Origin of the sequence: Streptomyces sp. NPDC008139 (genome assembly GCF_042957025.1) — a bacterium.
GTDB lineage: Bacteria > Actinomycetota > Actinomycetes > Streptomycetales > Streptomycetaceae > Actinacidiphila.
The window spans coordinates 1-56005 of the sequence record NZ_JBIBHM010000015.1; the positions used below are offsets into that span (position 1 = coordinate 1).

Genomic DNA, 56005 nt, shown 5'->3' on the forward strand with positions numbered 1-56005 from the left:
GAAGACGGGGTATCAACATATCTGGCGTTGACTTTTGGCACGCTGTTGAGTTCTCAAGGAACGGAAGCTTCCTTCAGACCGTTTCACCGGCCCTCTGGGCTTTCCCTTCGTCGTGTCTCCGACTCTATCAGACGCTTTCCAGTGCCTGACCCCCAGTCAGCGGGGCTTGTCTTTCCGGCTGTTCGGCCGTTCCGACGAGTGAGACATTAGCTGAACTTCGGCGGTCGAACCAAATCGGCCGCTTTCCGTTCCTGCCCCATTCCGAATGCGCACAAGTGAACGCCACGGCAGGCCGTAGTCGCTCGTTTGTTTGCTGCGGAATGGCTGTCCGGGGACCGACCGGAGTCGGCGCTCACGCTCGGACAACCCGGAGAACGTTACGCACGGGTCCGGGGAGTGTCAACCCGGTGCCCTGGCGGTGGCCGGAGGGCTACTGTGGGTCGTATGACATCGCATGCGTGCACCTCTCAGTGGTGGGCCGCCTAGGGCGGCCAGGAGTCACGTATGCATCCAACGGCCGCCGCCCCGGCGGCCGTTTTCTGTTGTCCCGGCCGCGGTGGGCGGTGGTCCCGCGAACCCGACCAGGACCAGGAGACAGCAGTCATGACGCGGATTTTCAGTGGGGTCAAGCCGACCGGGCACCTCACCTTGGGGAACTACCTCGGCGCGATCCGGCGGTGGGCGGACGAGGACCAGCACCGGGCGGAGTCGCTGTTCTGCGTGGTCGACCTGCACGCGCTCACCGTCGACCACGACCCGGCGCGGGTGCGACGGCTCACCCGGCAGGCGGCAAGCCTGCTGCTCGCGGCCGGGCTCGATCCGCAGGTGTGCACGGTGTTCGTGCAGAGCCACGTCGACGAGCACGCGCGGCTGTCGTACGTCATGGAGTGCGTGGCCACCGACGGTGAGATGCGGCGCATGATCCAGTACAAGGAGAAGTCCGCGCGGGCGCAGGCGGCCGGGCAGAGCGTACGGCTGTCGCTGCTCACATACCCGGCGCTGATGGCGGCGGACATCCTGGCGTACGGCGCCGACGAGGTGCCGGTCGGCGAGGACCAGACGCAGCATGTGGAGCTGACGCGGGTGCTGGCGGAACGGTTCAACCAGCGGTACGGGCGGACGTTCGTCGTACCCCGCGCCGTACGGCCCGCCGTGGCCGCGCGGGTCATGGACCTCCAGGACCCCACCGGCAAGATGGGCAAGTCGCACGACGCCACCGCCGGGATCATCTACCTGCTCGACGAACCCGAGGCGATCACCAAGAAGGTGATGCGGGCGGTGACGGACAGCGGGGCCGGCGAGGTGGAGTACGACCGCGAGGCGCGGCCGGGCGTCGCGAACCTGCTGGACATCCTGGCCGCCTGTACGGGCAAGGAGCCGGAGACGCTGGCCGGGGAGTACACGGCGTACGGGGCCCTGAAGCGGGACACGGCGGAGACGGTGGTGGAGCTGCTGCGGCCGTTGCGGGCGCGGCACGCCGAGTTCAGCGCCGATCCGTCGTACGTGGACGGGGTGCTGCGGGACGGCGCGGCGGCGGCGCGGGCGCTGGCCCGGCCGACCGTTGACGCGGCCTACCGGGCGGTGGGGCTGCTGCCGCTCACGTAGCCGCGGCCGTATCCGTACACCCGTATCCGTATCTCCGCGCGTACCGCTTACCGCGTCCGCGCCCCTGCCTACCTACCCGCGGCCGTAACCGTCGAGCCGGGTCATCCGTTGCCGGAGGCCAGCTCGCGGCTGCGGTCGCGGGCGGCTTCGAGGGCGGCGAGGAGGGCGGCGCGTACGCCGTGGTTCTCCAGCTCGCGGATGGCGTTGATGGTGGTGCCCGCCGGGGAGGTGACGGCTTCGCGGAGCTTGACCGGGTGCTCGCCGCTGTCGCGGAGCATCACGGCGGCGCCGATCGCGGACTGGACGATGAGGTCGTGGGCCTGGGCGCGCGGGAGGCCGAGCAGGATGCCCGCGTCGGTCATGGCCTCGACCAGGTAGTAGAAGTACGCGGGTCCGGAACCGGACAGGGCGGTCGCGGCGTCCTGCTGCTTCTCCGGGACGCGGAGGGTCTTGCCGACCGGCTTGAAGATGGCCTCGGTACGGGCGAGGTGGGCCTCGGTGGCGTGGCGGCCCGCCGAGATCACGGACATGCCCTCGTCCACGAGCACGGGGGTGTTCGGCATGACCCGTACGACCGCGATGCCGTCCGCGAGCCGCTCCTCGAAGAAGGCGGTCGGGATGCCGGCGGCGGCGCTGATGACGAGGCGGTCGGCCGGTACGTGCGCGGCCAGCTCGTCCAGCAGGGCGCCCATGTCCTGGGGCTTGGCCGCCAGGATCAGGGTGTCGGCGGCCTTGGCGGCCTCGGCGTTCGTGACGGCCTCGACGCCGTAACGGGCGCGCAGCTCCTCGGCGCGTTCGGGGCGGCGGGCGGTGACCAGCAGGTCGTCCGGGGCCCATCCGGCGCGGATCATGCCGGAGAGGAGGGCTTCGCCGATTTTGCCGGTGCCGAGAACGGCGACTTTCTGCTTCTGGGCGGTCATGGGGTCATCTTCGCAGGGGCGGACGGGGCAAGCGGGCCGCGTCCGCCCTTCGGTCGTACGTCCGGTCAACCGGGGTGGTGCTGCTCAGGTGGTGCGACGGCGCAGGGTGGCCGAGCCCAGGCCGAGGGCCAGGAGGGCGCAGCAGGCGACGATGATCAGGTCGCGTACGAAGTCGCCGGTGACACCCGTGTGGTGGACGATCTGGGTGGTGGCGTCGGCGGCGTACGACATGGGGAGCACGTTCGACAGGCCGCTGAGGACCGGCTGCATGTCGCCGCGCGGGACGAACAGGCCGCAGAGCAGGATCTGCGGGAGCAGCACGGCGGGCAGGAACTGCACGGCCTGGAACTCGCTGGACGCGAAGGCGCTGACGAACAGGCCGAGCGCGGTGCCGAGGAAGGCGTCGGCGAGCGCGGCGACCAGCAGCAGCCACGCCGAGCCGGTGACGTCGAGGCCGAGCGCGAGGACGGACAGACCGGTGGCGAGCGCGGCCTGGACGACGGCGACGGCGCCGAACGCGAGCGCGTACCCGGCGAGCAGGTCGGCCTTGCCCAGCGGCATGGACAGCAGCCGCTCCAGGGTGCCCGAGGTGCGTTCGCGCAGCGTGGCGATCGACGTGACCAGGAACATCGTGATCAGCGGGAAGATGCCGAGGAGCGAGGCGCCGGCCGAGTTGTACGTCTGCGGGCTGGCGTCGAAGACGTACTTCAGCAGTGTCAGCAGCACGCACGGGACGACGAGCATCAGGGCGATCGTGCGCGGGTCGTGGCTGAGCTGGCGCAGGACGCGGCGGGCCGTGGCGAAGGTGCGGTCGAGGTTCATCGCGCGGTCGATTCTGTGGGGGTGGACTCGGCGGATTCGTTGGCACTGGCACTGGCTTGTGCGGGGGGCTTCTGCTGCGAGGTTCCGCTCGCGCCCTTGGCCCCGCCGCCCTTGGCCTCGCTCGCGCCGCTGGCTTCGTCGTTGGCCGCGTCGACCAGGCGCAGGAACGCCTCTTCGACGGTGTCGGAGCCGGTGCGCTCGCGCAGTGCGTCGGGGGTGTCGTCGGCGAGGATGCGGCCCTCGCGCATGAGCAGCAGGCGGTGGCAGCGTTCCGCCTCGTCCATGACGTGCGACGAGATGAGTACGGTCGCGCCGCGCTCGTCGGCCAGCCGGTGGAACAGTTCCCACAGGTCCCTGCGGAGCACCGGGTCGAGGCCGACCGTCGGCTCGTCCAGCACGAGCAGTTCCGGCTCGCCGAGGAGGGCCACCGCGAGGGAGACCCGGCCTCGCTGGCCGCCGGAGAGGTTGGCGGCGAGGCTGTCGGCGTGCGACATCAGGTTGACGTCCGTCAGGGCGCGTTCGACCTGGGCGGCGCGGTCGCGGTGCGCGATGCCGAGGACGGCGGCGTAGTAGTCGAGATTCTGCCGGGCGGTGAGGTCGGAGTAGACCGACGGCGCCTGCGTCACGTATCCGAGGCGCGGGCGCAGGCTGCGGTGGCCCGCCGGGTGGTCCAGCACGTTGAGGGTGCCGGTGACGTGGGCCTGCGAGCCGACGATCGCTCGCATCAGCGTGGATTTTCCGCAGCCGCTCGGTCCGAGGAGGCCGGTGATTCGGCCGGGCGGGAGGGTAAAGGAGAGGTTGTCGAGCACGGTGCGGCCACCGCGTACGACGCGGAGGCCGGCGGCCTCGATGGCGGGTCCGGGGGCTTTATTCATCATGTGATGAATAAACACCCGTGACGGGGTGCGCGTCAAGCCGTGCTCCTCCGGAGGGGGGGTGGGTTTTCGGGGGGCCTGGCGGCGGCTCGGTGGGGGCCTGGCCCGGGGCACGGCGCCGGGGCCGGGGTGGGTGCGGGTCTTGGGCGAGGCCGGTGTTCCTGGGCCCGGGGGGCCGGGGCCGGGGCCGACTCCGGCGGGGGCCGGGGCCGGGGCCGGGGCCGGGGCCGGCGGGGGCCGGGGCCGGCGGGCGGGTGCGGGTGTTGTGCGGGCCGGCGCGGGCCGGGGGCCGGTGTCCCTCGTCCGGGGGGCCGTGTCATGGCCGGGGGGCGGCGTCTCTGGTCCCTCGTCCGGGGGGCCCTCGTCCGGGGGCCCTCGTCCGGGGGCCCTGGTCTCTCGTCCGGGGTCGGTCAGGGTCATCCCCTATGGCGTTCGCGGTGGGGGCGCAGGATCGTTGCGGTATGAGGCGTTCATCCCGAGAAGTTGCTGCATCGCGCGTTGAGAAGCGGCAGTTGGCCGTGGCCTCGGCGACGCTTGGACCTTGGCGGCCGGCTGCTGCCGTCGGTGCGATCGGGGGTGGGGTGTCGCTTGCCCTGCACCTCGTGCACGGGCACTTCGGGCTCGGCATTCTGGCCGGGGCGCTGTCCGTGGGCGCCCTGCTTTTCTACTGTGTGGGCGGGGCCGGGGCGGTGCTCGGGTACTCCGGGGGCGCGCGGGGGCGGGACCACCGGATACGGAGGTGGGCGCGGGAGCATCCGTGGCGGGTGGCGGCGGTGCCCGGCGCGCTCATGCTTGTCAGCGACTTCGTTATTCGGGAGGTCCTGACCAGTCAGGGGTTCTTCGGGGCGCTCTGGACCGGGGTTTGGCACGGGGCTGTCGTGGCGGCTGTCGTGGGAGCCGTCGGGACCGTTTCGGCTGCGCGGCGTGCCTGAGGCTTTGACGTCTTGAGCGCTTCAGGTCTTTTGAGCGCTTGACGCTTCTTGAGCGCCTGACGTTTCTTGAGCGCTTGACGTTTCTTGAGCGCCTGACGTCACCCGTGTCGCATTGTCGGCGCACCTCGGTGCCTGGGGGTCTTTCCCCCCGGGCACCTTTCCTTTGCCCACCGCCCTGTCTCTGGTGTCGGTCCCGGGCCGGGGCACCTCCTCGAGCTGCGTGCTGCCTGCTCCTTGCCCATTCGTCCACGCCCTGTCGGCACGCAAATCTGCGGGGGCACCCCGGCCCGTCCCCTCCGGTACGTCGCCGCCTGACGGTCCGCCGTGGGTGGGCGGAGGCGCCGTGGGTCGGGCGGAGGGGGGTGGGTGGGTTCCCGCCCCTCCGGCACGGCTGCGGAAGGGCGGTACGCCGTGGGTGGGCGGGGGCGGTACGCCGTGGGTGGGCGGGGGCGGTTCGCCGTGCGGTGGGCGGAGGGGGGCGGGTGGGGTCCCGCCCCTCCGGCACGGCTTCGGAGGGGCGGTACGCCGTGGGCGGGAGGGGGCGGGCCGCCGTGCGGTGGGCGGAGGGGGCGGGTGGGGTCCCGCCCCTCCGGCACGGCTGCGGAAGGGCGGTACGCCGTGGGGCGGGGAGGTGGGGGGCGGTTCGCCGTTGGGTGGGCGGGCGGGGGATGGGGTCGGGCTCGTGGGCGGGTGGCGGTTTGTCGGAGTGGGGCGCGGGTGGGGTCTGCCTGGCGACGGCGGGGGATGCGGGCGGGCGCGGGGCTCATGGGTCGGGCGGGGGGAGGCGAGGCGCTAGCAGGGGGGAGAGGCAATGGGGATCGCGGGGCGTGGGTGGGGGCGGGGATAGGTTGGGGGGATGGGTGAGTTGGGGTGGGTGGAGGGGTGGCCGGGTGGGGGGATTCGGACGGGGCGGCTTTGGTTGAGGGAGCCGGAGGCGGGGGATCGGGGGGCGGTGATTGAGTTGTTCTGTTCGGCGGAGGTGGGGACCTATGTGGGAGGGCCCCGAGAGCGGGACGAGATGGAGCGGGCGGTGCCCGAGACGCCAAGGCGGCGGCACGGGCTCTTCGTGGTCGACCTCGACGGAGCGATGATCGGCATCGTCACGATCGACCGGCACGGCGCCGGGAGCAAAGGGCACGTCCGTCCGGAGGGCGAGGAACCCGAACTCGGCTACATGTTCCTGCCCGAGGCGTGGGGCCACGGATACGCCACCGAAGCCTGCGCGGCAGCGCTCAACTGGGCCGCCGAAGCGCTCCCCGGCGAGCCGGTGGTGCTCTGCGCCCAGACCGCCAATACGGCATCGCTGCGCGTGGCGGAAAAGCTTGGATTCACCGAGGTCGAACGCTTCGAGGAGTACGGCGCCGAGCAGTGGTTCGGCCTGTGGACGCGCCGAGGGTGACCCCACGAAAGGAGCCCCCGCAGGAGGACGAACGGACAAGGCCAGAAGCAAGTCGAAGCGGGTGCAGGTTCGCCGCCCGAGGAAGTGCCCCGGACCGGGACCGACCAGGCACAAGCGGCACCCGCAGACGAAAAAACACCCGCACGGCATGGGGGTCCCCCCTCCGAAGGTAGGGGGAGGGCGGGAAGGACTAGGACCGGCGCCGCCCCGAGGCGGCAACATGCTCGGCCCGGTGCAGCGCCTCCCCCGGCGCTTCGGTAAAGGCCCGAAGGAAATAGGCGAGGAGCACGCCGAGAAAGCCGATCGCCAGAAGCCCCTGCTCGGCCCCCGCCTCCCGCCGCCGCGAAAACCCCCGCCACGTCCGCTGAAAAGCGAGAGCGCTGCACACGGCGAACCCGGCCACCGCCAGAAACGTCACAAAGGGCCCGACGTCGGCGTCGGCCAGCCCTTGAAAGCCGAACCGCAGCACCGCCGCCCCCACCGCGATGGCGACGAGGGACCCGACCGCGAGCCCGGCCCGCCGCCAGGCGTATCCGCCGTCGTGCGCGACCCACGACGTCCCGAAGAAACGGATCGGCTCGGGCCGCGGCATCCCCTCAGCCGCCCCGCCGCTCCCGCTTCCGCCACCGCCCCCGCCAACCCGCCGCTTCACTTCGCTCACCTCGTCCACGCCATCGATTATGACCCAGAACGGGACGTTCCCTGACACACCCGTTCGGCCGACGATCGACGACCCGCACGACAGGATGCGTTTTCCTGACGATATGTCAGACATCCGGTCAGACGTCCCCCCGGCCTCGCCCGGGCTCCGACGTCGTCCCCCCGCCCCCCACCTCCTCCTCGGCCTGGGCGCCGCCGCCCTCACCGCCGCCGCCTGCACATTGGCCGCCGGGTCCGGCGCGGCGACGGCCGCGGGCCCCCGCGCGGCCGGGGCGGCGACCAGTTCCCTGGTCGACCTCACCCTCGCGCCCGCCCCGCCGCTCGGCCTGAGCGCCTTCCACGGCCGGTACGGCCACGCCTCCTCCGCCCCGGACGGCGGCCCGGACGGCGGTGACTTCTCCGACCCGTCCGGCGTGCTGTCGCACCTGACGGTGATCGGCGCCGTCACGGCCCGTACGGACGCGGGCCCCGGCAAGACCTCCGCGCAGGCCCAGACGGGCGGCTTCACGCTCGGCCTGAACTCCAAGGACTTCGTCAGCGTCGGGTCGCTGGACGCGTACGCGGAGTGCGTTCCGCCGCCGGTGGGCCCGTACGCGCTCGCGTACGCGCGGACGGACGGCGGTGTGATCGACGTACTCGGCCACACCGTCCCGGTCGGGACGACCACCTTCGACGTGACCGGCGCGGAGATCGGCGCCTCCGGCATCGGCGGCGGCACGCTCACCGTGACGTACGAGCCGTACCAGCACCCGCCCGGCGGTGCCCCCACGGCCGCCACCAGCGCGGACGCGGGCGTCGACATCACCGTCAGCGGCACGTTCACCGACACGAGCGGCGCCCCGGCGTACTCGGGACCGCTGGTCGACCTCCGCCTCGGCCACGTCGCCGTCACGTGCGACACCTCCAGCCCGACCCCGACGAACTCGATCAACTCGACGACGCCGGCGACACCGACGCCGACCACCGGTACGCCCACACCGACCGGGACGGACACCGGCGGCGGCACGACCCCACCGCCCACGACCTCACCCACCACCTCGCCCACGACGTCACCGACCACCCCGCCCGCCACCTCCCCGAACCCGTCGGGGACAGCCGGCACCACTCCCCCGCCGACGCCCACCGGGACCTGGACCACCCCGGGCGGCGACACCCTCCCGCACACCGGCGCCGAGGTCGGATGGGCGGCGGGACTCGCCTCCGGATCGCTGCTCCTCGGCGGTTTCCTCGTGTTCAGGACCGCCCGGGCGAGGCGCGGCCGACACCTGTGAATTGGCATATGCCAGCGTCATTCTCTACCCAGGGGTCATACTTACTGTCCATGGAAGGAAAATTAACGGCGCACGCCGCTGAGAGCCCCGCGCGGCAGGAGCGATTCCGCACGCTGGCGCGGTATTTGATGACGCACAGCCTCCGCCGTACGCTCCCCGCGCACCTGCGGGTGCGCAGGGACGTGGCGGTGGTCGTGGACGAGCGCACGGTGGCCGAACCGGACATCGTCGTGGTCGGCGCGGAGGCGGAGAACGTTGTCGTCCTCGCCGTGGAAGTCCTGCCCGCCGACGCCGACGAGAGCGAGCCTCACCCGTACGAGGAAGCGGGGGTCACGCACCTGTGGCGCGTGGAGGAGGACACCGAGACCGAGCGCCCGATGGTCTACGTGCACGAGTGGGATCCGGCCTCGCACTCGTACGCCCTCACCGGCGTGCACCGCGAGGAGCTGACCGTCCAGGTCCCGTACCGCATCAACGTCGACCTCACGGGCATCGACCACCTCTGACCGTCGACCCGTACGCGTACGCGTGCGCGAACATGTGCACGTACATGTTCGTCACCGCACGGATACGCGTACGTCCAGGTACAGCGCGTCCGCACGCACGACGCCCCCGCACCGGGTCACGGTACGGGGGCGTCGTGCGTGTGCTGCCGGTGTCAGCGCTCCAGCTTGGTGATGTCGCGGACGGCGCCGCGGTCGGCGCTGGTGGCCATGGCCGCGTAGGCGCGCAGGGCCGTGGAGACCTTGCGGGTGCGGTCGCGGGGGGCGTAGACGCCGCCGAGGGCTTCGCGGCGGGCGGCCAACTCCTCCTCGGACACCAGGAGTTCCATGGAGCGGTTGGGGATGTCGATCCGGATGCGGTCGCCGTCCTCGACCAGGGCGATGGTGCCGCCCGAGGCCGCCTCGGGTGAGGCGTGGCCGATGGACAGGCCCGACGTGCCGCCGGAGAAGCGGCCGTCGGTGACCAGGGCGCAGACCTTGCCGAGGCCGCGGCCCTTGAGGAAGGACGTGGGGTAGAGCATCTCCTGCATGCCGGGGCCGCCGCGCGGACCCTCGTAGCGGATCACGACGACGTCGCCGGGGCTGACCTGCTTGGCGAGGATCTTGTCGACGGCCTCTTCCTGCGACTCGCAGACGACGGCCGGGCCCTCGAAGGTCCAGATCGACTCGTCCACGCCCGCGGTCTTCACGACCGCGCCGTCCAGGGCGAGGTTGCCGCGCAGCACGGCCAGGCCGCCGTCGGCGGAGTAGGCGTGCGCGACATCGCGGATGCAGCCGCCCGCGGCGTCGGTGTCCAGGGTGTCCCACCGCTCGGACTGCGAGAACGCCTCGGCGGAGCGCTTGCAGCCGGGCGCCGCGTGCCACAGCTCGACGGCCTCGTCGGAGGCGGAGCCGCCGCGCACGTCCCAGGCGTCGAGCCACTCCTTGATGGAGGGCGAGTGGACGGTGTGCACGTCCTCGTTGAGCAGCCCGCCGCGGTACAGCTCGCCGAGGATGGCGGGGATGCCGCCGGCCCGGTGGATGTCCTCCATGTAGTACGTGCCGCCGGGCGCCACGTTCGGCGCGACCTTGGCCAGGCAGGGGACGCGGCGCGAGACGGCGTTGATGTCGTCCAGGCCGTAGTCGAGCTCGGCTTCCTGGGCGGCGGCCAGCAGGTGCAGGATCGTGTTGGTGGAGCCGCCCATGGCGATGTCGAGCGCCATGGCGTTGTCGAAGGCGGCGCGGGTGGCGATGGCGCGCGGCAGCACGGACGCGTCGTCCTGCTCGTAGTGCCGCTTGGTCAGCTCCACGACGGTGCGGCCGGCGTTCTCGTACAGCGCCTTGCGGGCGGTGTGCGTGGCCAGCACCGAGCCGTTGCCGGGCAGGGCCAGGCCCATGGCCTCGGTGAGGCAGTTCATCGAGTTGGCGGTGAACATGCCGGAACAGGAGCCGCAGGTCGGGCAGGCGTTCTCCTCGATACGGAGGATGTCCTCGTCCGAGATGTTCTCGTTGACGGCGTCCGCGATGGCGTTGATCAGGTCCAGCTTGCGGACGGTGCCGTCGACCAGCGTCGCCTTGCCGGCCTCCATGGGGCCGCCGGAGACGAAGACGGTCGGGATGTTGAGGCGCAGCGCGGCCATCAGCATGCCCGGGGTGATCTTGTCGCAGTTGGAGATGCAGATCAGCGCGTCCGCGCAGTGCGCCTCGACCATGTACTCGACGGAGTCGGCGATCAGGTCGCGGGACGGCAGGCTGTAGAGCATGCCGCCGTGGCCCATCGCGATGCCGTCGTCCACGGCGATCGTGTTGAACTCGCGCGGCACCGCGCCCGCCGCGAGGATCGCCTCGGAGACGATCCGGCCGACGGGCTGAAGGTGCGTGTGACCCGGTACGAACTCGGTGAAGCTGTTGGCGACCGCGATGATCGGCTTCCCGATGTCGCTGTTGGCGACGCCGGAGGCGCGCATCAGCGCGCGGGCGCCCGCCATGTTGCGGCCGTGGGTGACCGTACGTGACCTCAGCTCGGGCACGGTGTCCACTCCCTTGGGTTCACTTGGCTCGTACTGCTCCGTACTAGAGCATCGAGGGTACGCCCGTCGCCCAGGATCCGGACGTTCGGTCCGGTATGCGGGACGTGCGGTCCCCTGGGGCTTTACGGGGGCGGGGTCCTACGGGTGGACGTCGGCCGCGGTGAGGTAGCGCTGGAGGACCGGGCCGACCATGGCGACGATGTCCTCGGGGTCGGCGGAGGCCATCGGCTCCACCCGCACGATGTACCGCAGCATGATGATCCCGACGAGCTGGGCGGCGGCGAGCTGCACGCGGAACTCGGCGTCGGGCACGTCGAGGCCGCCCGCGAGGCGGGCCAGGACGCGGCGGCTGACCAGGCCGCGGAAGACCGCGGCGGCCGTCTCGTTGGTGACCGCGGACCGGACGATGGCGAGCAGCGGCTCGCGCGAGACCGGGTTCTCCCAGATCCGCAGCATCAGCCGGGCCACCCGCTCGCCCATGCCGTCGACGCCGCCCGCCACGACGAGGTCGGGGATGTTCATGGCGGGCGCGAAGGACAGCTCGATGGCGGCGCCGAAGATCTGTTCCTTCGTGCCGAAGTAGTGGTGGACGAGGGCGGAGTCGACGCCCGCCGCCTTGCCGATCGAGCGGACGGAGGTCTTGTCGTAGCCGCGGGCGGAGAACTCCTCGCGGGCGGCGGCGAGGATACGGTCACGGGTCTCGGCGGTCCCGGCCTTGGTGCCCGCGGGACGGCCGCGGCGGCGGCCGGTCGGCTTGCCGGGCTCCTGGGGGCCCTCGGATTCCGGGGGGCCGTCGGGTTCCGGGGAGCCGGGGGACGCCTTCGCCGTACTCATGCCGGACCACCGCCGACCGGCGCCGGTGTCGCGTAGTGCAGCCGGGTGAAGGCCAGCGCCTCGGCCAGGTCCGCCTCGCGCTCGGCCCTCGACATCGCCCGCCGGGTGGTCACCTCGACCACCACATGGCCGTCGTAGTCGCTCGCCGCCAGCGACGCGAGCAGCTCCGCGCACGGCAGATTCCCGCGCCCCGGCACCAGGTGCTCGTCCTTGGCGGAGCCCGTGCTGTCGCCGAGGTGAACGTGCACCATCCGCTCGGCCATCTTCGCCATCAGCGCGAACGGCTCGGTACGGGAGGTCGCCGCGTGCGAGAAGTCCACGGTCAGGTGGCGGTAGTCGTCGTTGGTGACGTCCCAGTCGGGCGCGTACGCCTGCATCTCGCGGTCCCGGTAGCGCCACGGGTACATGTTCTCGACCGCGAACCGTACGTCCGTCTCGTCCGCCATCCGCCAGATCCCGGCGACGAAGTCCCTGGCGTAGCCGCGCTGCCAGCGGAACGGCGGGTGCACCACGACCGTCGAGGCGCCCAGCTTCTCGGCCACCGCGCGGGCCCGCTGGAGCTTGACCCACGGGTCGGCGGACCAGACGCGCTGCGCGATCAGCAGGCACGGCGCGTGGACGGCCAGGATCGGCATCCGGTGGAAGTCGGACAGGCGGCGCAGCGCGTCCACGTCCTGGCTGATCGGGTCGGTCCACACCATCACCTCGACGCCGTCGTAGCCGAGGCGGGCGGCGATCTCGAAGGCGGTGGCGGTGGAGGCCGGGTAGACGGAGGCGGTGGACAGGACGATCTTCGACGTGCCGCCGCGGGGCCCCGCGGCGGACCCCGCGGTCGGGGCGAGACGTTCCCGCGCGTGCTGCGCGCGCTGCCCCGTACGCCATTCGCGTCTCAGGGCGGCGTCCGTCGTCCGGCCGTCCGACTTCCGACCCGCTGGTTCAGCCACGGGAAACAGCGTACGGCGGCGGCCGGGGCGGAAGGGGCAGGTGCCGGGGGGTGCGGGGGGACTGTCGCCGATCTCACGGGGGGCGCGGCGGACGCGGCGGACGGGCTCAGTCGCCCCAGCGGGCCAGGGCCGCCCCCGGTCCGCCGTCGTTCACCATCAGGTCGAGCTTGCGCAGGATGACGCCCTCGCGCAGGGCCCAGGGGCAGATCTCCAGCTCCTCGACACCGAAGAGGTCCATCGCGGCGTCCGCGACCAGGGCGCCCGCCAGGAGCTGCCCGGCCCGGCCGACCGAGACGCCCGGCAGGGTGCTGCGCTGCGCCGCCGTCATCTCCGCGAGCCGCGGCACCCACTCCTCCAGCGCGCCGCGCCGCAGCCGGCGCTGGGCGTACAGGCCGTCGGCGGAGCGGGCCGCGCCCGCGAGCCTGGCGAGCTGCTTGAACGTCTTGGACGTGCCCACCGCGTGGTCGGGCCGGCCGAAGCGGGCGAAGTCCGGGACCGTACGGGCGATCTCGGCGCGTACGTGCCTGCGCAGCGACCGTACGTCGTGGGCGGTCGGCGGGTCGCCCGGCAGCCACGTACCGGTCAGGCGTCCCGCGCCGAGCGGCAGGGACACGGCCGCGTCCGGGTACTCGTCCATGCCGTAGCCGACCTCCAGCGACCCGCCGCCGATGTCCAGCACCAGCAGCCGCCCGGCCGACCAGCCGAACCAGCGGCGTACGGCGAGGAACGTCAGCCGCGACTCGTCCTCGCCGGACAGGACGGTGAGGCGTACGCCCGTCTCCGCGTCCACCCGGGCCAGGACGGCCTCGCCGTTCGCCGCCTCCCGCACCGCGGAGGTCGCGAAGGACAGCACGTCCTCGGCGCCCTTGTCCTCCGCCACGCGCAGCGCGTCCGCGATCGTGGCGACGAGGCGGTCGACGCCGGCGTCGCTGATCGCGCCGCGCCCGTCGAGGAGTTCGGCCAGGCGCAGCTCCGCCTTGTGGGAGTACGCGGGGAGCGGGCGCGCGCCCGGGTGCGCGTCCACCACCAACAGGTGGACGGTGTTGGAACCCACGTCAAGCACTCCGAGTCGCATGGGCAAGACGCTAGCGCGCCGACGCGGGTGTCCGTTCCGCGGGCCGCGCGGGGCCGCCGGGCGGTGGCGCGTGGGCGATCCGCGACCCGTTGGCGACCATTCGGCGCATTCCGGTCTTACTCTTGGGCGCGTGGCGAAGGTGAAGGCCCTCAAGGCCAAGAAGAAGAGTGCAGGCACGGTCCGCGACGAGGTGGGGCTGGACTTCGCCCGCGCCTGGGTCGAATTCGCCGATCCGGCCGACGAGGAGCAGGTGTTCCGCTGCGACCTCACGTGGCTCACCTCGCGCTGGACGTGCGTCTTCGGCAGCGGCTGCCAGGGGATCGTGGCGGGGCGCGCGGACGACGGGTGTTGTTCGCTGGGCGCGCACTTCTCGGACGACGACGACGAGAAGCGGGTGGCCGGGCATGTGGCCAGGCTCACGCCGGAGACGTGGCAGTTCCACGCCGAGGGCGCCGACGGCGCGTGGGCGATGGAGAACGAGGAGGGCGAGCGGCAGACGCGTGTCGTGGACGGGGCGTGTGTCTTCTCCAACCGGGCCGGGTTCGCGGGCGGGCAGGGGTGCGCGCTGCACGCGCTGGCTCTGCGGGAGGGGCGCGAACCGCTGGAGACGAAGCCGGACGTGTGCTGGCAGTTGCCGATCCGGCGGACTTTCGACTGGGTGGACCGGCCGGACGATTCGCGGGTGCTGGTCGTGTCGATCGGGGAGTACGACCGGCGGGGGTGGGGGCCGGGGGGCCATGACCTGCACTGGTGGTGCACGTCGGCGACGTCCGCGCACGGTGCCGGTGACCCGGTCTACGTGTCGTACCGCCCGGAGCTGACCGAACTCATGGGTCCCGACGCCTACGCCACGCTCGCCGCCTTGTGCGAGTCCCGCCTGTCCACCCCCCACCTTCCTCTTCTGGCCCCCCACCCCGCCGACCCCGCTTCCCCCGCTTCCTAGGGCCCTCTTGTGCGCCGGGGGGGCGGCGGTGGGGTTCGGTCCCGGCACCGTCCGGGCGCCCTCTTGTGCGCCGGGGGGGGCGGCGGTGGGGTTCGGTCCCGGCACCGTCCGGGCGCCCTCTTGTGCGCCGGGGGGGCGGCGGTGGGGTTCGGTCCCGGCACCGTCCGGGCGCCCTCTTGTGCGTCGGGTCGGTCCCGGTACGGGGTACCTCCTCGAGCTGCGTGCTGCCTGCTCCTGCGTATCCATCAACGCCCTGTCGGCACGCAAATCTGCGGGGGCACCCCGCACCGTCCCCTCCGGTACGTCGGCGCCCAACGGTTCCTGGGGGTGGCGGAGGAGGGGGTGGATGGGGGCCAGGCACCCCGGCACCGTCCCCTCCGGTTACGTCGGCGCCCGACGGGCCCCGGGGGTGGGTGGGGGCCGGGCGCGGTGGTGACGTGACGGTGAAAGCGGTCGGCGGCTGCGGGGTGTTGACGCCCCGCGCGGTCGTCGAAGGGGGCGTCTTCGATGTTCGGGGAGACGCTTTGCGGGACGTCCTCAGCCGAGGTGGTGGAGGGTGTCGGAGATGGTGGACCGGAAGGTCTGGAGGGCGCGGAGGCCGGCGGTGTAGCGGTCCTGGTGGGCGGCGATGTCGGCGGTCTGCTGCTGGGCGCGTACGGCGTGCAGGAGTTGGGCGGTGTGGTGGCGACGCTGGCAGGTGACGTCGGCGACGGCGGTGCCGCGCTCGGTCGGGGTGTGCGTGGTGTTGCCGTCGCTGCCGCGATGCCATGCCTTGTCCCCGAAGGCCGCGAGCGGGTCGGAGTAGCGGGCGAACCCCTGGCCGGCCACGCAGCGGGACCACGCGTCCCAGGCCGCGAGCAAGCGGGGGTCGCGTTTGACGGCCTTGTCGATCTCGACCGAGCGCGTGCTCGCGTAGAGCCAGTCCCGCTTGACGTCGATCCCGCGCATCAGCCGCCGGTTCGCCTCCACGTTGCAGGCCGGAAAGTCCGCGTACTCGGCCTGGGTCATACGACGGCCCTGCGGCTGCGTGGGAGTGGACTTCGCCGGGTCCCATCCGTAGCCCCAGCGGCTCGCGTTGGCCAGGTCGAGTGCGCCGTAGACAGTGCTGACCGCGGTGAGCACGGCGGGGTCGGTGGGGTAACGCGGATCGAGCGGAAAGTCCGCGTGCCCGCGCTTCGCCATGCACTGCCGGACCAGCAACGCCGTTGCCCGCTTCTCCCGTTGATAGTCCTCGGGCGTGTAGTCGTAACGATCCCCCGGAAGCGGCCCGAGCCCCACCGTCGCACGAACCGCCTCCGCCCGCTCCGGCCCCGACGCACCTACCCCCGCCAGCACCGCCACCCCCACCACGGCCCCAAGCCGCCACCCCCGCGTCCCCATGCCCCCGGATGCTAGCCCCCGACCACCGCCCCACCCCCTCCCCCCCCAGCCACAGCGGACCGTCGGACACCGACATACCCAAGCCCACCCACCCCCCTCCGCCCACTGCCACCGGACAGGCGGACACCGACATACCCGAGCCCACCCACCCCCTCCCCCCTCAGCCACAGCGGACAGGCGGACGCCGACGTACCGGGAGGGGACGGGCCGGGGTGCCCCCGCAGGGGGACGAACGGACAAAGCCAGAAGCAGGCGCAGGTGCCCGCACGTTCGTCGCCCGAGGAGGTGCCCCGGACCGGCACCGACCAGGCACAAGCGGCACCCGCAGACGGAAAAGCACCCGCACGGGTGGGCGGGCGGGAAAAATAAGCAAGATGAGGACACATGCGGTGATCGCCTCGCCCGTAGGCGACCTGACAGTGGTCCGCGAGGGCCCCGCCCTCGTAGGGCTCTACTTCGAGGGCCACAAACGAAGGCCCGAAGAAACCGCCTTCGGCGAACGCGCCGACGAAGCCTTCGACGACGTACTCCACCAGCTCAAGGAGTACTTCGCCGGAACCCGGCACACCTTCGACCTCGAACTGGCCCCGGAGGGCAACGAGTTCCAGCGCCGCGTCTGGACCCTGCTGACCCGCATCCCGTACGGAGAAACCCGCTCCTACGGCGACCTCGCCCGCCAACTCGGCGACATCTCCCTCTCCCAGGCCGTCGGCGCCGCGAACGGCCTGAACCCCTTGTCGGTGATCGTCCCGTGCCACCGCGTGGTGGCGGCCGACGGAAACCTGCGCGGCTACGCGGGCGGCCTCGCCCGCAAGCGGTACCTGCTGGAGCTGGAGGAGCCGGACGCCGCCTCCGCGGACCGTCTCTTCTGAAGCGGACCGCAGTTCCACGGCGGACCGCACCTCCACAGCGGGCCGCACCTCCACAGGCCCCCGCGAAAGCCACCTCACGTTTCGGCGCCCCCACGCGTTTACCCCATGTGAGCAAGCCACTGTTCGAACAGATCGTGACCGACCACGGGCCGATGGTGCTCCGGGTGGTCCGGGCCGTCGTGGGCCCGCACGACGCGCAGGACGCGTGGTCGGAGACCTTCCTGGCCGCGCTGCGGGCGTACCCGGAGCTGCCAGCGGACGCGAACGTCGAGGCGTGGCTGGTGACCATCGCGCACCGCAAGGCCGTCGACATCACGCGGGGCAACGCGCGCCGCGCGACACCGCTGGCGGAGCTGCCCGAGCGGGCGAGCCGCACCGGGCGGCCCGAGGACTGGGACCCGGATCTGTGGACGGCGCTGAAGGCGTTGCCGGAGCGGCAGCGGCAGACGGTCGCGTACCACTACCTGGCGGGCCTGCCGTACAAGGACATCGCCGCCGTGACGGGCGGCAGCCCGGACGCGGCGCGCAGGGCCGCCGCCGACGGGGTGAAGGCCCTGCGCCGCAGCTATCCGCGGGACACCGCGGGAGGAGGAGACCCCTCATGAACGACACGAACGACACGAACGACACGAACGACACGCAGGACGTGCAGGACACGAACGACTCGACCGTCCAGCTCCTGGAAGCCCTCGCCGCGCAGGACGGCGCGACGATGGACCGGCTCCACGAGCGTCTGGCGGCGGAAGCCGGGCACGCCGGGCTGCTGGACGTCGCGTACCGGACGCTGGACAGCCCGGTGGGCCCGCTGCTGCTGGCGGCGACCGAGAAGGGCCTGGTGCGCGTGGCGTTCGCCGTGCAGGACCACGCGGCGGTGCTCCAGCAGCTCGCGGACACCATCAGCCCGCGGGTGCTGCGCGCCCCGCGGCGGCTGGACGCGGTGAGCCGTCAGCTCGACGAGTACTTCACCGGGGAGCGCCGCGGCTTCGAAGTTCCTCTGGACTGGCGGCTGTCGAAGGGCTTCAGGCGCGAGGTGCTGAGGCACCTGCCGGACATCGCGTACGGCAGGACGGCGAGTTACGCGCAGGTGGCGGCGGCGGCGGGCAGTCCGCGGGCAGTCCGCGCGGTGGGTACGGCGTGCGCGCTCAACCCGCTGCCGCTGGTGGTGCCGTGCCACCGAGTGGTGCGCTCGGACGGTTCGGCCGGGCAGTACGCGGGCGGCGCCGACGCCAAGCACCTGCTGCTGGAGCTGGAGACGGCCGCCTGAGGCGGACGTAACGTCCGACGTCAACGGCCGTACAGACCAGTGCCGTTACGGCATCACCCCGTCCTCCGTCCGCAGCAGCCGCAGAAACGCCTTCAGACCGGCGATGATCTCGGTGTTGTCGGTCAGCCGGTTCACCGTCGCCTCGAACTCCCGTGCCAGCGCGGCGATCCGGCGGTCGGTCTCGTCGGCCCGCGCGTAGACGGACAGGCCCAACGCGTCGACGGCGGACCGGAGTTCGCCGAGCGCGTGGTACTGCTCCTCGGCCTTGCCCTCCAGGATCTTGGCGCCGCTCTCGACGCGGGTGACGGTGGCACGAAGGGCGAGGACGTCGTCGCGCGGGTAGGTGACGTCCTTCAGGAGGGTGCCGAGGCGGCGCCGCAGCGCCGCGAACCAGGCGCCCGCGGGGCGGAAGACGGTGCTCAGCAGGAAGAATCCGGCGAGCCAGTAGCCGGCGGCGCGGCCGGTCGCGGCGGCGACGGCGACCGCGAGGGCGGCCGTGACGAGGTGTCCCGCGAGGGCGACGCGCAGCATCAGGCGGGCGATCCGCCGGGCCTCGGTGTCGCGTTCCTGGGAGACGGTCAGGCCCTTTTCGCGGCTGGTCCGGATCTCGGCGAGGACGGCGTGGGCGCGGAAGTAGAGGTTCCACGGCACGGTCAGCAGAAGGAGCAGCCAGAGCAGGCCGAGCAGGCCCGCGGCGGTGCCGAGGACGGTGGACAGCGGTGCGCCGAGGGCGTGGACGACGGCGAGTGTTCCGACGGTGACGAGAGTGACCACGACCGTGCCGGTGAATTTCCCCATGCCGCTCATCGTCCCGCCGCGCGGGCGGCCCGGCATGAGTACGGCTACTCAGGAGTAACACCCCGTCTCCGTACGGCTATCCGGCCGGGCTCGGTGACTCCGGCGCGGTGGTGGGGGCGTCGGTCGTGGGGGGCGCAGTCGTCGGCGGAGGCGTCGTCGGGGGCGGGGTGGTGGGCGGCGGGGTCGTCGGCGGAGGCGTGGTCGGCGGGGGCGTCGTCGGGGAGGACGAGGACGGCGGGGTGGTCGGGGAGTCGGAGGCGGGCGGCGGCACATTGCGGGTGGAGGAGCCGCGCAGGATCACGGTCGCGTGCGCCGGGGAGAAGGCGATGCGGGCGGTCCAGGAGCCGGAGGGCTCCAGGGCGTGGTCGACGCTCAGGGTGAGAGTGACCGATTCTCCGGGCCGCAGGTCGCCCGAGGTCGCGGAGAGCCGGATCCAGAACGCGGCGGTGTCGGCCGTCCAGTGCACGGGGGCCGCGCCGCGCGCGGTCAGGGTGACGGTGGTGCCGCTGGCGGTGACGGTGAGCGTATTGCCGCCGGGGGACGCCGAGCCGGCGGCCGTGGGGTCGGTCGAGACGGTCGTGGTGAGGACCGGCGCCGGGGTGTCCGTACCGCCGGAGTGCTTGGGGTCGGGGGCCTGCCGGGAGCTGCCCGCCTCCTGGTACGGGTCGCCGTTGAGACCGTCGGGCTCGCTGGCGGCGCGGTCCCTGCCGGGCGCGTCGGCGCCGAGCGGCGCCGCGTGGTAGGCGGCCCACAGGGCGAGTACGGGAGCGGCTACGACGGCCGCGACGACCGTACTGGTGACGGCCCGGTGGCGGAGCTGGGCGCGGCGGGCGGCGCGGTCCTTGAGGTCCATGGGGAAGCCGCGCCGGTCGAAGCGCGGGGTGGCGTCGCGGGAGCGCCCGGCCCCGGCGTCCATGGCGTGCAGCAGGGCGGCGTACGCGGCCGAGCGCGGCGCCTCGATGAGGGCGAGGACGGCGGTGGGCCCGGCCCCCGGAGCGCCCGGTACGCCCGAAGCCCCAGGCCAGGGCCCCGCGGCGACGACGCGTTCCGCCGTACGCCTGCACACCGGGCAGTCGTCGACGTGCCTGACGAGTTCGGTGCGCAGCGCCGTACCGAGCAACACCTTGGTCTCGCCCGCGATTTGGGCGAGGGCGGCGCAGTTGCCGGTGTCCACGACGGACAGCGCGGTGCGGGTCCGCTCCACCTCGCAGGCGGCGCGGGCGAGCAGGCCGCGCGCGGTGTCGGCGTCGATGCCGAGGACGGCGGCGACTTCGTGCGGCGGGAGTTGGTGGCGGACCGCCAACTCCAGCGCCTCGCGCTGCTCGGGCGTGGTGCCCGCGGCCTCGGGCCAGGCGAGCGCGGCCAGTTGGGCGTGCCGCTGCTCGGCGACGGCGACCGACGTGCTCGGCGGCTCCGGCGGCCCGGCGGCGAGCCGGCGCAGGCAGGTCCAGCGGGCGAGCGCGTACAGCCAGGGGCGGAGCAGCTTCGGGTCGCGCAGGTGGCCGCGCTGCCGCTCGGCGAGCGCCAGCACCTCGCCGAGCGCCCCGGCCGCCGCGTCGTGCTCGCACAGGATCGACAGGCAGTACGTGAACAGGCCGTCCAGATACGGTTCGTAGTGCGCGGGCGGCTGCATGGGGAGCGTGCCGTGCGGGCGTTGACGGTCGTGCGCCTTGTGCGTCGCCTCCCGGCGGGCGTCTTTACGGGTGTCCTTGCGCGACGGCTCCTTGCGGGCGGCCCTGCGCGCGTCGCCACGGGCCTCCTTGCGGGACACGCGCGATCCCTCCGCACGCGATCCCTCCGCGCGGGGCGCCTCCGCACGTGGCGTCTCGCCGCCCGGCGTGTCCTTGCGGGCGGCCCGGCCGGCCGGCGCGCGGTGCTTGCGGTGTGCGCCGGTCGTCTGGTTCTGGGTGGGGGTCTCCTGCCTGCTCATCACCGGGCGACGGTAGGCCCGGCACGGCCCCCGGTTCAGCTCTCCTGGCGTGCATTAATCCTTATGGGTAGCGATGCTGCCCAAAAGGGGACAGCTCCGTCATTCGTACGAGTGAACGCACGTGCGCGCGCTCGATGCCCGCGCCGCACGCCCCCCTGAGCGCCCCCGGCAGCCGCAGGAGCCGGTCCGGCCGCCTTGTCGGACCCTCCCGCTACGGTGGGCGGCATGGCTGCCCGTAAGACCGTCTCGAAGGACCGTCCCTCCTACCGCTGCACCGAGTGCGGGTGGACGGCGCTGAAGTGGCTGGGCCGCTGCGGCGAGTGCCAGGCGTGGGGGACGGTGGAGGAGTTCGGCGCCGCGCCCGCCGTACGGACCACCGCGCCCGGCCGGGTGACGACGGCGGCGCGGCCGATCGGCCAGGTCGACGGGCGGCAGGCGACCGCGCGCTCCACGGGCGTGCCGGAGCTGGACCGCGTGCTCGGCGGCGGCCTGGTGCCCGGCGCCGTCGTCCTGCTCGCGGGCGAGCCCGGAGTCGGCAAGTCCACGCTGCTGCTCGACGTGGCGGCGAAGGCGTCCAGCGCGCAGGGCGCGACGCTGTACGTGACCGGTGAGGAGTCCGCCTCGCAGGTACGGCTGCGCGCGGACCGGATCGGCGCGCTCGCCGACCATCTGTATCTGGCCGCGGAAACGGATCTTTCGGCCGTTCTCGGTCACCTGGACGACGTGAAGCCGGCGCTGCTGGTGCTGGACTCCGTGCAGACCGTCGCGTCCGCCGAACTGGACGGCGCGCCCGGCGGCACCGCGCAGATCCGCGAGGTCGCGGGCGCGCTGATCCGGGCGTCGAAGGACCGCGGGATGTCGACCATCCTGGTCGGCCACGTCACCAAGGACGGCTCGATCGCGGGCCCGCGGCTGCTGGAGCACCTGGTCGACGTGGTGCTCAGCTTCGAGGGCGACCGGCACGCGCGGCTGCGGCTGATCCGCGGCATCAAGAACCGTTACGGCGCCACGGACGAGGTCGGCTGCTTCGAACTGCACGACGAGGGCATCACCGGCCTGGCCGATCCGTCCGGCCTCTTCCTCACCCGGCGCGACGAGCCGGTGCCCGGCACCTGCCTGACCGTGACCCTGGAGGGCCGCCGCCCGCTGGTCGCCGAGGTGCAGGCGCTGACCGTCGACACCCAGATCCCCTCGCCGCGCCGCACCACCTCGGGTCTGGAGAACTCGCGCGTGTCGATGATGCTCGCGGTGCTCGAACAGCGCGGCCGGATCAAGGCCATCGGCAAGCAGGACATCTACACCGCGACCGTGGGCGGCGTGAAGCTCACCGAGCCCGCGGCCGACCTCGCGGTGGCGCTCGCGCTGGCCAGCGCCGCCATCGACACCCCGCTGCCCAAGAACCTGGTGGCGATCGGCGAGGTGGGCCTGGCCGGTGAGGTCAGGCGCGTCACCGGCGTGCAGCGCCGCCTGTCGGAGGCGGCCCGGCTCGGCTTCACCCACGCCCTCGTACCGCCGGACCCCGGCAAGATCCCGGCGGGCATGAAGGTGGTGGAGGTCGCGGACATAGGGGACGCGCTGCGGGCCCTGCCGAAGCGGACCGCACGGTCGTAGCGCCAGGGGGTACGCCGGTACGGCCGTGCAGACGTCGGCGTTCGTACGGCTGTACGGCTGTACGGCCGCGGGCGCCCGGCTCGCGGGCACGGGGATCGGCCCCCGCACCCCTTCCCGGAGAATGCCCCGCTCGCGGTTCCGGAGAACACCCGGCACCCGTTCGGGTTGCGCGCGGCGTACAGTCACGGAAGGCCCGGCACACGGTCGTGCGGGGCCTCGCGCGCGCTCCCGGGGGAGCCCGCGCGCCGTCGCGGGATCCCCGTAGGACCGTCGTGGGACCCCCGTAGGAGCCGTCCGGCCCGCGCCGCGCCCCCCGGAAGCCGTAAACTTTGCCCTGGTCTCGCCCATTGGGCATCCGTAGCGACCGGAGGATTGCAGAGTGGCAGCCAATGACCGGGCAGGGGGCCCTCCCCCGGCCCGAAGGGCATCGGGCGACTCCCCCGGCAGGTCCGGCGGGGTTTTCGGCGCCGACGCCGGGCTGATGCGCGCCTCTTTGAGCGCCGTCGCACCCGGCACCTCGCTCCGTGACGGCCTGGAGCGCATCCTGCGCGGCAACACCGGCGGCCTCATCGTGCTGGGCATGGACAAGACCGTGGAGTCACTGTGCTCCGGCGGCTTCGTGATGGACGTGGAGTTCACCGCGACCCGGCTGCGCGAGCTGTGCAAGCTGGACGGCGCGCTGGTCCTCGACAAGGACATGACGAAGATCCTGCGCGCGGGCGTGCAGCTCGTCCCCGATCCGACCATCCCCACCGAGGAGACCGGCACCCGGCACCGCACCGCCGACCGGGTCAGCAAGCAGGTCGGCTTCCCGGTCGTCTCGGTCAGCCAGTCGATGCGGCTGATCGCGCTCTACGTGGACGGGCAGCGCCGCGTCCTGGAGGACTCCGCCGCGATCCTCTCCCGCGCCAACCAGGCGCTGGCCACGCTCGAACGGTACAAGCTCCGCCTCGACGAGGTCGCGGGCACGCTGTCCGCGCTGGAGATCGAGGACCTGGTGACGGTGCGCGATGTCACCGCCGTCGCCCAGCGCCTGGAGATGGTCCGCCGGATCGCCACCGAAATCGCCGAGTACGTCATCGAGTTGGGTACCGACGGACGGCTTCTCGCCCTGCAACTGGACGAGTTGATCGCGGGCGTCGAGCCCGAGCGCGAACTGGTCGCCCGCGACTACGTGCCGGAGCCGACCGCCAAGCGCAGCCGTACGGTCAACGAGGCGATGGCCGAACTCGACTCGTTGCCGCAGAGCGAACTCATCGAACTCACCACCGTGGCAAGGGCCCTGGGCTACACCGGCTCCCCCGAATCCCTCGACTCCGCCGTCTCGCCGCGCGGTTACCGGCTCCTCGCCAAGGTGCCCCGGCTGCCCAACACCGTCATCGAGCGCCTGGTCGAGCACTTCGGCGGCCTCCAGAAGCTGCTCGCCGCGAGCGTCGACGACCTCCAGACGGTCGACGGCGTCGGCGAGGCCCGCGCCCGCTCCGTCCGCGAGGGCCTCTCCCGCCTCGCCGAGTCGTCCATCCTGGAGCGGTACGTCTAGACGTACCGCTAGAGGCAGGTGCCTCGGGGACCGGAAGGCCCCGTCAGGGGCGGGGAGCTGCGCGCTCAGCCGTCGCGGCGGCGAGCTGGGAAAACCGGCCCCGGCGGGGCAGCCGCTGTTCCCTTTCGGGGCCGCGGGCCGGTGGGGGTTGCTCGCGCAGTTCCCCGCGCCCCTGACAGGCCCTAGTCCTGGGAGAGGACGAAGGAGACCTGCTTGGCGCCGTAGCCGGAGAGCTGGGCCTGGATCAGGTAGGTGCCGGGCGCGGCAGCGCTCCCCTTGGGGGTCGCGCACTTCGGGGAGCTGGTCTTGGCGTTCCAGCGGAGCGTGTACGTCGTGGAGCCGTGGGCGGGCACCTGGAGGAGGTAGGAGCCGCTGCCCGCGGTGGGGCAGTCGTCGGAGGCCCAGGTGTGGGCGTTGCCCGCGGTCGCGGTGATCGTGAAGACGGCCTTGGCGGGGCCGAAGTCGACCTTGCAGGAGACGGATCCGGAATTCGCGGCGCGCAGCTCGAAGACGGGGGTCTCGTCCGGCGAGTAGGAGTTCTGGACGCTGCGCAGCGAGAGCTGGACGCTGCCGGGCGAGCAGTCGGGGAGCGTGGAGCCGGCGGGCAGTTGACCGCCGGAGCCGCCGTTGCCCGAGCCGCCGCTGGTGGCGACACCGCCGGAGGCCGCGCCGCCGGACGACGAGGTGCCCGCCGTACCCGACGTACCGCCGTCGTTGCCGCCCGAGGAACCGGCACCGGCCGAACTTCCGTCCGTGGCACCGCCGTTGGAGCCGCCGTCGGAGCCGGAGGAGCCCGCGGAGGAACCGGAGGAGCCGCCGCTGTCGCCGCCCGAGGTGTCGCGGCCACCGGGGCGCCCGGTGATGTGCGTACCGGTCGGCTCGGGTCCCGGCGTGATCGTGCCGACCGGGGTGTGGGTGCCCGAGGAGCCGTTGTTGCCGCTACCGCCGCCCCCGCCGGTCGAGTTGACCAGCCAGAAGATCAGCAGGGCGACGAGCGCGAGCACACACAGCGCAACGGCCCGCCGCCGCCAGTAGATGGTCGACGGCAGAGGTCCGACGGGATTGCGCATTGAGCCCACACCCGAACTCTAGGGGAGATCACCCGCGCCTCGCCGCAACACCCGCCGCTCGACGCCCGGTCTTTGCCGATCATCACGTTTAAGGGGACGGCCGGTCGCTGTCAGTGGCCTGTGCGAGGATCGGGAGGACATGAGCACCGACATCCGCGACGCTTCCGTCAGCACCTCAGCCCGCACGTCCCCGGCCGCCCCCGCGGGTTCGGCGGTCCCCCCGGCTCCCCCGGCCGCCGTCACCGAACTGCACGACCTGGTGATCGACTGGTTCGGCGAGCACGCCCGCGATCTGCCCTGGCGGCGGCCGGACGCGGGCGCGTGGTCGGTGATGGTCAGTGAGTTCATGCTCCAGCAGACGCCGGTCGTCCGGGTGCTGCCGGTGCATCAGGAGTGGCTGGCCCGCTGGCCGCGCCCGGCCGACCTCGCGGCGGAGTCGCCCGGCGAGGCGGTGCGCGCCTGGGGGCGGCTCGGCTATCCGCGCCGCGCGCTGCGGCTGCACGCGGCGGCCACCGCCATAGCGGCCCAGCACGACGGCGAAGTCCCCGAGGACCACGGCCAGTTGCTGGCCCTGCCCGGCGTCGGGGAGTACACGGCGGCGGCCGTCGCGTCCTTCGCGTACGGGCGGCGGCACATCGTGCTCGACACCAATGTGCGGCGGGTCTTCGCCCGCGCGGTGACCGGCACCGCGTATCCGCCGAACGCGACGACGGCCGCCGAGCGGCGGACCGCCCAGACGCTCCTCCCGGCCGAGGAGCCGGTCGCGGCGCGGTGGGCGGCGGCCACCATGGAGCTGGGCGCGCTGGTGTGCACCGCCCGCTCCCCCGAGTGCGGGCGCTGCCCGATCGCGGCGCGCTGCGTCTGGCGGCTGGCCGGTTCGCCCGCGCACGACGGGCCGCCGCGCCGGGGCCAGACGTACGCCGGGACCGACCGGCAGGTACGCGGGCGGCTGCTGGCCGTCCTGCGCGCCTCCACCGCTCCCGTACCGCAGGCCGCGCTCGACGCCGTGTGGCACGAGCCGGTGCAGCGGGCCCGGGCGCTGGACGGCCTGGTCGAGGACGGCCTGGTCGAGCCGCTGGCGGACGGCGTGTACCGGCTGCCGGTCTAGGCCGTATCCGTCTCAGCGCCGCATCCGTTACAGCGCCCTATCCGTCACACCTCTTCACCGGGCACCGTCCCCGGATGATCCGGCCCGGCGGTGCCGCGCGCCCTCCCCCGGCGGACCCGCGCGCCCGCCCCCGCACCCACACCCACCTCGGCTTTCGTGGGCTGCGCCCCCTGTGACGCCTGACTTCTCGGGTCCGTAAATGCCCGTTTCATCGCAAATGCACCCATTCATAGCTCTTTACGGCTTGCATTCCACCCGTTACAGAACCGATGGGTTGCTGTGAGGCCGCTGTGCGCTCGCGGTGGCGAAAGCCCAACATCCGCTCCGTAGCGTCCTCGATGTCGGCAGGGAACGACGACAGCGGCAGGCAGGCACGGGACGGAGTCACACCATGGCGGGGAACGGCGAGGTACTGGAGTTCGAGGAGTACGTGCGGACTCGGCAGGACGCCCTGCTGCGCAGCGCCCGCCGCCTGGTGCCCAATCCGGTCGACGCGCAGGACCTCGTACAGACCGCGCTGGTGCGGACGTATCCGCGCTGGGAGGGGATCGCCGACAAGACGCTGGCCGACGCGTACATGCGCCGGGTCATGATCAACACCCGTACCGAGTGGTGGCGGAACCGGAAGCTGGAAGAGGTGCCCACCGGGGAGCTGCCGGACGCGAGCGTGGACGACGGCTCGGAGCAGCGCGCGGACCGCGAGATGCTGCTCGACGTGATGACGGTGCTGGCGCCCAAGCAGCGGCAGGTCGTGATGCTGCGGCACTACGGTCAGCTCTCCACCCAGGAGACGGCCCGCGCGCTGGGCATGTCGACAGGTACGGTGAAGAGCACCCTGCACCGGGCGCTGGCCCGGCTGCGGTACGAACTGGAGCACGGACGCTACGGCTACTCCCGGCTGGACGCGGTGGACCGGGACCCGGCCGGGCGTGACGCGTCCCAACCGGAATCGGCATACTCGACGCACCCGGCTCATTCGACGGGCGCGACCGGACCGCTCGGCACGGCCGCTCCGCTCGGCACGGCCGGCTCGACCGGGTCGGCCGGATCGACCGACCCGCTGGACCCGGCCGTGCTCGGCCGGGAACCGATGGAACGCATGGAGGGCGTGTGGGCCGCGTAGCCTCGACTCTCGCGACGGGCGCGCTGGCGTGCGCGTGCGTCGTGGTCGCAGGCTGCGGTACGGCCGCCACCGGCGCCCGCCGCGAGGGCCCGGCGCCGGCCGCCACCAGGGTGAAGACCCCGTCCACCGTCGCCCCGGCGATCGTCGCCGACCAGGTGGCGCTGGCCACGATGGTGCGCAAGGACAACAGCGTCAGCGCGGACGTGCGCGAGGATCTGACGCCGTGCGTGGGGGCCGGTTACCCGATGGACACCGACTCGGGCGACCTCACGGCGGGCGACGGCCCCGACCTGGTGATCAACGTGACGACGTGCGGCGACGGCCTCGGCATCGCCGCGTACGTGTACCGCATGGTCAACGGCAAGTACCAGAACGTGTTCGCGGACGAGCAGCCGCCGGTCTACGGCAGCGTCGAGGACGGGCGGCTCCAGATCATCCACGAGGTGTACAGGACCGACGACCCGGCGACGTATCCGACCGGCCAGGAGTCGATCACGTACGCCTGGCGCGGGCAGCGCTTCGTCGAGGTCGCGCGGGACTTCTCGGACTTCGGCGCGCGGACGCCGACCGTCTCGCCCGAGCCGACCTCGACCGACCCGGCGCCGCTGCCCAAGTCGGACCCGGTCGACCCCGGCGTGCCGTCGGCGGAGACCACGACCCCGGCCAAATCCCCCTCCTCCGGCGTGTCCGGCAAGCCGAGCAGTCCCGCCGCTCCCGGTTCGACGGCCCCGCAGATGTCGGCCGACGGCGACGCCATCCAGCACGGCCAGGGACAATAGCCCGGTGGCCGCCACTCATGTCCTGTTCGTCGAGGACGACGACGTCATCCGCGAGGCGACGACTCTCGCGCTGGAACGCGACGGCTTCGAGGTCACGGCCGCGCCCGACGGGCTGGAAGGGCTCACGGCCTTCCGCGCCCGCAGGCCGGACCTCGCGCTGCTCGACGTGATGGTGCCGGGCCTGGACGGCGTGTCGCTGTGCCGCCGGATCAGGGACGAGTCGACGGTGCCGGTGATCATGGTGTCGGCGCGGGCCGACGCCATCGACATCGTGCTCGGCCTGGAGGCCGGGGCCGACGACTACGTGACCAAGCCGTTCGACGGCGCCGTGCTGGTGGCGCGGATCCGCGCCGTACTGCGCCGCTTCCGGGCGGCGGGCGGTGACGACGGGCTGGACGAGGCGCCCCAGCTCTCCTTCGGGGACATCGAGATCGACCCCGAGGGCATGGTGGTCACGCGGGCCGGTGAGCGGCTGGCGCTGACCCCGACCGAGATGCGGCTGCTGCTGGAATTCGCGGGCGCGCCCGGCACCGTGCTCTCCCGCGACCGGCTGCTCCAGCGGGTCTGGGACTACGAGTGGGGCGGCGACACGCGGGTCGTGGACGTCCATGTGCAGCGGCTGCGCGCCAAGATCGGCCAGGACCGGCTGGAGACCGTCCGCGGTTTCGGCTACAAGCTGCGGGCCTGAGGTCGCGTGCCCTCCCGTCCGGCGGACTCGCCGTCCGCCACCTCGCACCCCGGAGGCCGGCGCCGCTTCCGTACCGGCCCGCGCTGGTTCCGTGCCGGTCTGCGCTGGTTCCGTGCCGGTCTGCGCTGGAAGATCGCCGCGGCCATCGCCGTGGTGTCGGCGCTGGTCGCGCTCGCACTGAGCCTGGTGGTGCACAACGCCGCGCGGGTCAGCATGATCAACAGCACCCGTGACGTCCAGGACGAGCGCGTGCAGTCGGCGCTGCGGATCTACGAGACGACCGGGCGGCTGGTCTTCTACGCCAAGATCGACGACCCGGAGCTGCCGCGCGAGCTGAAGGAGTTCGCGGCCAAGGGGCAGCGCGCCACGTATGTGCAGGACACCGGCGGTCACCCGATGGTGTGGGCGGAGACGCCCGCCGCGGACGGCCGGGTGCTGTCGCTGAAGACCGGTTTCACCGACCGCTACTCCGTGCTGGACGACCTCGACCAGGCGCTGGTGGCCGGTTCGCTCGCGGTCGTCGTCGGCGGTACGGCGATCGGTGTGCTGATCGGCGGCCGGATGTCGCGGCGGCTGCGAAAGGCGGCGGTCGCGGCCCGCAAGGTCGCGGACGGCGACACCGAGGTACGGGTGCGCGAGGCGATCGGCGGCCGGCGCGTACGGGACGAGACGGACGAGCTGGCGCGGGCCGTGGACGCGATGGCCGACGCGCTGCAACTGCGGCTGGAGGCCGAGCGGCGGGTGACGGCCGATATCGCGCACGAGCTGCGGACGCCGGTCACCGGTCTGGTCACCGCCGCCGAGCTGCTGCCGCCCGGCCGCCCCTCGGAGCTGGTGCGCGACCGCGTGCACGCGCTGCGGACACTGGTCGAGGACGTCCTGGAGGTGGCGCGGCTGGACGGCGCCGCGGAACAGGCCGACCTCCAGGAGCTGGCGCTCGGCGAGTTCGTCCGCCGCCGCGTCCTGGCGCTGGCGCCGGACGCCTCGGTCACGGTGGCCGAGGAGGCGGTCGTCCCCACCGACCCGCGCCGCCTGGAGCGCATCCTCGGCAATCTGCTCGCCAACGCCGCCCGGCACGGCGGCGCCCCCGTCGAGGTGGTGGTCGACGGCCCCTACCTGCGCGTCCGCGACCACGGGCCCGGCTTCCCCCCTGACCTCCTGCGCGACGGCCCCAACCGCTTCCGTACGGGCTCCGCCGCCCGCTCGGGCGGCGGCCACGGCCTGGGCCTGACGATCGCCACCGGCCAGGCCCGCGTCCTCGGCGCCCGCCTCACCTTCCGCAACGTCCCCGCCGAGGACGGCGGCGGCGCGGTCGCGCAACTGATGCTGCCCCGCGAGTAGCCGGGGTCCGGCACTTCGCGGGGCAGCGGGTCCGGCCGAGGAGCCGGGGGCGGGTGGCCAGCGGCCGGGGGGCTGGGGGGGCCGGGGGCCTTGCCGGTCAGATGATCAGATGGCGTCGGCCAGGACCGGGGGCTGTTCGTCCTCGGAGCTGGCGGCCTTGGGGGCCGCGGCGCGCAGCGGGATCTCGGTGATGAACCAGGCCGCGGCGAAGCCGACGACGCTGATGACGGCGCCCCACAGGAAGACGGTGTGGGTGCCGTCGGCGACCGCGTGGAAGTACGCGTCCTTCACGGCCGGCGGGAACTTGGCGATGGTGGCCGGGTCGAGCTGGGCGCCGGCCTTGGTGGCCCCGGAACCGGCTCCGGCGGCGCTGGAGGCCATGCCGTGGGAGACGGTGTGCGTGAACAGGGCGCCGAAGAGCGAGACGCCGAAGGAGCCGCCGATCGTGCGGAAGAGGGTGGAGGACGAGGAGCCGACGCCGATGTCCTTCATCTCGACGCTGTTCTGCGCGATCAGCATCGTGATCTGCATGACGAAGCCCATGCCGACGCCGAGTACGGCCATGTAGAGGCCGGAGGTGAAGCGGCTGGTGTTGACGTCCATGGTGGAGAGCAGGAACAGGCCGAAGGTCATGAAGGCGCCGCCGACCAGCGGGAAGATCTTGTACTTGCCGGTGGAGGTGGTGATGCGTCCGGCGACCATGGAGACGACGAGCATGGCGCTGAGCAGCGGCAGCAGCAGGAGTCCTGAGTTGGTCGCGGAGGCGCCCTGGACGGTCTGCTGGTACAGCGGCAGGAAGGTCATCGCGCCGAACATCGTGAAGCCGACGATGAAGCCGACCAGCGAGATCAGCGAGAAGTTGCTGTTGCGGAAGATCCGCAGCGGCAGCACCGGCTCGGCGGCGCGGGTCTCGGCGTACAGGAAGGCCGCGAGCGAGACGAGGCCGAGCACGAGCAGGCCGATGATCTGCGCGGAGCCCCAGGCGTACTGCGTGCCGCCCCAGGTGGTGAGCAGGACCAGCGAGGTGATCGCGACGGTGAGCAGCGACGCGCCCCAGTAGTCGATACGGCCCGTGCCCCGCTTCTTCGGCAGGTGCAGCACGATGGTGACCATCGCGAGGGCGACGACGCCGATCGGCAGGTTGATGTAGAAGCTCCAGCGCCAGCCCCAGTTGTCGGTGATGCTGCCGCCGACGAGCGGGCCGCCGATCATGGCGATGGCCATGACACCGGCGATCATGCCCTGGTACTTGCCGCGCTCGCGGGGCGGGATCATCTCGCCGATGATCGCCATCACGCCGACCATCAGACCGCCGGCGCCCAGGCCCTGGACGGCGCGGAAGCTGATGAGCTGGTCCATGGTCTGCGACATGCCGGAGAGCGCGGAGCCGAGCAGGAACAGCACGATGGACGTGAGGAAGATGCCCTTGCGGCCGTACATGTCGCCGAGCTTGCCCCAGATGGGGGTGGAGGCGGCGGTGGCCAGCGTGTAGGCGGTGACGACCCACGACAGGTGGTTGAGCCCGCCGAGTTCGCCGACGATCGTCGGCATCGCGGTACCGATGATCATGTTGTCGAGCATCGCGAGCATCATCGCGATCAGCAGGCCCGCCATGACGACGCGCACACTGCGCTGTCGCGGCTCCGCCTTGACGGCGGCGGCGGTGTCGGTCTGGGACATGGCGGTGGGTCCTCCCCCGGTGAGGGCGGTTCTCCGGCTCCGGCGACACTCACTTTGCCGTCCGCTTACTTGCCGCCCGGCTAGCTAGGTACGGAATGAAGGTACGGGGCAACTAGCCGGGCGTCAAGTAAGTGCGTAGGGTTTGACCAAGGCCGTACCGTCATGCCCCGTACAGCCCGTCGAGCCGGTCGGGCTCCGTCTGCCCGACGCGAGCGCAGCAGGAGTGCACAGCCATGGTCACAGCGCAGACCCGCCGCGGCGACACCCGCCGCCGCATCCAGGACGTCGCCCTCGAACTCTTCGCGGAGCAGGGCTACGAGAAGACCTCACTGCGCGAGATCGCCGAGCATCTGGACGTCACCAAAGCGGCGCTCTACTACCACTTCAAAACCAAGGAAGACATCCTCATCAGCATCGCGCAGGACCTGTCGAAACCGGTCGACGCGCTGATCGCCTGGGGCGACGAGCAGCCGCGCACGCTGGCCACCAAGCAGGAGGTGCTGCGCCGCTACAGCGAGGCGCTGTGGGGCGCGGAGGCGCTGTTCCGGTTCTTCCAGGAGAACCAGGCCACGGTGCGCGAGCTGAGCATCGGCGAGTCCTTCAAGGGCAAGATCGGCTCGCTGAGCGGGCTGCTGAGGGAGCCGGAGTGGCCGATGCCCGCGCAGGTGCGCTGCATGACCGCGCTCTTCGCCATGCACGCCGGGATGTTCGCGATGCGCGACATCGAGGGCGATCCGGCCGCCAAGCGCGCCGCCATCCTCGACGTCGCGCTCGACCTGGTCGCCCAGGCGGAGGCCGAGGCGGGGGTCTGAGGGGGCTGAGAGGACTGAGGAGGCCGAGGAGGCTTCTTCGAAGGGGCTCTCACGGGTAGAGACGGCGGCCGGATGTTGACGGCCGCCGTCTCTCTTGTACGACTGGATCTCTTGTACGACTGGTGGGATCAGACGTGCGTCAGACGTGCACGCCGTGCGTGCGCAGGAAGTGCAGCGGCTCGACGGAGGAGCCGTAGTACGGGGTCTTGCGGATCTCGAAGTGCAGGTGCGGACCGGTCGAGTTGCCGGTGGAGCCGGACTTGCCGATCTCCTGGCCGGTGTCCACCTTCTGGCCGACGTGCACGCCGATGTGCGACAGGTGGCCGTACTGCGAGTACGTGTTGTCCGCGTGCTTGATCACGATGTTGTTGCCGTACGCGCCGCCCCAGCCCGCCGTCACGACGGTGCCGGTGTGCGCGGCCCGCACGCTCGTGCCGCTCGGCACGACGAAGTCCTGGCCGGAGTGGGTGTGCGCCCAGTGCGGACCGGCCTGCGCGTACCCCGCGCCGATCACGTAACCGCTGGTCGGGGTCGCCCAGGACGCGCTGCGGGCCTTGCGGTCGGCGGCGGCCTTGGCGTCCGCGCGCTTCTTGGCGTCGGCCGCGGCCTTGGCCTTGGCCTCGTTGGCGGCCTTGGTCTTCGCGGCGTCGGCCTTCACCTTGGCCGCGGTGGCCTGCTGGCCGCTGGCCTGCTTCTGCACCACGTCGGAGATGCTGCTCGCCGTCCCGGCGGCGAGGAATCCCTCGTGCTGCGTGTCGGCGGCGATCGCCGCCGTCGAGCCCAGGGCGAGCGCCGCGACCAGTCCGCCCGTCACTACCGCGACACGGCCACGGGTGACGGACTTCGCGGCACGGTTCATCGTCGAGTTCTTGCGCATGAAGAAACAACCTCACTGAAAGGGGGGAGCAACAGGTCCGGAGATCCGAAACATCCGACTGCGGCTCGTTGCCCATCCTTGGTAACGCGGCATTCCGCCGGACCACAAGGACCCCTCTTACTAAGCGCGGTCGTAGCGCCGCCCTCTCGGATTCCACCCTCCATTCACCCTTTTTACGTCGAATGCCCGGTACGCCCCCGCACTCAAGTCGCACCAAAACGGGCATCAAGGGCCCCGCCCCTTCGCTTCCCTGCCCCCCGCCTGTGCGTGATCCACAGGCTCCGCACACCCCGCGAACCCGCCACTATTTCGCTTAGTAAGTGGCCTGGCTCACATGGGGTACATCACCTCGCCACGCGATTCGGCGAATTCCACCGGGACCAAGGACCTGTGACCGCCGCCACTTCCCCGCCCCTTAGAACCCGCCCCCTTCCGCGAATTCGTGGCGCGGGTCACATTCCCGCCCCTATCGTGAGGCCCGGACACCAGGGGGCCCATGCCGCGTGACGCGCCCCGACGGCCTCTCCCCCTGAGCGGCCACGTCCGGGCCTCCCCGGAGTGACAAAAGGGGCGGGCCCCGGACCGTTACCGCTGGTCCGGGGCCCGCCCCTTACTGCGCCGCTGTCGCGGCGGACGCTACCGCGCCGGAGGCGCTACGCGTCCTTGGTCAGATTCGGCCCGCTCGCCGTCTCCACCGGCGGGGCGTCCGCGACCGTGACCTTTTCCTCGCCACGGAACGTGAACTTGGCCGTCTCGCCCTCGCCCTCGACGTCGACCACGACGATGTGACCGGGGCGCAGCTCGCCGAAGAGGATCTTCTCGGAGAGCGAGTCCTCGATCTCGCGCTGGATGGTCCGGCGCAGCGGCCGGGCGCCCAGGACGGGGTCGTAGCCGCGCTTGGAGAGCAGCACCTTGGCGTCGGGGCTGAGCTCGATGCCCATGTCGCGGTCGCGCAGCCGCTCGTCGACCCGGCTGATCATGAGGTCGACGATCTGGAGGATGTCCTCCTCGGTGAGCTGCGGGAAGACGATGACATCGTCGACGCGGTTCAGGAACTCCGGGCGGAAGTGCTGCTTCAGCTCGTCGCTGACCTTGTTCTTCATCCGCTCGTAGTTGGACTTCGTGTCGCCCTGGGCGGCGAAGCCCAGGTTGAAGCCCTTGGAGATGTCCCGGGTGCCGAGGTTGGTGGTCATGATGATCACCGTGTTCTTGAAGTCCACGACCCGGCCCTGGGAGTCGGTCAGGCGACCGTCCTCCAGGATCTGCAACAGCGAGTTGAAGATGTCGGGGTGGGCCTTCTCGACCTCGTCGAAGAGGACGACGGAGAACGGCTTGCGGCGCACCTTCTCGGTGAGCTGGCCGCCCTCCTCGTACCCGACGTAGCCGGGAGGCGAGCCGAAGAGCCGCGAGACGGTGTGCTTCTCGCTGAACTCCGACATGTCGAGCGCGATCAGCGCGTCCTCGTCGCCGAAGAGGAACTCGGCGAGCGCCTTGGACAGCTCGGTCTTACCGACGCCGGACGGGCCGGCGAAGATGAACGAGCCGCCGGGACGCTTGGGGTCCTTCAGACCGGCACGAGTGCGTCGGATGGCCTTGGAGAGCGCCTTGACGGCGTCCCGCTGGCCGATGACGCGCTTGTGCAGCTCGTCCTCCATGCGCAGCAGGCGGGAGGACTCCTCCTCGGTCAGCTTGAAGACCGGGATGCCGGTGGCGGTCGCCAGGACCTCGGCGATCAGGTCGTCGTCGACCTCGGCGACGACGTCCATGTCGCCGGCCTTCCACTCCTTCTCCCGCTTGGTCTTCGCGGCGAGGAGCTGCTTCTCGTTGTCCCGGAGCGAGGCCGCCTTCTCGAAGTCCTGCGAGTCGATCGCGGACTCCTTCTCGCGGCGCACGTCGGCGATCTTCTCGTCGAACTCGCGCAGGTCCGGCGGCGCGGTCATCCGGCGGATGCGCATCCGGGAACCGGCCTCGTCGATCAGGTCGATCGCCTTGTCCGGCAGGAAGCGGTCCGAGATGTACCGGTCGGCCAGGGTCGCGGCGGCCACCAGGGCGGAGTCCGTGATGGACACCCGGTGGTGCGCCTCGTACCGGTCGCGGAGGCCCTTGAGGATCTCGATGGTGTGCTGGAGCGACGGCTCCGCGACCTGGATGGGCTGGAAGCGGCGCTCAAGGGCCGCGTCCTTCTCCAGGTACTTGCGGTACTCGTCCAGCGTGGTGGCGCCGATGGTCTGGAGCTCACCGCGGGCCAGCATGGGCTTGAGGATGGAGGCGGCATCGATCGCGCCCTCGGCGGCACCGGCGCCGACCAGGGTGTGCAGCTCGTCGATGAACAGGATGATGTCGCCGCGGGTGCGGATCTCCTTGAGGACCTTCTTCAGGCGCTCCTCGAAGTCACCGCGGTAGCGGGAGCCGGCGACCAGGGCGCCGAGGTCAAGCGTGTAGAGCTGCTTGTCCTTCAGCGTCTCGGGCACCTCGCCCTTGACGATCGCCTGGGCCAGGCCCTCGACGACGGCGGTCTTGCCGACGCCGGGCTCGCCGATGAGCACGGGGTTGTTCTTGGTGCGGCGGGACAGCACCTGCATGACCCGCTCGATCTCCTTCTCGCGCCCGATCACCGGGTCGAGCTTGGTCTCACGAGCGGCCTGGGTCAGGTTGCGGCCGAACTGGTCGAGGACGAGCGAGGTCGAGGGGGTGCCCTCGGCCGGGCCGCCTGCCGTGGCCGACTCCTTCCCGCCGGAGTAGCCGGACAGGAGCTGGATGACCTGCTGCCTGACCCGGTTGAGATCGGCGCCCAGCTTCACCAGGACCTGGGCTGCGACGCCCTCGCCCTCGCGGATCAGGCCGAGCAGGATGTGCTCGGTGCCGATGTAGTTGTGGCCGAGCTGGAGGGCCTCGCGGAGCGACAGCTCCAGGACCTTCTTGGCCCGGGGGGTGAAGGGGATGTGGCCGGACGGGGCCTGCTGGCCCTGGCCGATGATCTCCTCCACCTGCTGGCGGACCGCCTCGAGCGAAATCCCGAGGCTCTCCAGGGCCTTAGCGGCGACACCCTCACCCTCGTGGATCAGGCCCAGGAGGATGTGCTCGGTGCCGATGTAGTTGTGGTTGAGCATCCGGGCTTCTTCCTGAGCCAGGACGACAACCCGCCGCGCGCGGTCGGTGAACCTCTCGAACATCGTTAATCGCTCCTCAGAGCGGTCGGGCAGTGAGGGGTCGGTCCCCTCCCTGTCCTTCCGCATGCTAGTCCCGCACAGCGGCGCCGCTCACGTATCCACCCCCGCTCGCGCGAGGAAAGCTGCGCTACCGGCTGACGTCACTCACACAACCTCGATGGTGCGAGACGATGTTCCCGCAGGCCAGGCGAATACCCCTTTATCAAGTACGCCCGTGGCGAACGCACGCCCTCGCCTGCTCGAACACCAGCCCTTCCCACTAGGTACTTCTTACCCTCTGCCCAGGACACTCCATGCCGAAAGCGGCTGGGGAGTGCGCTAAGGGCGAACAACCTTGCGCCGTTACGGACACTTCCGGCCGACACCGAACGTGTTCACCCATCAACGGTACGTGGTCGCCGCCGTAACCCCCGCCCCGGCGGGCAGTTGCACACGGCATGGGCTGGTACGAGCACGAACTGGGGTGGCCGACCACCGGGGCGCTGCCGCCGGGTCTGGTCACCGGGGTGCGGTTCGACGCGGTGGACGTGCCCGCGGAGGCGGGTCTGGCGATGCTGAACCGTTTCCCGCGGCCGGGCCAGCTCGGCCCGGTGGCGCTGGACGGCCACCGGATCCGGCTGCTGGTGGCCGCCGGATCCGCCGAGGAGCTGCCGGGGCTGCTGGAGTGGCTGGAGTGGGGCGGTATCCGGCTGGATCTGACGGCGCTGGGGTCCGGCGCTCCGATGCGAGCGCCCGCGCACCCCGAGTGGGGCCGCCGGGAGGCCGCGTACGACCGGTCCGCGCCGGTGTGGCTGCGGCCTCCCCGACCGGGGTGCGAAGTCGAGTCCACGGTGCCCGCGCTGCGTGTCACGGGTGGAGCCGATGGAACGGGGGTACCCATCGGGCTCACGGCACTGGTGGCCGCCCTTGCGACGGCCTGCCACCGGATCACGCTGCGGACGCGTAGCCAGGATCAGCCGTGGGCCTTCTCGTACGCCTCACGAATGGTGGCCGGAACACGACCGCGGTCGTTGACCTCGTAACCCTTCTCCTTGGCCCACGCACGGATCTTCGCGGTGTCGGGACCGGAAGCGCCGCCTCCGCGGACCGCCTTGGTGCGGCCACGACCGGCTCGTCCGCCGGTACGACGGCCACTGTCCGTGTACGGGTTGAGCAGCCCGCGGAGCTTGTCAGCATTCGCGGTGGTGAGGTCGATCTCGTAGGTCACACCATCGAGAGCGAACGTGACGGTCTCGTCCGCCTCGCCGCCGTCGAGGTCGTCAACAAGAAGAACCTGGACCTTCTGAGCCACCGGCTTCCCTTTCATCGAAAACGGATTAACGGTAAAAGCAAAGCGCCTTTGCGGGAAAAACACAAACCCCTTGCACGAACGGGCGCCCGCGAGGTAGCGCGATCCGGACAAACCGGAACGGTCAGAGTTGCAGCAGCATGCGGCTGTTGCCCAAGGTGTTCGGTTTCACTCGCTCCAGGTCCAGGAACTCCGCGACACCCTCGTCATTGGAACGGAGGAGCTCGCCGAAGACATCGCCGTCGACCGGCGTCTCCCCGATCTCCACGAAGCCGTGCTTCGCGAAGAAGTCCACTTCGAAGGTGAGGCAGAAAATTCGGCGGACTCCCAGCCAGCGTGCGGTGTGCAGCAACTTTGCCAGCAACTGGTGGCCGACACCCTTGCCGCGCTGTGTCGGGTCCACCGCCAACGTCCTGACCTCGGCCAGGTCCTCCCACATCACGTGCAGGGCGCCGCACGCGACCACGTTCGCGTCCTCGTCCCGTTCCGCGACCCAGAACTCCTGGATGTCCTCATAAAGGGTCACTGTCGGCTTGTCGAGCAGGATGCCGTCACGCACATAGGAGTCGAGCAGCGTCCGTACCGCGGCGACATCGCCGGTGCGCGCCCGGCGGATGGTGACGTCATTCGACATGAGGGGCATGTGCGGACGCTATCGCCCTTCGGGATCCGCAGGACCGGAGGGGTCGACGGACTGGATGATGCGCAATGCGTCACGGACCGCTTCACGCTGTTCCGGAGACATCATGCCGAAGAAGTGGACGAGCGCGGCGGCCGGGTTGTCGCTCGCGGACCACGCTTCGTTCATCAGTGCGGCAGAGTATGCGGCACGCGTCGAAACGGCCTCATAACGATAAGCGCGGCCTTCCTCCTCGCGGCGGAGCCAGCCCTTCTGGCGCAGGTTGTCCATTACGGTCATGACAGTTGTGTACGCGATGGATCGATCCCGTGAGAGATCCTCCAGGACCTCACGAACCGTGACCGGTCGGTTCCACTCCCACACTCTCGTCATGACGGCGTCTTCGAGGTCTCCCAATGGCCGGGGCACATTCCGGATACTAGCCGCAGACGTTCCGCTTATCGGGACCAAACGGGTCGGACCGGCGCACGGCGCCTTGTCGGGCACCCCGCACCGGTCCGTGGATCGGGCATGGATCTTCGGCCAAGTATCAGATGATATTGATTTCCTTGGCCGTCAAATGCCGCGGCGGGCGTCAGCGGTCCTCGGCGGAGGGCTGGCGCGCGGCCTCGGCGCGGGCGAAGGCGGCGTCGACCGCCGCGTCCTCCTTGGCCTTGTTGGCCCCGCCCTGGTTCTTGATGATCGTCACGATGACGGCGATGAAGAGGATCGCCATCACCAGCGGCGGCACGATCGCGGATACGTAGTCCATACCGACCAGCGTAGCCACGCCTCCCGCGCCGCCGACGGCGGGTGGGTGCGGCGGGCCCGTCAGGCCGAGCGGGCCTCGTCGTCCCGCTTGGGCGCGGCGGGCTTGCGGCCGGGCGGCCAGATCTCGGCGGGCGTCGGCGGGCGCTTGGGCGCGCCCTCGCCGGGCCCCGGCGAGGGGGACGGCGTCGGGGACTTCGGGCGGGGCGAAGGAGCCGGGGACGGCTTCTTCTCCGCCGGGTCCGCGGCGGTGGCGGAACGGGCGCCCGGGAGGGCGAGCAGGCGGCGCGACGTGGTCATATGGGCCTCCAGGCGGAGTCGTACGTCGTTCTCTGCGAGGGTTTCGCAGCGGCGCAGCAGTGCGGTGCGCCGCCGGTACTCCGGGGTTCCGCTCGGTGCGGCACGCAGGCGGCGCAGTGCGGCGAGGTCGTCCGCGCCGGGTACGTAGCCGCTGGCGAGCGCGGTGGTGAGCCGTTCCAGATACCCGCCCGCGCTTCCGGGCAGCGCCTGCCGGTACCGGCTCAGCTCGTCCAGCAGGAACGACCGCAGCCGTCCCGCCTCGGCCACCGCGTCGTCCACGGCGTGCACGAGCCGGAGGTATTCCTGTACGTGCTCGGCGGTCCGCTCCGGTGCGGTCACCTGCGCGGCGGGGCGTACGGGTCCGCGGACCTGTTCCGCCGGGCGTACGTGCTCGGCCGCGCGCGGCGCGAGCACGGCGTCGGCGGCGGCGGTGTCGGTCCGGCCCGCGTACGGGGACAGGACTTCCGCCAGGGCTCGGCGCAACACGCGCAGTTCGTCCGCGCTGAACGCCATGCCGCCTCGGTTTCCGTGTGGCGTGGGCATAGCGAAAGATTAGTCTTTAACCGGACAAATCACACGCATCCTCGCGCACTCGGGTGCGTCGCCCGCCCCGTACCGCCGCAAGCCCCCCGTACCGCCCGGAGCCGCCCCGTACCGCCGGGCAACACGGCGTACACCCCGGGCGCTACGACGTCTGGACGTTCCGCTCGTACACCAGCCGCAGTCCGATCAGCGTCAGCCACGGCTCGTGCTCGTCGATGATCGACGCCTCGCCCAGGACCAGCGGGGCCAGGCCGCCCGTCGCGATGACGGTCACGTCGTCCGGGTCGTCGGCCAGCTCGCGCGCCATCCGCTCGGCGATGCCGTCGGCCTGCCCGGCGAAACCGTAGAGGATGCCGGACTGCATGGCCTCGATGGTGTTCTTGCCGATGACGCTGCGCGGCCTGGCCAGCTCGATCTTGCGCAGCTGCGCGCCGCGCATGCCGAGCGCGTCCACCGAGATCTCGATGCCGGGCGCGATGGCGCCGCCCACGTACTCCCCGCGCGCCGACACCGCGTCGAAGGTCGTCGCCGTGCCGAAGTCCACGACGATGCACGGGCCGCCGTAGAGGTGCACGGCGGCCAGCGAGTTGATGATCCGGTCGGAGCCGACCTCCTTGGGGTGGTCGACCAGGATCGGCACACCGGTCTTGACGCCCGGCTCGACCAGGATCGACGGGACGTCGCCGTAGTAGCGGCGGGTCACCTCGCGCAGTTCGTGCAGCACCGACGGCACCGTCGAGCAGATCGCGATGCCGTCGATGCCGTCGCCGAGGTCGCCGAGCAGCGGGTGCATCCCCATCAGGCCCTGGAGCAGTACGGCCAGTTCGTCGGCGGTACGGCGCGGGTCGGTGGAGATCCGCCAGTGCTCGACGATCTCCTCGCCGTCGAACAGCCCGAGGACGGTGTGGGTGTTGCCGACGTCGATGGTGAGCAGCATGCGCCCCTACGCTTCCGCTCGCCGGCCCGCGGCGTCCGCGCGCAGGTCGAGGCCGATGTCCAGGATCGGGGAGGAGTGGGTGAGGCCGCCGACCGCCAGGTAGTCCACGCCGGTCTCGGCGTAGGCGCGGGCGGTGTCCAGGGTGAGGCGGCCCGAGGACTCCAGCACCGCGCGGCCCGCGACCAGCGCGACGGCCTCCGCGGTCTCGGCCGGGGTGAAGTTGTCCAGCAGGATCAGGTCGGCGCCCGCGTCAAGCACCTCGCGCACCTGGTGCATCGTGTCGACCTCGACCTCGACCGCCAGGTCCGGGAACTCCTCGCGGACCAGCTTGAACGCCTGCGCCACGCCGCCCGCCGCGACCACGTGGTTGTCCTTGACCAGCGCCGCGTCCGACAGCGACATCCGGTGGTTGACGCCGCCGCCGCAGCGGACCGCGTACTTCTCCAGCGCCCGCAGGCCCGGTGTCGTCTTGCGGGTGTCGCGGACCCTCGCTGAGGTGCCCTCCAGCACGTCGGCCCACGCGCGGGTGGCGGTGGCGATACCGGAGAGCCTGCACAGCAGATTGAGCGCGCTGCGCTCGGCGGTCAGCAGGTCGCGGGTGCGGGTGCGCACGGTGAGCAGCTTCTGCCCGGCCGCGACCCGGTCGCCGTCCTCCACGTGCCGCTCGACCTCGAACTCGTCGGTGCACACCACCGACAGCACCGCCTCGGTGACCCGCAGGCCCGCCACGGTGCCCGCCTCGCGGGCGGTGAAGTCGCCGGTGGAGAAGGCGTCCTCGGGGACGGTCGCCACGGTCGTGACGTCCACGCCCTGGTCCAGGTCCTCCTCGATCGCCATGTGCGCGATGTCCTCGACCTGCACCGGGTCCAGGCCCGCGTCCATCAGGAGCTGCGCCAGGTCGGGGTCGAGGCCGCACTCCAGCGGGTCGAGGCCGTACGCGTCGTCGTACGCCTCGCCCGCGCCGCAGCCGCAGCCGTCACCGCAGCCGCCGCCGGTCACCTCGCTCGGCGGGCCGATCTGCGGCAGCGGGAGGGCGACGGGCCGGGGACGGTCGGGGGTGGTCACGAGGGCTCCTTCGAATTCCGAGCGGCGTGCGGCGGACGGTTCGCGGTAATGGGCGCGGCGTCCGGCGCGGTGCCGTTGGGGGCGGCCCCATCATCCACGATCGGCGCGGTCCCGGGGGCGCCGCCCCGGGTGTCCCCCGTGCCGCCGCCGGTCGGCGGGAAGTCCGTGCCTTCGGTGGTGTGCAGCGCGAGCGTGCGGTGCGGGGTGAGGCGTACGACGAGATGCCGGCGCCACGCCTGGTCGTCGCGGTCGGGACGGTCCTCGCGCCAGTGGCAGCCGCGGGTCTCCTCGCGGCGGCGGGCGGCGGCGACCAGCACCCGGGCGACCAGGCCCAGATTGGTCGCCTCCCAGGTCTCGACGCACGGCTCGGCGGTCTTGCCGTCCCTGTCGTACTCCTCGACGGCCGCGGTGTGCAGCCGTTCCAGCGCGCCCGCCGCGGTGGCCAGGCTGTCGGCGCTGCGCAGGACGCCCGCACCCGCCGACATGATCCGCTGCACCTCGTAGCGCGCCTCGGACGCCAGCAGCGGGGTGGGCGCGGGGTCCGGGATGACGGGCTCGCCCGGCACGGTCGGGTCGGCGACGATGTCGGCGGCGATCCGCTCGGCGAAGACCAGCCCTTCGAGGAGCGAGTTCGACGCGAGCCGGTTCGCGCCGTGCACGCCCGTACAGGCGACCTCGCCGCACGCGTACAGGCCGGGGACGGTCGTACGGCCGAGGAGGTCGGTACGGACGCCGCCGGACGCGTGGTGCGCGGCGGGCGCGACCGGGATCGGCTCGGTGACGGGGTCGATGCCGTGGGCGCGGCAGGCGGCCAGGATGGTGGGGAAACGCTCCTCCCACATGGTGGCGCCGAAGTGCCGGGCGTCGAGGTACATGTGCTCGGCGCCGGTCTCCTGCATCCGCCGCGTGATGCCCTTGGCGACGATGTCGCGCGGGGCCAGCTCGGCCAGTTCGTGCCGGCCGACCATGAAGCGGACCCCGTCGGCGTCCACCAGGTGCGCGCCCTCGCCGCGTACCGCCTCCGAGACCAGCGGCTGCTGGCCCTCGGCGTCCGGGCCCAGCCACAGCACGGTCGGGTGGAACTGGACGAATTCCAGGTCGCTGACCTCGGCGCCCGCGCGCAGCGCCAGCGCCACGCCGTCGCCCGTCGACACCGCCGGGTTGGTGGTCGCCGAGAACACCTGGCCCATGCCGCCGGTGGCCAGGACGACGGCGCGGGCGCGTACGGCTCCGACGCCGTCGCGCTGCCCGGCGCCCATCACGTGCAGGGTGACGCCCGCGGTGCGGCCCTCGGCGTCGGTGAGCAGGTCGAGGACCAGCGCGTTCTCGACGAAGTCGATATTGGCGTCGCGGACCGCCTCGATCAGCGCGCGGGAGACCTCGGCGCCGGTCGCGTCGCCGCCCGCGTGGACGATCCGGCGGCGGTGGTGGCCGCCCTCGCGGGTCAGCAGGATCTCGCCGCTGGTCTTGTCGGTGTCGAAGTGCGCGCCGGTCGCGATGAGGCGGCGCACCGCGGCGGGGCCCTCGGTGACCAGGGTGGCGACGGCCGTCTCGTCGCAGACGCCCGCGCCCGCGACGAGGGTGTCGGCCAGGTGCTGCTCGGGGGTGTCGCCCTCGCCGAGGGCCGCGGCTATGCCGCCCTGCGCCCAGCGGGTCGAGCCGTCGTCCAGGTGCGCCTTGGTCACGACCGTGACCTTCGCTCCCGCGGCGGCGCAGCGCAGGGCGACGGTCAGGCCCGCGACGCCCGAGCCGACCACGACCACGTCGGAGGTCAGCGTCCAGCCGGGCGCGGCGGCGTACAGGCGGATGCCGGTACTCGCGCTTGTGGCTCTGGTTCCGTTCATTCGGCGGCTCCGAACTCCAGCGGGAGGTTGTCGATCAGGCGGGTGGTGCCGGCCTTGGCGGCGACGGCGAGGACGGCGGGGCCCGCGTGGTCCGGCGCGGCTTCGGTGAAGTCGGCGGGGTCGATGAGGGCCAGGTAGTCGACGGCGAGGCCGTCGGCCGTGGCCAGGACGTGTCCTGCCGCCCGTCGTACGGCGTCCGGGCCGCCCCCGGCCGCGTCCCGGCCCGCGAACAGGGCGCGGGACAGGGCCAGGGCGTGCTCGCGGTCCCGCTCCGACAGGTAGCGGTTGCGGCTGGACAGCGCCAGGCCGTCCGGCTCGCGCACGGTCGGTACGGCGACGATCTCGACGGGGAAGTTCAGGTCGGTGACCATGCGGCGGATCAGGGCGAGCTGCTGGGCGTCCTTCTGCCCGAAGAAGGCCGCGGCGGGCCGCGTGAGGTGCAGCAGCTTGGCGACGACGGTCAGCATGCCGTCGAAGTGGCCGGGCCGGGACGCGCCCTCGTACCGCTCGCCCATGGGTCCCGCGGTGATACGGACCTGCGGTCGGCCGCCCGGGTAGACCTCGTCGGTGGCGGGCGCGAAGACGTGGTCGGCGCCGGCCTTCTGCGCCAGCACGACATCGGCTTCGAGGGTGCGGGGGTAGCGGTCGAGGTCCTCGTTCGGTCCGAACTGGAGGGGGTTGACGAAGACGGTGACGGTGACGAGGCCGTCGCCCGCGTAGGCGCGGGCCGCGCGGATCAGGGCGGCGTGGCCCTCGTGCAGCGCGCCCATCGTCATGACGACGGCGGCGGCCGGGGGCAGTTCCGCCGCGGTGTGCACCAGCTCGGTCACGGGGTCCCTCCATCGGCGAGGGCGCCGAGCAGCGCCTCCGCGAACTCCGGTTTCAGCATTCCGTTGGCCAGTGCGCGGTCCGCGGTGGCGCGGGCCATTCCCACGTACGAGGCCACCGTCTCGGGGGCGTGCGCGCGCAGTTCGTCCAGGTGCGCGGTGACGGTGCCGGCGTCGCCGCGGGCGACCGGCCCGGTCAGGGCGGCGTCGCCGGAGCGCAGGGCGTTGTCGAGCGCGGCGCCCAGCAGCGGGCCGAGCATGCGGCCGGGCTCGGCGACGCCCGACGCCTTGAGCAGGTCCATCGACTGGGCCACGAGGGTGACGAGGTGGTTCGCGCCGATGGCCAGTGCCGCGTGGTAGAGCGGGCGGGCGGCCTCCTCGATCCACTCGGGCTCGCCGCCCATCTCGATGACGAGGGCCTCGGCGGCCAGCCGCAGCTCACCGGGGGCCGTCACTCCGAAGGAGCAGCCCGCAAGGCGCTGCACGTCCACCGGGGTGCCGGAGAAGGTCATCACCGGGTGCAGCGCGAGCGGCAGCGCGCCCGCGCGCAGCGCCGGGTCGAGCACGGACGTGCCGTACCGGCCCGAGGTGTGCACCAGCAGCTGGCCCGGCCGCACCGCGCCGGTCTCCGCGAGGCCGTTGACCAGGTCGGGCAGGGCGTCGTCGGGGACGGTCAGCAGTACGAGGTCGGCGCGTTCGAACACCGCGGCCGGTTCCACCAGGGGGACTCCGGGGAGCAGCGCCGCGGCGCGGCGCTTGGACGCCTCGGACACGCCGGACGCCGCCACGGGGCGGTGCCCCGCCATGCGCAGCGCCGCCGCCAAGGCGGGGCCCACTCTTCCGGCCCCCACCACCCCTACGGCCAGTCGCGCCGGCCGCCCCTCCGCCTTGCCCATCTCGTCCACGCGCGCTCCGAGCCTTCCGTTCCAGTCCTCACCGGGGTACCGGACGCCTTCTCGTCAATCCTACGCGAATCCCCTCCGGGGCGGTCAGCCCGTGCGGGGTGCCCCCTGCGAGAGCTTCAGCACACCGCTGGGTCGTTGTCTTGTCTTTCCCACCCTCCCCCTACCTTCGGCGGGGGGACCCCCATGCCGTGCGGGTGTTTTCTTCGTCTGCGGGTGCCGCTTGCGCCTGGTCGGTGCCGGGCCGGGGCACCTCCTCGAAATCCGTCTCACCTGGTCCCGCGCATCCGGTGCCGTTCCTGTCGACGTACTCCCCTTCCCCGGCCACCGCCACCGGACCGTCGGACGCCGACGTACCGGGAGGGGACGGGCCGGGGTGCCCCCGCAGGGGGACGAACAGACAAGGGCTGGACGTCATCGAAATGCGGGCACGTTCGTCGCCCGAGGAGGTGCCCCGGACCGGCACCGACCCAGGCACAAGCGGCACCCGCAGACGAACAACCACCCGCACGGGTGGGCGGGTGGGCGGGAAAGGAGGGCGGGCGGGCACCCCGCGGGGGGCGATAAGGCGTGGCGGGGGGCCGCCCTGGAAGGGAGGATCGGGGGATGGGCGATGACGGCGAAATGCGGGAGAAGGTCGCGGCGGCAGTCGCGAAGTGCGACGGAAGGGTCCTGATGTCCGGCCCCAAGGCAACCCTTGGGGAAAGGCTGGCGCGGCTCGCCGAAGAGGCGGCGACGGCGTACGACGTGACAGAACCGGTGGACATCTACGGCGACGGCGTCGTGGCCGCCCTGGAACGCCGCGTAGCGGAAACCCTCGGCACGCAGGACGCGGCCTTCTTCCCGACGGGCACGATGGCTCAGCAAGTGGCCCTGCGGGCATGGGCGGGCCGCACGGGCAACGCGACGGTGGCGCTGCACCCGATGGCGCACCCGGAGGTGCACGAACGCGGTGCGCTGCACGCGGTGAGCGGCCTGCGCACCGTCCACCCGACGACGGAACCCCGCCTGCCGACCGCGGAAGAGATCCGCGACTTCGAGGAGCCGTTCGGCACCCTGATGCTCGAACTGCCGCTGCGGGACGCCGGTTTCGTGCTGCCGTCGTGGGACGAGCTGACGGCGACGGTGGCCGCCGCCCGCGACCGGGACGCGGTCGTGCACTTCGACGGCGCCCGCCTGTGGGAGTGCACACCCCACTTCGGCCGTCCGCTGCCGGAGATCGCGGCCCTCGCGGACAGCGTGTACGTCAGCTTCTACAAGTCGCTGGACGGCATCTCGGGTGCGGCCCTGGCCGCCTCGGCGGATGTCGTCGCGGAGGCGAAGGCGTGGCGGCACCGGTACGGCGGCATGCTGTTCCAGCAGTTCCCCGCGGCGCTGGCGGCGCTGGCCGGTCTCGACACCGTACTGCCGCGGCTCCCGTCGTTCGTGGCGCACGCCAAGCCGGTCGCGCGGGCGCTGCGCGAGGGCCTGACGGAGGGCGGTGTGCCGTGGCTGCGGGTGCACCCGGAAGAGCCGCAGACCCACCAGTTCCAGCTCTGGCTGCCGTATCCGGCCGACGTCCTGGGCGAGGCGTCACTGCGTCAGGCCGAGGAGACCGGGATCTCCCTCTTCGGCCGCGCCGTCTTCGCGGAGCCGGGCGTGCCCGGCCTGTCCATGACGGAGGTGACGGTCGCGGCCCCGGCGCTCGAATGGACCGAGCAGGACGTCAGGGAGGCGGCGGCGGCCTTCGCGCGCCGCCTCCCCCGGCCGTGAGACCGAGGCCGTCCGCTCAGCCGCCCACCCGCAGCAGCAGCTTTCCCGTGCTCCTGCGCGACTCGACCAGCCGGTGCGCCTCCGCCGCCCGCCCCAGCGGGAATTCGGCGCTCACCGGCAGCTCCACATCGCCGTCGGTGACGGTGCGGAAGGCGGCGTCGGCGATCCGCCGCAGCCGCTGCGGCTCCTGCGCGGCCATGCCGAGAACGGAGAAGCCCGAGACGGACAGCCCCAGCGGATACGTGTCGGCGGGCCCGATCCGCCAGGGCTCCTCCGAACCGGCGTTGCCGAAGGAGACGAGGCGGCCGAAGCGGCCGAGCGTGCCGAGGGTGCGGCGGAAGGTCTCGCCGCCGACCGGGTCGAGGGCGATGTCGACGCCCCGCCCGCCGGTCGCCGCCCGGACGTCGGTGTCGAAGGTCGCGGCCGTGAAGACCTCGTCGTAACCGGACTTGAGCGCGTGGCCGGCCTTGTCGAGGCTGGAGACGACGCCGTAGACGGCCCCCGCGCCGCCCAGCCGGGCGAGCTGTCCCGCGACCGTGCCGACGCCGCCCGCCGCGCCCTGGACGAGCACGGTGTCGCCCTCGCGCAGCCGCCCGACCTCGTGCAGCAGCGCGTACGCGGTGGGCAGCACGCTGGGCAGGGTGGCGCCGGTGCGCAGGTCGAGTCCCGCGGGCAGGGCGAAGACGGTGGCGGCGGGCGCGAGCGCGGTCTCGGCGTAGCCGCCGCCGTCGAGGAAGGCGGCCACCTCCTGGCCGGGCGTGAAGTCGGTGACGTCCGGGCCGACCTCGCGGATCAGGCCCGAGACCTCAAGGCCCGGCCGGAAGGGCAGCGCCTCCACCCGGTAGCCCTCGGCCCTGGCCTTGACGTCGGCGAAGTTGACGCCCGCCCAGGCGACGTCGATGGTGACCTCGCCGGGGCCCGGCGAGGGCCGCGGCACGTCCGCGAGGCGCAGCACCTCGGGACCTCCGTACTGCTCGAAAACGATGGCGCGCATGTCGTACTCCCCCGTGCTGTGATCCCTACCGGTCGGTACGGACCTTCCCTGATCGGCCCGGCGTGAACCCGTGTCCGCGAACCGCCGGTAACCGCTTCAGGGGTGCGCCCGCCTCAGCCGCCGGCCCGCACCAGGCCCGTCTCGTAGGCCAGGACGACGGCCTGGACGCGGTCGCGCAGACCCAGCTTGGCGAGGATGCGGCCGACGTGCGTCTTGACCGTGGCCTCCGACAGGACCAGCTTGCGGGCGATCTCGCCGTTGGACAGGCCCTGGGCCACCAGCAGCAGCACCTCGCGCTCGCGGTCGGTCAGCCTGTCGACCTCCTTGTGCTCCTCGGCCGCCGCGGACGGCAGCATCGGGGTGAAGCGGTCGAGCAGCCGCCGGGTGGTGCTGGGGGCCACCACGGCGTCGCCGCTGTGCACGGCCCGGATCGCGCCGAGCAGTTCGTCCGGCGGCACGTCCTTGAGCATGAAGCCGCTGGCGCCCGCCTTGAGCGCGGCGAAGGCGTACTCGTCCAGGTCGAAGGTGGTCAGGATGAGGACCCGGGGGCCCTCGCCCTCCCGGCGGCCCGCATCGCCGCGGTCGCCGCCGCAGATGTGCCGGGTCGCCTCGACCCCGTCCATCCGCGGCATGCGGACGTCCATCAGCACGACGTCGACCCGCGTGTGCCGCAGCACCTCCAGCGCTTCGGCGCCGTCGCCCGCCTCGGCCACGACCTCCATGTCCGGCTGGGCGGCGAGCACCATCCGGAACCCGGTGCGCAGCAGCACCTGGTCGTCGACGAGCATGACGCGGATCGCCATGTGTCCTGCCTCTCGGTAGTTCTCCGTGGTCACGGCCGCCGGCCCTCGCCGGTCCCAGCCGTGGTGGTCGTCCGGCTAACCGGTTCTCAGCGGCAGCACCGCGCTGATCCGGAAGCCCCCGCCGGGGCGCGGACCGGCGTCCAGCGTGCCGCCGACCATGCCTATCCGCTCCCGCATGCCGATCAGGCCCTGGCCCAGGCCGTCCCGGCCGCCCTGCTGGTACAGCTCGTGCCGGGTGCCCCGCCCGTCGTCCTCGATCAGCAGGTCGAGCGCGGCGTCGCCGAATCCCAGCATGACGCTGGCGCTGGCGCCGTCCCCGCCGTGCTTGCGGACGTTCGTCAGCGCCTCCTGCACGATGCGGTACGCGGTCAGCTCGACGCCGCTGGACAGCGGTCTGGCATCGCCCGCGACCTCGAATCTGACCGGCAGGCCCGCGCCGCGCACCTGGTCGATCAGATCGGCGAGCTGGTCGACGCCGGGCTGCGGTACGTACTCGCCGCCCGCGTCGTCACCCGCGCGCAGCAGCCCGAGCAGCCGCCGCATCTCGGCGAGGGCCTGTCTGCCGGTGGTGGAGATGGTCGCCAGCGCCTGCTTGGCCTGGTCGGGCGCGGCGTCCAGCACATAGGCGGCGCCGTCCGCCTGGACGACCATCACCGAGACGTTGTGCGCCACCACGTCGTGCAGCTCGCGGGCGATACGGGCCCGCTCGGCCGCCACCGCCGCCTTGGACTGCGCCTCGCGCTCGCGGTGCAGCCGGGCCGCCCGCTCCTCCAGCTCCGCGTAGTACGCGCGGCGGGTACGGAGGCGGTCGCCGACCACCCACGACAGGGCGAAGATCACCGTCAGGAAAAAGGTCTGGAGCAGCGTCGTCCAGATCGTCGAGTACTCGTCGTGAGGCGGCCAGCGCAGCATCGACAGCGGCGCCGCCGCGAGGCCCGCCAGCAGCGCCAGCCGGGAGGACCAGCGCTCGCCGTTGGACGCGCACGTGTAGATGATCGCCAGCATCGCCGCATCGCCGGGATTGGTCTGGATGCCCAGCGCCAACTGGCACAGGCCGACCCCGATGGCCAGCAGCAGCATCTTCTCCGGCGCACGGCGGCGCAGCGCCACCACGCTCGCCAGCGCGCCGGACAGCGGCACCGCCAGCAGCCGCTCGGGGAACGTCAGATCCGGGGCTTCCAGCACCCACACAGCGCAGACCACGAGCAGGACGAGGGCCCAGAAGCCGTCGACCCACGTCGGGTGTCTGCGGAAAAAGTCGTAGATGCGCTGCACATAACCCAGCGTAGGCAACGGAACCCGTGCCGGGGTCAGCCGCTGGAGCGATCTCCCCTACTCCCCAAGGTGGACCCTCCGGGCCGCGCCCCCCCACTCACCTCTACGTCCCGCCGCCCGTAACCCGCCTCTACGCGAGAGGGCTCACCCCCGTCCAGAGCGCGGGGACGGCGCGCCGCACTGGCGCAGGGCCTGCTTTTCAGGGGCGCTGGGGGCACCTCCCGGCCGAAGGCCGGGGAAGGAACCGCGCGGCCGGCCACGACGCTCCCGCAGGTCACCACCCGCCCCGGCGGGCAGTTCGGTTGTCTCCGGACCACCGGCCGGTGGGGGCTGGTGGCGCAGTTCCCCGCGCCCCTACGGGGCACAAGCCTTGCGCCAGCACGAGCACAGGGACCGGGCCCCCAGAAGCCGCGCCCTGCGCAGGGGTCAGCCGGCGCGGCGGTGGCCGGTGCGGGAGCGCGAGCGTTTCTCGACGTACATGCGCTGATCGGCCGAGTGGAGGACTTCCTCGGCGGTCATGCCGCACCCGGCCCAGCCGATGCCGAAGCTGGCGCCGACGCGGACGGCGCGCCCGTCGACGCGGATGGGCGGGATGATGGCGTTGCGAAGGCGGACGGAGAGGTCGGCGGCGTCGGCGGGCGCCAGCCCGTCGGCGAGGACGACGAATTCGTCGCCGCCGAGGCGGGCGACGGTGTCGCCGTCGCGGACGGCGCCGGTGAGGCGGCGGGCGACCTCGATGAGGACCGCGTCACCGGTGTGGTGCCCGAAGCGGTCGTTGATGGACTTGAAGCCGTCGAGGTCGCAAAAGAGGACGGCGAGGCCCTTGCCCGCGTTCTCGGGGTCGCTCTCGTCGGGCGCGGTGACGTGGGTGTGCGAGTCGTAGCCGAGGGCGCCGAGGGGCGCGGCGAGCTCCTCGGGCCCGTAGCCGTAACTGAAGGCGAACTCGTCGGGCCCGTCGCCGGGGACGGCGAGGGCGTCGGAGAGGTCGTGGGCGTCGCGGTCCTGGGGCCGCGAACAGAGCCGGGCGGAGAGCCGGGCGCGCAGTTCGGCGCTGTTGGGCAGGCCGGTGAGCGAGTCGTGGCTGGCGCGGTGGGCGAGTTGCAGCTCGCGGCCCTTGCGCTCCTCGATGTCCTCGACGTGGGTGAGCAGGAAACGCGGCCCGTCGGCGGTGTCGGCGACGACCGAATTGCGCAGCGAGGCCCAGACGTAGCTGCCGTCGCGCCGCGCGAGCCGCAGTTCGGCCCGGCCGCCCTCGGCGGAGGTGCGCAGCAGCAGGCCGACGTCCTCGGGGTGGACGAGGTCGGAGAAGGAGTAGCGGCGCATGGTGGAGGCGGAGCGGCCCAGGAGGCGGCACAGGGCGTCGTTGGCGCGCAGCAGCTTGCCGTGCTGGTCGCCGCCCATCTCCGCGATGGCCATGCCGCTGGGCGCGTACTCGAAGGCCTGCCGGAAGCTCTCCTCGCTGGCGCGCAGTGCCTGCTGGTCGCGTTCGAGCCGGACGAGGGCGCGCTGCATGTTGGCGCGCAGCCGGGCGTTGCTGATGGCTATGCCGGCCTGGAACGCGTACATCTGGAGGGCTTCGCAGCCCCAGGGGCCGGGGTGCCTGCCGCTCGTGGGCTTGTCGACGGATATGACGCCGATCAGCTCGCTGCCGACGGTCTGCGAGGAGTACATGGGGGCGTAGAGGCGGTCGCCGGGGTGCCATTCGTCGGCGAAGCGGGGCAGCGGGCCCTCGGTGTGCCACTGGGGCACGTCGTCGTCGATGAGGACCCAGCCCTCGGTGTGCGGGATGAAGCGCAGGGTGCCCCAGCGCTCGCCCATGGTGAGGCGGCGCTCCCAGGAGGTGCGCGAGCCGATGCGTCCGGCCATGAGGGCCTCGGCTGCGGCGCTGCCCGCGAAGGCGGCCACGATGAGATCGCCGTCGGGGCGCACCAGATTGACGGCGGCCAGCTCGTAGTTCAGCCCTTTGACCACGCCTTCCGCGACGGCCTGCAGGGTGTCCGCGAGACTCCGCGCCGTGTTGAGGTCCGCGACGACCTGGTGCAGCTGACGCAGGGTCGCGAGACGGACATACGGCTCCGACTCGGTGTCCATGCCTCTCTCCGCGCCCTCGACAGCAACTCCTGATAATTTCAAATCAACGGATTACACGGGCCACTGAATCACAGCGAGCTGTGCCCCAGGTACACAGGGTCAACAATTCCTCGCTCTTGTGACTCAAGTCACATCATCATGTAAGCGGTTGAACACACAACGTAGAGCTTTGGTCCTAGGACCGGCCACGGCCCGCCTCCGACCGGAGCCCGATGCGCGCGATTCCTACCGCCCCGTAACGTGATGGATGTGCTTGAACCTTCACCCGGACGGCATCCTGGGACCACCATGGGCCTATCCGAGACCGTCGACCTCGACGACTTCCGCGCCGCGATGTCCCGCCTGGCGGCGGGCGTCGTCCTCATCACCGCACACGACTCGGAGGACGAGCCGCGCGGCGAGGACGTCGGCATGACCGCCACCGCCTTCCTCTCCGTCTCGCTCGAACCGCCGCTGGTGATGGTGAGTGTCCGCGAGGGCTCGCGGATGGACGACCTGCTGGAGCGGCAGCCGCGCTGGGCCGCCTCGATCCTCAGCGAGAGCCAGCGGCACATCGCGGGCCGCTTCGCGATGCGCGGCCGGATCAGCGACCGGCTGCTCTTCGAGGACATCTCGTACTACCGCGGCGAACACTCCGGCGCTCCCGTGCTCGGTGGCGCGCTCGCGATACTCGAGTGCGAGACGCAGCAGCGGGTGCCGGCCGGTGACCACACCCTGGTGGTGGGGCGGGTGCTGACGGCCAGGACGCCGAGCGCCGACGGCGGGCCGCTGACGTACTTCCGCGGCCGGTACCGCTACCTGCGCTGAGCCGGGGGCTCCCGCCCGCGCCGAGCCGTGCGCCGTGTACCCGAGTACCCGAGGCGGTCCGCTCAGTCCCAGCCGCCGCCGCTGCGGCCCCGCTTGGTCTGACTGCGCTGCTTCTTCACGCGCAGCCGCCGCTCGTTGATCCCGCGCGGGATCTTCGTGGCGCGGCGCGCCTTGGGCGGCGGCGCCGTGGCCTGCGCCAGCAGCGCGGCGAGGCGGGTGAGCGCCGTCTCCCTGTTGCGCCACTGCGAGCGGTGCTCGGACGCCTTGACCGTCAGTACGCCGCCGGTCAGCCGTCCCGCGAGCCGTTCCAGCGCGCGTTCCTTCCACACCGGCGGCAGCGACTCCGTACGCGCGAGGTCGAAGCGCAACTCGACTTGCGAGTCGGAGGTGTTCACATGCTGACCGCCCGGCCCCGAGGAACGCGAGAAACGCCACAGAAGCTCGGCCTCCGGCACGGAGACCGAACCGCGAATGAGAAGTGGCCCGGACATGTGTCCCATGATCCCGCGTCCGGGGCCCGCGCGTCACGGGGTTTTCGACAGCGGCGCAACAGTTTCGGCGGCGGCGCAACAGCACAGTTGCAGGATTACTGAACCGTACGATCCTGTGACCGCGTTCTGGGGAATGACGGTAGTTTCGTCGGAGTACCTATGACAGACCACAAAAGGGGACTCCTCATGGCTGTAAGCCTGTCCAAGGGCGGCAACGTCTCACTGACCAAAGAGGCGCCCGGCCTGACGGCCGTGACTGTCGGCCTCGGCTGGGACGTGCGGACGACCACCGGCACCGACTTCGACCTCGACGCCAGCGCCATCGCCGTGAAGGTGGACGGCAAGGTCTACTCCGACGGCCACTTCGTCTTCTTCAACAACAAGCAGACCCCGGACCAGACCATCGTCCACACCGGCGACAACCGCACCGGTGAGGGCGACGGCGACGACGAGGCGATCAACGTCAACCTCGCGGGCCTGCCCGCCGACATCGACAAGATCGTCTTCCCCGTCTCGATCTACGACGCCGAGGCCCGCAGCCAGAACTTCGGCCAGGTCCGCAACGCGTACATCCGCATCATCAACCAGGCCGGCGGCGCCGAGATCGCCCGCTACGACCTGAGCGAGGACGCGGCCACCGAGACCGCCATGGTCTTCGGCGAGCTGTACCGCAACGGCGCCGAGTGGAAGTTCCGCGCCGTCGGCCAGGGTTACGCCTCCGGCCTCGTCGGCATCGCGACCGACTTCGGTGTGACCCTCTGACGGACAGGCCCTGAGCCGCCCACCGCACGGCCCTCGCCCCGGAAGCTTCCGGGGACCGGGGGCCGTTCGCGTTTCCGGGCGCACGGTTCTCCCGTGTCCGCCTGTCCGGGTGTACGGGCCTGCTCGCGCGGGTGACACCATCGGTGGGTGATCGACCTCGGATACGCCCTTTCGCGCCGCTTTCCCGACCCGCCGCAGATGGATTACCGGACGGCGGATGTGCGCACCCTGCGGCACGATCTGTTCTGCGGGGATGTGTATGTGGCCGAGGGTGAGCGGGAGTTGTCCACAGGCTGGGGATGGGTGCCGGTGCTGGACTTCGCCTGGGCGTTGTGCGACATCGTGGAGGAACTGGACCGGGACCCGGCGGGCAGCAGGGCGGCGCGGCCGCAATATGCGGAGTTCGACTTCACGGAGTCGGCGGACCGGCTGAGGTTCGTACGGCGTTTCGGCTATGTGGACGTGACGGCCGACTGGGTCGAGGACGAGCCGCCGTTGTCCTTGCACCACGCGGAACTACGGCGGGAAGCGCGGGATTTCCTGCACGACGTGGTGGCCGACCTCACGGATATGCACGAGGGCCTGGACGGAAATCCGGTGATCTGGGATCTGCTGAGCCGTTTCCCGCGGGTGTGAGGCGGGAGTAGGGCGGGCGTGAAGCGGGTGGTGCGAGGCGGTCACGGAGGTCAGGGCGCCGCTTGACCTCAAGCCCACTTGAGGTTGTTGGCTGGGGACCGCACGCGCCGCGCCCGTACCCCGACAGGAGACCCGCCATGCACGCCGTACGGCTGCACGCCTTCGGCCCTCCGGAGAATCTGCGGTACGAGGAGGTGCCGGACCCCGTGCCGGGCGCGGGGCAGGTGCGGATCGCGGTCGAGACGGCCGGGGTGCATCTGGTGGACACCACACTGCGGGCCGGGAAGTACGAGGGCGGCCCGATGCCCGCGCCCGAACTGCCGACGATTCCGGGCCGCGAGGTGGCCGGCACCGTGGACGCGCTCGGGGACGGCACCGACCCGGCGTGGCTCGGCCGCCGCGTCGTCGCGCACCTGGGCATCGTGCCCGGCGGGTACGCGGGGGCAGCGGTCACCGACGCCGCCCG

General features: G+C 72.2%; 52 protein-coding genes (1 of these 52 cut by a window edge). 22 read left to right on the top strand and 30 right to left on the bottom strand.

Annotation, left to right across the window (positions count from 1 at the left end; genetic code table 11):
* Positions 1–603 precede the first annotated feature (603 nt).
* Positions 604–1605, top strand: a complete 1002-nt coding sequence (gene trpS / locus ACFZBB_RS28390; protein ID WP_391128070.1) for a tryptophan--tRNA ligase — start codon at positions 604–606, stop codon at positions 1603–1605.
* A gap of 101 nt (positions 1606–1706) precedes the next feature.
* On the opposite strand, the gene proC is transcribed toward trpS, so the two are convergent.
* From proC to ACFZBB_RS28405, 3 genes are all read right to left on the bottom strand, one after another.
* Positions 1707–2525 (bottom strand): pyrroline-5-carboxylate reductase, encoded by an 819-nt coding sequence (gene proC, locus ACFZBB_RS28395; RefSeq protein ID WP_391128077.1) that lies wholly within the window; start codon positions 2523–2525, stop codon positions 1707–1709.
* Positions 2526–2609: 84 nt separating this feature from the next.
* On the bottom strand, positions 2610–3347 hold the full coding sequence (locus ACFZBB_RS28400) for an ABC transporter permease (RefSeq protein WP_355350226.1): 738 nt from the start codon (positions 3345–3347) through the stop codon (positions 2610–2612).
* Positions 3344–4225, bottom strand: a complete 882-nt coding sequence (locus ACFZBB_RS28405; RefSeq protein WP_391128080.1) for an ATP-binding cassette domain-containing protein — start codon at positions 4223–4225, stop codon at positions 3344–3346. The genes ACFZBB_RS28400 and ACFZBB_RS28405 overlap by 4 nt, the downstream gene beginning before the upstream one ends.
* Positions 4226–6010: 1785 nt before the next feature.
* Here ACFZBB_RS28405 and ACFZBB_RS28410 point away from each other — a divergent pair.
* Positions 6011–6553, top strand: a complete 543-nt coding sequence (locus ACFZBB_RS28410) for a GNAT family N-acetyltransferase (protein WP_391128083.1) — start codon at positions 6011–6013, stop codon at positions 6551–6553.
* A gap of 190 nt (positions 6554–6743) precedes the next feature.
* On the opposite strand, the gene ACFZBB_RS28415 is transcribed toward ACFZBB_RS28410, so the two are convergent.
* Entirely contained in the window at positions 6744–7145 is a 402-nt protein-coding gene (locus ACFZBB_RS28415; RefSeq protein WP_391128514.1) for an EamA/RhaT family transporter, read from the bottom strand.
* Between the two features lie 172 nt (positions 7146–7317).
* On the opposite strand from ACFZBB_RS28415, the gene ACFZBB_RS28420 reads away from it, so the two are divergent.
* Complete coding sequence (locus ACFZBB_RS28420) at positions 7318–8484, top strand: hypothetical protein (protein WP_391128086.1); 1167 nt, start codon at positions 7318–7320, stop codon at positions 8482–8484.
* Between the two features lie 50 nt (positions 8485–8534).
* On the top strand, positions 8535–8990 hold the full coding sequence (locus ACFZBB_RS28425) for a Uma2 family endonuclease (RefSeq protein ID WP_391128089.1): 456 nt from the start codon (positions 8535–8537) through the stop codon (positions 8988–8990).
* A 152-nt stretch (positions 8991–9142) separates the two neighbouring features.
* On the opposite strand, the gene ilvD is transcribed toward ACFZBB_RS28425, so the two are convergent.
* The 4 genes from ilvD to ACFZBB_RS28445 all read right to left on the bottom strand — a co-directional run bounded on the left by ilvD (position 9143) and on the right by ACFZBB_RS28445 (position 13849).
* On the bottom strand, positions 9143–10996 hold the full coding sequence (gene ilvD / locus ACFZBB_RS28430; protein WP_391128091.1) for a dihydroxy-acid dehydratase: 1854 nt from the start codon (positions 10994–10996) through the stop codon (positions 9143–9145).
* Positions 10997–11134: 138 nt separating this feature from the next.
* Positions 11135–11830, bottom strand: a complete 696-nt coding sequence (locus ACFZBB_RS28435) for a TetR family transcriptional regulator (protein ID WP_391128094.1) — start codon at positions 11828–11830, stop codon at positions 11135–11137.
* Entirely contained in the window at positions 11827–12621 is a 795-nt protein-coding gene (locus ACFZBB_RS28440; protein WP_391128517.1) for a TIM barrel protein, read from the bottom strand. The genes ACFZBB_RS28435 and ACFZBB_RS28440 overlap by 4 nt, the downstream gene beginning before the upstream one ends.
* Before the next feature lie 259 nt (positions 12622–12880).
* A complete protein-coding gene (locus tag ACFZBB_RS28445; protein ID WP_391128096.1) occupies positions 12881–13849 on the bottom strand; it encodes a Ppx/GppA family phosphatase in 969 nt (322 codons plus the stop codon).
* 130 nt (positions 13850–13979) lie between these two features.
* On the opposite strand from ACFZBB_RS28445, the gene ACFZBB_RS28450 reads away from it, so the two are divergent.
* Positions 13980–14792 (top strand): hypothetical protein, encoded by an 813-nt coding sequence (locus ACFZBB_RS28450; RefSeq protein WP_391128100.1) that lies wholly within the window; start codon positions 13980–13982, stop codon positions 14790–14792.
* Positions 14793–15329: 537 nt separating this feature from the next.
* Here the strand turns inward: ACFZBB_RS28450 and ACFZBB_RS28455 are convergent.
* Positions 15330–16070: a hypothetical protein gene (locus ACFZBB_RS28455; protein WP_391128103.1), complete on the bottom strand. Its 741-nt coding sequence runs from the start codon at positions 16068–16070 to the stop codon at positions 15330–15332.
* 476 nt (positions 16071–16546) lie between these two features.
* Here ACFZBB_RS28455 and ACFZBB_RS28460 point away from each other — a divergent pair, with 476 nt between their 5' ends.
* The 3 genes from ACFZBB_RS28460 to ACFZBB_RS28470 all read left to right on the top strand — a co-directional run bounded on the left by ACFZBB_RS28460 (position 16547) and on the right by ACFZBB_RS28470 (position 18308).
* The gene (locus ACFZBB_RS28460) at positions 16547–17044 is read left to right on the top strand and encodes a methylated-DNA--[protein]-cysteine S-methyltransferase (protein ID WP_391128106.1); all 498 of its coding nucleotides are present in this window, start codon (positions 16547–16549) and stop codon (positions 17042–17044) included.
* Positions 17045–17151: 107 nt separating this feature from the next.
* Positions 17152–17649 carry a sigma-70 family RNA polymerase sigma factor gene (locus ACFZBB_RS28465; RefSeq protein ID WP_355342318.1) on the top strand — a complete coding sequence of 166 codons (498 nt, stop codon included), beginning with the start codon at positions 17152–17154 and terminating at the stop codon, positions 17647–17649.
* Positions 17646–18308: a methylated-DNA--[protein]-cysteine S-methyltransferase gene (locus ACFZBB_RS28470; protein ID WP_391128109.1), complete on the top strand. Its 663-nt coding sequence runs from the start codon at positions 17646–17648 to the stop codon at positions 18306–18308. The genes ACFZBB_RS28465 and ACFZBB_RS28470 overlap by 4 nt, the downstream gene beginning before the upstream one ends.
* A 45-nt stretch (positions 18309–18353) precedes the next feature.
* On the opposite strand, the gene ACFZBB_RS28475 is transcribed toward ACFZBB_RS28470, so the two are convergent.
* On the bottom strand, positions 18354–19106 hold the full coding sequence (locus ACFZBB_RS28475) for a hypothetical protein (protein WP_391128112.1): 753 nt from the start codon (positions 19104–19106) through the stop codon (positions 18354–18356).
* Between the two features lie 76 nt (positions 19107–19182).
* A complete protein-coding gene (locus ACFZBB_RS28480; protein WP_391128115.1) occupies positions 19183–20877 on the bottom strand; it encodes a hypothetical protein in 1695 nt (564 codons plus the stop codon).
* 384 nt (positions 20878–21261) lie between these two features.
* Between ACFZBB_RS28480 and radA the strand changes: the two genes are divergently transcribed.
* The gene (radA, locus tag ACFZBB_RS28485; protein WP_355342306.1) at positions 21262–22647 is read left to right on the top strand and encodes a DNA repair protein RadA; all 1386 of its coding nucleotides are present in this window, start codon (positions 21262–21264) and stop codon (positions 22645–22647) included.
* Between the two features lie 379 nt (positions 22648–23026).
* Positions 23027–24187, top strand: coding sequence for a DNA integrity scanning diadenylate cyclase DisA (gene disA / locus ACFZBB_RS28490; RefSeq protein ID WP_391049623.1), 1161 nt, complete (start codon positions 23027–23029; stop codon positions 24185–24187).
* Positions 24188–24369: 182 nt separating this feature from the next.
* On the opposite strand, the gene ACFZBB_RS28495 is transcribed toward disA, so the two are convergent.
* Positions 24370–25257, bottom strand: coding sequence for a hypothetical protein (locus ACFZBB_RS28495; RefSeq protein ID WP_391128117.1), 888 nt, complete (start codon positions 25255–25257; stop codon positions 24370–24372).
* 139 nt (positions 25258–25396) lie between these two features.
* Here ACFZBB_RS28495 and ACFZBB_RS28500 point away from each other — a divergent pair, with 139 nt between their 5' ends.
* The 5 genes from ACFZBB_RS28500 (at position 25397) to ACFZBB_RS28520 (ending at position 30296) form a co-directional block, all read left to right on the top strand.
* The gene (locus tag ACFZBB_RS28500; RefSeq protein WP_391128120.1) at positions 25397–26365 is read left to right on the top strand and encodes an A/G-specific adenine glycosylase; all 969 of its coding nucleotides are present in this window, start codon (positions 25397–25399) and stop codon (positions 26363–26365) included.
* Between the two features lie 391 nt (positions 26366–26756).
* The gene (locus ACFZBB_RS28505; RefSeq protein WP_391128123.1) at positions 26757–27488 is read left to right on the top strand and encodes a SigE family RNA polymerase sigma factor; all 732 of its coding nucleotides are present in this window, start codon (positions 26757–26759) and stop codon (positions 27486–27488) included.
* Entirely contained in the window at positions 27476–28267 is a 792-nt protein-coding gene (locus ACFZBB_RS28510) for a hypothetical protein (RefSeq protein WP_391128126.1), read from the top strand. The genes ACFZBB_RS28505 and ACFZBB_RS28510 overlap by 13 nt, the downstream gene beginning before the upstream one ends.
* Positions 28268–28271: 4 nt before the next feature.
* Entirely contained in the window at positions 28272–28955 is a 684-nt protein-coding gene (gene cseB, locus ACFZBB_RS28515) for a two-component system response regulator CseB (protein WP_391128129.1), read from the top strand.
* A 6-nt stretch (positions 28956–28961) separates the two neighbouring features.
* On the top strand, positions 28962–30296 hold the full coding sequence (locus ACFZBB_RS28520; RefSeq protein WP_391128132.1) for an ATP-binding protein: 1335 nt from the start codon (positions 28962–28964) through the stop codon (positions 30294–30296).
* Between the two features lie 105 nt (positions 30297–30401).
* Here the strand turns inward: ACFZBB_RS28520 and ACFZBB_RS28525 are convergent, their stop codons facing one another.
* The gene (locus tag ACFZBB_RS28525; protein WP_391128135.1) at positions 30402–31976 is read right to left on the bottom strand and encodes a DHA2 family efflux MFS transporter permease subunit; all 1575 of its coding nucleotides are present in this window, start codon (positions 31974–31976) and stop codon (positions 30402–30404) included.
* A 233-nt stretch (positions 31977–32209) separates the two neighbouring features.
* Here ACFZBB_RS28525 and ACFZBB_RS28530 point away from each other — a divergent pair, with 233 nt between their 5' ends.
* Entirely contained in the window at positions 32210–32788 is a 579-nt protein-coding gene (locus tag ACFZBB_RS28530; RefSeq protein ID WP_391128138.1) for a TetR family transcriptional regulator, read from the top strand.
* 139 nt (positions 32789–32927) lie between these two features.
* On the opposite strand, the gene ACFZBB_RS28535 is transcribed toward ACFZBB_RS28530, so the two are convergent.
* Together ACFZBB_RS28535 and ACFZBB_RS28540 are read right to left on the bottom strand one after the other, a co-directional pair.
* Positions 32928–33665 carry a peptidoglycan DD-metalloendopeptidase family protein gene (locus ACFZBB_RS28535; protein WP_391128141.1) on the bottom strand — a complete coding sequence of 246 codons (738 nt, stop codon included), beginning with the start codon at positions 33663–33665 and terminating at the stop codon, positions 32928–32930.
* A gap of 653 nt (positions 33666–34318) precedes the next feature.
* Positions 34319–36838, bottom strand: a complete 2520-nt coding sequence (locus ACFZBB_RS28540) for an ATP-dependent Clp protease ATP-binding subunit (protein WP_355342267.1) — start codon at positions 36836–36838, stop codon at positions 34319–34321.
* A gap of 434 nt (positions 36839–37272) precedes the next feature.
* On the opposite strand from ACFZBB_RS28540, the gene ACFZBB_RS28545 reads away from it, so the two are divergent.
* Positions 37273–37857 carry an SCO3374 family protein gene (locus tag ACFZBB_RS28545; protein WP_391128144.1) on the top strand — a complete coding sequence of 195 codons (585 nt, stop codon included), beginning with the start codon at positions 37273–37275 and terminating at the stop codon, positions 37855–37857.
* Here ACFZBB_RS28545 and ACFZBB_RS28550 read toward each other — a convergent pair.
* The 10 genes from ACFZBB_RS28550 to ACFZBB_RS28595 all read right to left on the bottom strand — a co-directional run bounded on the left by ACFZBB_RS28550 (position 37788) and on the right by ACFZBB_RS28595 (position 45922).
* Positions 37788–38126 carry an Lsr2 family protein gene (locus ACFZBB_RS28550; protein WP_355342261.1) on the bottom strand — a complete coding sequence of 113 codons (339 nt, stop codon included), beginning with the start codon at positions 38124–38126 and terminating at the stop codon, positions 37788–37790. The genes ACFZBB_RS28545 and ACFZBB_RS28550 overlap by 70 nt on opposite strands.
* A 121-nt stretch (positions 38127–38247) precedes the next feature.
* A complete protein-coding gene (locus tag ACFZBB_RS28555) occupies positions 38248–38766 on the bottom strand; it encodes an amino-acid N-acetyltransferase (RefSeq protein ID WP_355342258.1) in 519 nt (172 codons plus the stop codon).
* Positions 38767–38775: 9 nt separating this feature from the next.
* A complete protein-coding gene (locus ACFZBB_RS28560) occupies positions 38776–39171 on the bottom strand; it encodes a BlaI/MecI/CopY family transcriptional regulator (RefSeq protein WP_355342255.1) in 396 nt (131 codons plus the stop codon).
* A 166-nt stretch (positions 39172–39337) separates the two neighbouring features.
* A complete protein-coding gene (locus tag ACFZBB_RS28565) occupies positions 39338–39514 on the bottom strand; it encodes a hypothetical protein (RefSeq protein WP_355342252.1) in 177 nt (58 codons plus the stop codon).
* Between the two features lie 59 nt (positions 39515–39573).
* Complete coding sequence (locus ACFZBB_RS28570; RefSeq protein ID WP_391128147.1) at positions 39574–40353, bottom strand: hypothetical protein; 780 nt, start codon at positions 40351–40353, stop codon at positions 39574–39576.
* Positions 40354–40495: 142 nt separating this feature from the next.
* Positions 40496–41290 (bottom strand): type III pantothenate kinase, encoded by a 795-nt coding sequence (locus ACFZBB_RS28575; protein WP_355342247.1) that lies wholly within the window; start codon positions 41288–41290, stop codon positions 40496–40498.
* 6 nt (positions 41291–41296) lie between these two features.
* Positions 41297–42355 (bottom strand): carboxylating nicotinate-nucleotide diphosphorylase, encoded by a 1059-nt coding sequence (gene nadC / locus ACFZBB_RS28580; RefSeq protein ID WP_391128150.1) that lies wholly within the window; start codon positions 42353–42355, stop codon positions 41297–41299.
* Complete coding sequence (locus ACFZBB_RS28585; RefSeq protein WP_391128153.1) at positions 42352–44199, bottom strand: L-aspartate oxidase; 1848 nt, start codon at positions 44197–44199, stop codon at positions 42352–42354. Before ACFZBB_RS28585 ends, nadC begins: the two co-directional genes overlap by 4 nt.
* The gene (gene panC, locus ACFZBB_RS28590; RefSeq protein WP_391049788.1) at positions 44196–44975 is read right to left on the bottom strand and encodes a pantoate--beta-alanine ligase; all 780 of its coding nucleotides are present in this window, start codon (positions 44973–44975) and stop codon (positions 44196–44198) included. Before panC ends, ACFZBB_RS28585 begins: the two co-directional genes overlap by 4 nt.
* 50 nt (positions 44976–45025) lie before the next feature.
* Complete coding sequence (locus ACFZBB_RS28595) at positions 45026–45922, bottom strand: DUF2520 domain-containing protein (RefSeq protein WP_391128521.1); 897 nt, start codon at positions 45920–45922, stop codon at positions 45026–45028.
* 612 nt (positions 45923–46534) lie between these two features.
* On the opposite strand from ACFZBB_RS28595, the gene ACFZBB_RS28600 reads away from it, so the two are divergent.
* Positions 46535–47680, top strand: coding sequence for a beta-eliminating lyase-related protein (locus ACFZBB_RS28600; protein WP_391128156.1), 1146 nt, complete (start codon positions 46535–46537; stop codon positions 47678–47680).
* Positions 47681–47696: 16 nt separating this feature from the next.
* Here ACFZBB_RS28600 and ACFZBB_RS28605 read toward each other — a convergent pair whose 3' ends face one another.
* From ACFZBB_RS28605 to cdgB, 4 genes are all read right to left on the bottom strand, one after another.
* Positions 47697–48674, bottom strand: a complete 978-nt coding sequence (locus tag ACFZBB_RS28605; RefSeq protein WP_391128159.1) for a zinc-binding dehydrogenase — start codon at positions 48672–48674, stop codon at positions 47697–47699.
* 113 nt (positions 48675–48787) lie between these two features.
* Positions 48788–49477 (bottom strand): response regulator, encoded by a 690-nt coding sequence (locus ACFZBB_RS28610; RefSeq protein ID WP_391128162.1) that lies wholly within the window; start codon positions 49475–49477, stop codon positions 48788–48790.
* 75 nt (positions 49478–49552) lie between these two features.
* Positions 49553–50752 carry a histidine kinase gene (locus ACFZBB_RS28615; protein ID WP_391128166.1) on the bottom strand — a complete coding sequence of 400 codons (1200 nt, stop codon included), beginning with the start codon at positions 50750–50752 and terminating at the stop codon, positions 49553–49555.
* 426 nt (positions 50753–51178) lie between these two features.
* The gene (gene cdgB, locus ACFZBB_RS28620; RefSeq protein ID WP_391128169.1) at positions 51179–52843 is read right to left on the bottom strand and encodes a diguanylate cyclase CdgB; all 1665 of its coding nucleotides are present in this window, start codon (positions 52841–52843) and stop codon (positions 51179–51181) included.
* A gap of 288 nt (positions 52844–53131) precedes the next feature.
* On the opposite strand from cdgB, the gene ACFZBB_RS28625 reads away from it, so the two are divergent.
* Entirely contained in the window at positions 53132–53650 is a 519-nt protein-coding gene (locus ACFZBB_RS28625; RefSeq protein ID WP_391128172.1) for a flavin reductase, read from the top strand.
* Positions 53651–53712: 62 nt separating this feature from the next.
* Here ACFZBB_RS28625 and arfB read toward each other — a convergent pair whose 3' ends face one another.
* Positions 53713–54150 (bottom strand): alternative ribosome rescue aminoacyl-tRNA hydrolase ArfB, encoded by a 438-nt coding sequence (gene arfB / locus ACFZBB_RS28630; RefSeq protein ID WP_355342223.1) that lies wholly within the window; start codon positions 54148–54150, stop codon positions 53713–53715.
* A gap of 177 nt (positions 54151–54327) precedes the next feature.
* Between arfB and ACFZBB_RS28635 the strand changes: the two genes are divergently transcribed.
* The 3 genes from ACFZBB_RS28635 to ACFZBB_RS28645 all read left to right on the top strand — a co-directional run.
* Entirely contained in the window at positions 54328–54903 is a 576-nt protein-coding gene (locus ACFZBB_RS28635; RefSeq protein ID WP_391128174.1) for a TerD family protein, read from the top strand.
* A gap of 147 nt (positions 54904–55050) precedes the next feature.
* Entirely contained in the window at positions 55051–55539 is a 489-nt protein-coding gene (locus tag ACFZBB_RS28640; RefSeq protein ID WP_391049648.1) for a hypothetical protein, read from the top strand.
* A 137-nt stretch (positions 55540–55676) separates the two neighbouring features.
* Positions 55677–56005: the beginning of a zinc-binding dehydrogenase gene (locus ACFZBB_RS28645; RefSeq protein WP_391128177.1), read on the top strand. Its footprint extends 664 nt past the window's final position; 329 of the gene's 993 nt are visible here — the first part of the coding sequence; it begins with the start codon at positions 55677–55679; its stop codon lies off the right edge, out of view.

Excerpts from the sequence above, each read along its gene's own strand:
- ACFZBB_RS28525 (WP_391128135.1), bottom strand. The coding sequence starts at position 31,976 with ATGTCCCAGACCGACACCGCCGCCGCCGTCAAGGCGGAGCCGCGACAG.
- ACFZBB_RS28585 (WP_391128153.1), bottom strand. The coding sequence starts at position 44,199 with ATGAACGGAACCAGAGCCACAAGCGCGAGTACCGGCATCCGCCTGTAC.
- ACFZBB_RS28600 (WP_391128156.1), top strand. The coding sequence starts at position 46,535 with ATGGGCGATGACGGCGAAATGCGGGAGAAGGTCGCGGCGGCAGTCGCG.
- ACFZBB_RS28400 (WP_355350226.1), bottom strand. The coding sequence starts at position 3,347 with ATGAACCTCGACCGCACCTTCGCCACGGCCCGCCGCGTCCTGCGCCAG.
- ACFZBB_RS28540 (WP_355342267.1), bottom strand. The coding sequence starts at position 36,838 with ATGTTCGAGAGGTTCACCGACCGCGCGCGGCGGGTTGTCGTCCTGGCT.
- ACFZBB_RS28605 (WP_391128159.1), bottom strand. The coding sequence starts at position 48,674 with ATGCGCGCCATCGTTTTCGAGCAGTACGGAGGTCCCGAGGTGCTGCGC.
- trpS (WP_391128070.1), top strand. The coding sequence starts at position 604 with ATGACGCGGATTTTCAGTGGGGTCAAGCCGACCGGGCACCTCACCTTG.
- panC (WP_391049788.1), bottom strand. The coding sequence starts at position 44,975 with ATGACGATGGGCGCGCTGCACGAGGGCCACGCCGCCCTGATCCGCGCG.
- arfB (WP_355342223.1), bottom strand. The coding sequence starts at position 54,150 with ATGGGACACATGTCCGGGCCACTTCTCATTCGCGGTTCGGTCTCCGTG.
- ACFZBB_RS28575 (WP_355342247.1), bottom strand. The coding sequence starts at position 41,290 with ATGCTGCTCACCATCGACGTCGGCAACACCCACACCGTCCTCGGGCTG.
- ACFZBB_RS28610 (WP_391128162.1), bottom strand. The coding sequence starts at position 49,477 with ATGGCGATCCGCGTCATGCTCGTCGACGACCAGGTGCTGCTGCGCACC.
- ACFZBB_RS28445 (WP_391128096.1), bottom strand. The coding sequence starts at position 13,849 with ATGCGACTCGGAGTGCTTGACGTGGGTTCCAACACCGTCCACCTGTTG.
- ACFZBB_RS28595 (WP_391128521.1), bottom strand. The coding sequence starts at position 45,922 with ATGGGCAAGGCGGAGGGGCGGCCGGCGCGACTGGCCGTAGGGGTGGTG.
- ACFZBB_RS28470 (WP_391128109.1), top strand. The coding sequence starts at position 17,646 with ATGAACGACACGAACGACACGAACGACACGAACGACACGCAGGACGTG.
- ACFZBB_RS28420 (WP_391128086.1), top strand. The coding sequence starts at position 7,318 with ATGTCAGACATCCGGTCAGACGTCCCCCCGGCCTCGCCCGGGCTCCGA.
- ACFZBB_RS28545 (WP_391128144.1), top strand. The coding sequence starts at position 37,273 with ATGGGCTGGTACGAGCACGAACTGGGGTGGCCGACCACCGGGGCGCTG.
- ACFZBB_RS28565 (WP_355342252.1), bottom strand. The coding sequence starts at position 39,514 with ATGGACTACGTATCCGCGATCGTGCCGCCGCTGGTGATGGCGATCCTC.
- cdgB (WP_391128169.1), bottom strand. The coding sequence starts at position 52,843 with ATGGACACCGAGTCGGAGCCGTATGTCCGTCTCGCGACCCTGCGTCAG.
- ACFZBB_RS28405 (WP_391128080.1), bottom strand. The coding sequence starts at position 4,225 with ATGATGAATAAAGCCCCCGGACCCGCCATCGAGGCCGCCGGCCTCCGC.
- ACFZBB_RS28635 (WP_391128174.1), top strand. The coding sequence starts at position 54,328 with ATGGCTGTAAGCCTGTCCAAGGGCGGCAACGTCTCACTGACCAAAGAG.
- ACFZBB_RS28410 (WP_391128083.1), top strand. The coding sequence starts at position 6,011 with ATGGGTGAGTTGGGGTGGGTGGAGGGGTGGCCGGGTGGGGGGATTCGG.
- ACFZBB_RS28625 (WP_391128172.1), top strand. The coding sequence starts at position 53,132 with ATGGGCCTATCCGAGACCGTCGACCTCGACGACTTCCGCGCCGCGATG.
- proC (WP_391128077.1), bottom strand. The coding sequence starts at position 2,525 with ATGACCGCCCAGAAGCAGAAAGTCGCCGTTCTCGGCACCGGCAAAATC.
- ACFZBB_RS28475 (WP_391128112.1), bottom strand. The coding sequence starts at position 19,106 with ATGGGGAAATTCACCGGCACGGTCGTGGTCACTCTCGTCACCGTCGGA.
- radA (WP_355342306.1), top strand. The coding sequence starts at position 21,262 with ATGGCTGCCCGTAAGACCGTCTCGAAGGACCGTCCCTCCTACCGCTGC.
- ACFZBB_RS28570 (WP_391128147.1), bottom strand. The coding sequence starts at position 40,353 with ATGCCCACGCCACACGGAAACCGAGGCGGCATGGCGTTCAGCGCGGAC.
- ACFZBB_RS28555 (WP_355342258.1), bottom strand. The coding sequence starts at position 38,766 with ATGCCCCTCATGTCGAATGACGTCACCATCCGCCGGGCGCGCACCGGC.
- ACFZBB_RS28505 (WP_391128123.1), top strand. The coding sequence starts at position 26,757 with ATGGCGGGGAACGGCGAGGTACTGGAGTTCGAGGAGTACGTGCGGACT.
- ACFZBB_RS28415 (WP_391128514.1), bottom strand. The coding sequence starts at position 7,145 with ATGCCGCGGCCCGAGCCGATCCGTTTCTTCGGGACGTCGTGGGTCGCG.
- ACFZBB_RS28500 (WP_391128120.1), top strand. The coding sequence starts at position 25,397 with ATGAGCACCGACATCCGCGACGCTTCCGTCAGCACCTCAGCCCGCACG.
- ACFZBB_RS28435 (WP_391128094.1), bottom strand. The coding sequence starts at position 11,830 with ATGAGTACGGCGAAGGCGTCCCCCGGCTCCCCGGAACCCGACGGCCCC.
- ACFZBB_RS28425 (WP_391128089.1), top strand. The coding sequence starts at position 8,535 with ATGGAAGGAAAATTAACGGCGCACGCCGCTGAGAGCCCCGCGCGGCAG.
- ACFZBB_RS28495 (WP_391128117.1), bottom strand. The coding sequence starts at position 25,257 with ATGCGCAATCCCGTCGGACCTCTGCCGTCGACCATCTACTGGCGGCGG.
- ACFZBB_RS28535 (WP_391128141.1), bottom strand. The coding sequence starts at position 33,665 with ATGCGCAAGAACTCGACGATGAACCGTGCCGCGAAGTCCGTCACCCGT.
- ACFZBB_RS28460 (WP_391128106.1), top strand. The coding sequence starts at position 16,547 with ATGAGGACACATGCGGTGATCGCCTCGCCCGTAGGCGACCTGACAGTG.
- ACFZBB_RS28530 (WP_391128138.1), top strand. The coding sequence starts at position 32,210 with ATGGTCACAGCGCAGACCCGCCGCGGCGACACCCGCCGCCGCATCCAG.